Below are 57,671 nucleotides of genomic sequence, written 5' to 3' on the forward strand. Positions count from 1 at the left end.
CGTGCTGGTCGTGCCCGTGCGCATGGTGTGGGACGCGCTGGTGGCGGGCGGGCGGCTGGTGACGGACACCGTGCTGCGGCCTGCGGGCCGTGCGGCGCTCCGGCTCGGCCGGGTCGTCCTCGTGTGGCCCTGTGTGGCGCTGTGGCGGTACGTCGTCGTGCCGCTCGCCCAGGGGCTCGGATGGCTGGGGTACCGGCTGCTGGTCGTCCCGGCGGTGTGGACGTACCGGTACGTCCTGACGCCCGTGGGGCACGCGATCTCCTGGCTGGTGGCCGGTGTCGGGGCCGGATGCGGCTGGGTCGCCCGCGGTGTCCTGGCCGGGCTCCGGTGGCTGTACCGGTGGACCGTGGTGCCGGTCGGGCGGAGCATGGCCTGGCTGGGCGTCCACCTCCTCGTCGTGCCGGCCGGGTGGCTGTACCGGTACGTGCTGACGCCCGTGGGGCACGCGATCGCACGGGTGGCCATGGGGGCCGTGTGGCTCGTACGGATGATCTTCAACGGACTCTGGCTCGGCGTGTACTGGACGCTGCGTGTGCTGCTGGTGCTGCCCGCGCTCGCCGTGTGGCGCTGGGTGCTCGCGCCCGTCGGACGGTTCCTCGCCGTCGTCGGCCGGGAGATCGGGGAGGCTCTCGGGCACGCGTGGCGGGTGGCCGGGCGGATCTCGCTCGCCGTCGGGCGGTTCCTGGCGAACCTGTTCCGGTGGCTCCTGGTCGAGCCGACCCGGTGGGTGTACCGGACCGTCCTCACACCGGCCGGGCACTTCGTGCGGGACGCGGTGTGGAAGCCGGTCGCGGCGGCCGGCCGGGCCGTGGGCCGCACCACCCGGCAGGCCCTGAGCACCGCCCGCGAGACCGTCCGCCAGGCCCGCGCGAGCGTGCGCTCGGCCCTCTTCGGACAACAGGCGGCACCGAAGCCCGTCCACAGGCGGGAACCGAGGGCCGCCGAGACACGTACTCTTGGTAGCAGTACGACCGCTCTCACGAAGGACTGAACGACACTGGGCAAGCGACAGCCCGAAGGCCCGCCGCCCGCACCCGCGGTGCAGCGCATCCGACTGCGCTACACCAAGCGCGGCCGCCTCCGGTTCACCAGCCACCGTGACTTCCAGCGCGCCTTCGAGCGTGCGCTGCGCCGTGCCGAGGTGCCGATGGCGTACTCGGCGGGGTTCACGCCGCATCCGAAGGTGTCGTACGCCAATGCCGCACCCACCGGCACGGGCAGTGAAGCGGAGTATCTGGAGATCGCGCTCACCGCGGCGCGTGATCCGGAGAAGCTCAGGATCCTGCTCGACGAGTCGCTGCCCCCGGGCCTCGACATCGTCGACGCGGTCGAGGCCCGCACCTCCGGGCTCGCCGACCGGCTCACGGCCTCCGAATGGGAGCTGCGCCTGGACGGCGTGGACCCCGAGGACGCCGCGCGCGCGGTCGAGGCCTTCAAGGCGTCGGACCTCGTCGAGGTCCAGCGCAGGACCAAGAACGGCGTACGGACCTTCGACGCCCGTGCCGCCGTCGTCGACCTCGACAGCCGCGACGGCCATGACGCACGTGATGGACGTGACGCAAGCGCCGGAGCGAACGGTTCTGAGACGGCCGGTCCACAGCCCGCCGCAAGCGTCGGCTCCACCGGAGCGGCCGGCGCCGCGCCCCTTGCTGGGCCGACGGACCAGCCCTGTGCGATACTGCGGCTGGTTGTTCGGCACGTGACGCCTGCCGTACGACCCGACGACGTCCTGTCCGGTCTCCGCGCCGTGGCCGACCTGGCGCCGCCGGTCCCCGCAGCGGTGACCAGGCTGGCGCAGGGGCTTTTCGATGATGAGACCGGCACGGTGACCGACCCGCTCGCGCCCGACCGCGAGGCAGCGCCGGCCCCCTCAACGGCCGAACCCGCTGCCGCCGCGAAGGCGTCGGCGCCGGTAGGCCCCGCGTAGGACGGACGTCGTAGCGCCGCCCTCTGATCCGGGAGCCACCTGGGTCGGGCAGCGCACCGACCACAAGACTTTCGCCAGGCCGTACGCAACATGGCGTACGGAACCGGCGAGACAGGACACAGAGAGCTCCCGTGCGGCGCCCGCGCCCCGGACGGCGGCAGTCGCGTACGACGCGAGCCGCGGACGTCACCGGCCATACCGGACCGGGTGCGGCGCCCGGGAGCCTGACGGGAGAAACGCCCGCATGCCCGAAACGATCGAACCCGCCGAGCCCGCGCAGGGCTCCGACCACAACACGCCGAGCGACACCCTGCCGCCGCGCCGTCGCCGCCGTGCCGCGTCCCGCCCCGCAGGACCGCCGTCCGCCGCCGAAGCGGCCGCGGAGACCACCGCGCCGGCCATACCGGCCGCCGAGTCCGAGGACCTCGCGGCCGTCGAGCCGACCGAGGCGGACGAGACCACCGAGGCCGTCGAGGACGGCGTGACCGGCGAGGACACGCAGGTCACCGAGGCCGAGGAGACGGAAGAGGCCGAGTCCGCCGTCGTCGCCGAGGCGCCCGCCGCCGTCGAGGAGGCCGCGCCCGCCGGGCGTACGCGCCGTCGTGCGACCCGCCGCGCCTCCGCGCCCGCCGGTGCGCCCAAGGACGCCGAGGTCGTCGAAGTCGTCGAGACCGTGGCGCCGGCCGCCTCCGCCGAGGCGACAGCCGAGCCCGCCGTCGTCGCCGAGGCGCCCGCCGTCGTCGAGGAGGCCGCGCCCGCCGGGCGTACGCGCCGTCGCGCCACCCGGCGCGCCTCCGCGCCCACGAGCGCCCCCCAGGCCGCCGAGGAGACCCCCGCCGAGCCCGAGGCCGCCTCCGAGCCCGCCGTCGTCGCCGAGGCGCCCGTCGTCGAGGAGGCCGCGCCGCGCCCGCGCCGTCGTGCCACGCGCCGGGCGTCCGCGCCCGCCGGTGAGCCGAAGGCCGCCGAGATCGTCGAGACTCCGGCGGAGACCGCGGAGACCGCGCCCGCCGCTGTTCAGGAGAGTGCGCCGGTGGAGGCGGCGGCCGAGGAGGCCGCGCCCCGGCGTACCCGTCGGCGTGCCACGCGCCGGGCCGCCGCGCCCGTCGGTGCGCCCGAGGGCGAGTCCGCCGACGACCGCGTGAGCGAGGCCGTGGCCGCCGAGACCGTGCAGGCCCCGGCCGAGCAGGTGCCCGCCGCCGAGGCTGCCCCCGCGACCGCGGTGGCCGAGCCCGAGCCGGTCAAGGCGCCGCGTGCGGCCGCCGAGGCGGAGGCCGAGGACGCGGGTCCGCGTCGGGCCCGTCGTCGGGCCACCCGTAAGGCGGCCGTCGGCTTCTCCGCGCCGGCGGCGCCGGTCGCGGAGGACGCGCCCTCGCGTCCGTCCCGGCCCGCCGTGGCCGTGTTCCAGGCGCCGGTGTTCACCGAGCCGATGTTCCAGACGCCGGAGCGGGCCGCCGCGCAGGCCGCCGCCGAGGCGGAGGCCGAGACCGTGACGGCCGTCACGGCCGAGCCGGCCGAGGTTGCCGAGAGCGCCGGGACCACCGGCCTGGGCGGGTTCGCCGAGGAGGAGTCCACCGGTGGGTCGAGGCGTCGCCGTCGTCGCCGGGGCGAGTCGGCCGAGGCCGAGCAGCCCGCGGCCGCCACCGTGGTGGCCGACGAGCCGGAGGAGTCCGAGGAGAGCGCCGAGGACGCCGCCGAGGGGGACGAGTACGGCGAGGAGGAGTCCACCGGGTCGCGGCGCCGCCGTCGCCGGGGTGGCCGTCGTCGTCGCCGGGGCGAGTCGGCCGAGGCCGAGGACGCCGCCGAGGGCGACGAGCTCGCCGCCGAGCAGGCCGAGCAGGACGCCGAGGACACCGCCGAGCAGCTGGACGAGGACGCCGAGGACGAGGGCGACGAGCGCGAGGAGTCCGGTTCGGGCTCCAGCAGCAGCCGTCGTCGCCGTCGCCGTCGTCGCCGTGCCGGGGACTCCGGCACCGAGGCCGAGGCGGCCTCCGACGACCCCGAGCGGACGGTCGTCAAGGTCCGCGAGCCGCGCGAGCGGCGCGCCAAGGAGACCGAGCCGTCCGACGAGGTGCAGTCCATCAAGGGCTCCACCCGGCTGGAGGCCAAGAAGCAGCGTCGCCGGGAAGGCCGTGAGCAGGGGCGCCGTCGCGTCCCGATCATCACCGAGGCCGAGTTCCTCGCCCGCCGCGAGGCCGTCGAGCGCGTCATGGTCGTCCGCCAGAGCGGCGAGCGCACCCAGATCGGCGTCCTGGAAGACAACGTGCTCGTCGAGCACTACGTCAACAAGGAGCAGTCGACCTCGTACGTCGGCAACGTCTACCTCGGCAAGGTGCAGAACGTGCTGCCGTCGATGGAGGCCGCCTTCATCGACATCGGTAAGGGCCGCAACGCGGTCCTGTACGCCGGTGAGGTCAACTTCGAGGCGCTCGGCATGGCCAACGGGCCGCGCCGGATCGAGTCCGCCCTGAAGTCCGGCCAGTCCGTGCTCGTCCAGGTCACCAAGGATCCGATCGGGCACAAGGGCGCGCGTCTGACCAGCCAGGTCTCCCTGCCGGGTCGCTACCTGGTCTACGTCCCCGAGGGGTCGATGACCGGTATCAGCCGCAAGCTGCCCGACACCGAGCGGGCCCGGCTGAAGACCATCCTCAAGAAGATCGTCCCCGAGGACGCGGGCGTCATCGTGCGCACCGCCGCCGAGGGCGCGAGCGAGGACGAGCTGCGCCGCGACGTCGAGCGACTGCAGGCGCAGTGGGAGGACATCCAGAAGAAGGCCAAGAACGGCAACGCGCCGACGCTGCTGTACGGCGAGCCGGACATGACCGTCCGGGTCGTCCGCGACATCTTCAACGAGGACTTCTCCAAGGTCATCGTGAGCGGCGAGGACGCCTGGGAGACCATCCACGGGTACGTCTCGCACGTCGCGCCCGACCTGGCGGACCGGCTGCAGAAGTGGACCTCCGAGGTCGACGTCTTCGCGACGTACCGCATCGACGAGCAGCTGATGAAGGCGCTGGACCGCAAGGTCTGGCTGCCCAGCGGTGGTTCGCTGGTGATCGACAAGACCGAGGCCATGATCGTGGTCGACGTCAACACCGGTAAGTTCACCGGCCAGGGCGGCAACCTGGAGGAGACGGTCACCAGGAACAACCTGGAGGCGGCCGAGGAGATCGTGCGTCAGCTGCGGCTGCGCGACCTCGGCGGCATCGTCGTCATCGACTTCATCGACATGGTCCTGGAGTCCAACCGGGACCTGGTGCTGCGGCGCCTGTTGGAGTGCCTGGGGCGTGACCGTACGAAGCACCAGGTCGCCGAGGTCACCTCGCTGGGCCTGGTGCAGATGACCCGGAAGCGGGTCGGCCAGGGCCTGCTGGAGTCCTTCTCCGAGACCTGTGTCCACTGCAACGGGCGCGGCGTGATCGTGCACATGGACCAGCCGACCGCTCCCGGCGGTGGCGGCAAGCGGCGTAAGCGCGGGCGTGGCGGTGCCGAGCACGACCACGAGCACGCGTCCGCTCCCGAGGCCGTCGAGCCCGCGGAGTCGGCCGAGCCGGTCGAGACCGAGGCGGCCGCCGAGGTCGCCGCCGAGGTGGCCGAGCCCGTGGCGCTGCCGTCCCCCGAGTTCGAGCCGGACGAGGAGCTGTACAGCAGCGTCGCCGAGGCCGAGGCGGCGGTCGGGCGCGGCCGTTCGCGTCGTCGGGCCACCCGTCGGGCGTCCGCGCCCTCCGGTGCCCCGAAGTCCCGCGAGACCCGTGATTCGCGTGAGTCCCGTGAGGCCGTGGCCGTCACCACCGTCTCCGAGGACCGTGCCCCGAAGTCGCGGGAGGCCGCCGAGGCGGAGCCGGTCGCGGTGGAGGACCCGGTCGTCGAGGCGCCGGCGGCCGAGCCGAGCGCAGAGGAGGCCGCTCCCAAGGGCCGTACGCGTCGTCGGGCGACCCGGAAGGTGTCCGCTCCGGCGGGCGCTCCGGCAGGCGCGGCGGCGGAGGAGACCGTGGTCACGGTGGCGGCCGCCGAGCCGGGGCCGGAGCCCGTGGCCGAGCCGGTCGCCGAGCCCGTGGCCGAGGAGGCCGCGCGGCCCGAGGCGGAGGCCGTCGCCGAGAGCGTGGCTCCGGCCCGTCCGCGTCGTCGTGCCGTGCGCAAGGCGACCGCGCCCACCGCGTCCGAGGAGGCGGCCGTGGTCGTGGTCCCGTCGGCTCCGGCCGAGGACGCGGCCGCGGCCCCGGTCGAGGAGACCGAGACCGAGGCCGAGGCGCCCGCCAAGAAGACGGCGGCGCGCAAGACGGCCAAGAAGGCCACGGCGAAGAAGGCCGCCACGAAGAAGACGGCGGCCGCCAAGAAGACGGTCGCGAAGAAGGCCACGGCCAAGAAGGCGGCCACGAAGAAGTCGGCCGCGAAGAAGACCACGGTGGCCGCCGAGCAGTCCTCGGCCACGGTGACGGCCTCGACCGACGAGAGCTGAGCCCCACGGGGCGGACGTCGATCCGCTCCAACTGGTGCCCCCGCCGGGTGGTTTGACCATCCGGTGGGGGCACCGGTCCGTTCCGGGAGAGCAACTTCACAGCGGGTGGGGAGATTTGCGGAGTTTTGCTCCTCTCCGCGGTCTCACCGGTACCCCCTCCCCCCCTTGAGCACCCTCGGGCGCCTGTAACACTCACGTAGTCGAATTCGCAGTCGTATACGCAGTCGTGAGCGATGGCGTGAGCGCTGTCGTGGTCATACGGGCAGGGCGGGAACGGGGAGGGATCGCATGGCGCGCGTGCGTGTGCGGGGGGCGGTGGCGCTGGCCACCGTGCTGGCGGCGGCCGGTGTGCAGGTGACGGCCGCGGACGTCGCGCGTGCCGCGCCGACCTGGACCGAAGGCCCGCTCTTCAACGACCCGTTGGGCGGTGAGGCCGAGCAACTCGCGATACGCACCCGGCTCATCGAGCTGACGGAGGCCGCGCTCCCCGGCTCCACCATCAAGGTCGCCGTCTACCACGTGTGGGAGGCGACCGTCGTCAACGCGCTCGTGGCCGCCAAGGACCGGGGCGTGCGCGTCCAGGTCCTGCTGGACGAGTCGAGCGTCAGCGACCGCCCCACGAACACCGCGTACGGCAGCCTGGTCGCGGCGCTCGGCACCGACCGGACGAAGGGGTCGTACATAGCGACCTGCGCCGTCGACAGGTCCTGCCTCGGCGATCCGAAGTACGGGCAGTCGATCATGCACAACAAGTTCTGGCTGTTCTCGGCGGTCGAGGGCGCCACCAACGTGGTCGTGCAGACCACGTCGAACTCGACCCCCTCCGCGCACACCAAGTTCTTCAACGACGCGCTGCTGCTGCCGGACAACCCGACGATGTACGACGCGTACGCGGACTACTTCGACACGATGGTGGGCCGGGACTGGGCGGCCTGGGAGTACCGGACCGTCAGCAACGGCCTCTACAAGGCGTACTTCTTCCCCCGGGCCGGCAACACCCGGGCCACCGACACCGTGTACTCGGTGCTGAACAACGTGCAGTGCTCGTACAAGGACAGCGCCGGGGTGGCGCGGAAGACCTGGGTGCGGGTCGCGATCTTCAAGATCACCCGGCTGGCGATCGCCGAGAAACTGGTCGCCCTGAAGAAGGCCGGCTGCAACGTGAGCATCGTGTACGCCGAGTCCGACAGCGCCAAGAGCAGCGGCGGGACCAAGGGGACGTGGGAGAAGATGCACACGTCCGGCGGGCCGACGGTGCGGTGCTACAACGACGACCGGGACCCGCTGAACCCCGGGAAGAAGCTGACCACGCCGTACATCATCCACACCAAGTACATCCTCGTGGACGGCCAGTACGACGGCGTGCGCAACAAGATCAGCTTCACCGGGTCGGGTAACTACACCGGGCCCGCGCTGCGCGAGAACGACGAGGCGATCGTCAAGGTCGACGACGACGCCGTGCACGACATGTACCGGAAGCACTTCGACAAGGTGATCGGCGTCGCCTATCCGGGCAAGGCCGACACCACCGACCTGTGCAAGGGCGTGAAGCCGCTGCCGGCGGACGGCGAGAAGCCCGCCGGGTAGCGGGGGAGGGGCTCGGTTTGACCCCTTCGGGCGCGGCCCCGTAACCTTGACTGTCGGCGTGTCCGTAGGTAGCGACGCGTCACATCCCCGTAAACCTCATTCCTTCCGCGCGCCCGGCGCCGTGGGAGAGGCCGTCCGCGTGTCGGGCGGCTGGACTGCGGGGGTGCCGTTCCGGAGCGAGAGAGTGAGATCCGCGTGTACGCCATCGTGCGCAGCGGTGGTCGCCAGCACAAGGTTGCTGTCGGCGACATCGTTGAGGTTGACAAGATTTCCACCGCCAATGTCGGCGACACGGTCGAGCTCTCGACCCTGCTCGTCGTCGACGGCGACGCCGTGACCAGTGACCCGTGGGTCCTTGCCGGCATCAAGGTCCAGGCCGAGGTCGTGGACCACCACAAGGGGCAGAAGATCGACATTCTGCGCTACAAGAACAAGACCGGCTACCGCCGTCGTCAGGGCCACCGCCAGCAGTACACGGCGATCAAGGTCACTGAGATCCCCGCGGCTGCGAAGTAAGGGACTGAGGAGAGATGGCACACAAGAAGGGCGCATCGTCCACCCGGAACGGTCGCGACTCCAACGCTCAGCGGCTCGGCGTGAAGCGCTTCGGCGGTCAGGTCGTCAACGCCGGTGAGATCCTGGTCCGCCAGCGTGGCACGCACTTCCACCCGGGCTCGGGTGTCGGCCGCGGCAAGGACGACACGCTGTTCGCGCTGAACGCCGGTGCGGTCGAGTTCGGCACCGCCCGTGGCCGCAAGGTCGTGAACATCGTTCCGGTCGGCTGATCGGAAAAGTCTTCGGACAGTCTTTCGCGAGGCGGACCTCACTTCCCGTGCGGGAAGGCGGGTCCGCCTTTCGCGTGTTACCCAATAACTGAACCCGTACCACCCCCGGCCGTCGGCCGGGGGGACCCCCAGGAGGCACCCCACCATGACCACCTTCGTGGACCGCGTCGAACTGCACGTCGCCGCGGGTAACGGAGGCCACGGCTGTGCCTCCGTCCACCGGGAGAAGTTCAAGCCGCTCGGCGGCCCCGACGGCGGCAACGGCGGCCGGGGCGGCGACGTCATCCTGACCGTCGACCAGTCGGTGACGACCCTCCTGGAGTACCACCACTCCCCGCACCGCAAGGCCACCAACGGCAAGCCCGGCGAGGGCGGCAACCGCTCCGGCAAGGACGGACAGGACCTGGTCCTGCCGGTCCCGGACGGCACCGTCGTGCTCGACCGGCAGGGGAACGTCCTGGCCGACCTCGTCGGCCACGGCACCTCCTTCGTCGCCGCGCAGGGCGGCCGGGGCGGCCTCGGCAACGCGGCCCTCGCCTCCGCCCGCCGCAAGGCGCCCGGCTTCGCGCTGCTCGGCGTGCCCGGCGACGCGGGCGACATCGTCCTGGAGCTCAAGACCGTCGCCGACGTGGCGCTGGTCGGCTATCCCAGTGCCGGCAAGTCCTCGCTGATCTCGGTCCTGTCCGCCGCCAAGCCGAAGATCGCTGACTACCCCTTCACGACCCTCGTCCCGAACCTGGGCGTGGTCACCGCCGGCGAGACGGTCTACACGATCGCCGACGTGCCGGGCCTGATCCCCGGCGCCAGTCAGGGCAAGGGCCTCGGGCTCGAATTCCTCCGCCACGTCGAGCGGTGCAGCGTCCTCGTGCACGTGCTCGACACCGCGACGCTCGAGTCGGACCGTGACCCCGTCTCCGACCTCGACATCATCGAGGAGGAGCTGACGCAGTACGGCGGGCTCGGCGACCGGCCCCGGATCGTGGTCCTCAACAAGATCGACGTGCCCGACGGCAAGGATCTCGCCGAGATGGTGCGGCCTGACCTGGAGGCCCGCGGTTACCGGGTCTTCGAGGTGTCCGCCGTCGCCCATACCGGGCTGCGGGAGCTGTCCTTCGCGCTCGCCGACCTCGTCGGCCGGGCGCGTGCCGCGAGGCCCAAGGAAGAGGCGACGCGGATCGTCATCCGGCCCAAGGCCGTCGACGACGCGGGCTTCACGGTCGTGCGCGAGGAGGACGGTCTCTACCGCGTACGGGGCGAGAAGCCGGAGCGCTGGGTGCGGCAGACCGACTTCAACAACGACGAGGCGGTCGGCTATCTCGCCGACCGGCTCAACCGCCTCGGTGTCGAGGAGGAGCTGATGAAGGCGGGCGCCCGCTCCGGCGACGGCGTCGCCATCGGACCCGAGGACAACGCGGTCGTCTTCGACTGGGAGCCGACCGTCATGGCCGGTGCGGAGATGCTGGGGCGGCGTGGTGAGGACCACCGCTTCGAGGCGCCCCGGCCGGCGGTCCAGCGCCGCCGTGACCGGCAGGCGGAGCGGGACGAGCTCCAGAAGGAGTACGACGACTTCGAGCCGTTCTAGGGCTGTCGTCGGGCGCTGCGGCGCCCGGGGTGCCCTCGGCGCCCACCCTCCCCCACTCTCGGCTTCGCTCGAGCGGGAGGTGCCCCCATCGCCCCAGCGGCACGACTGCCCGCGGCCAGGACGAGGACAACGGCGAGCAGCCCCGTAAGGGGCGCGGGGAACTGCGCGAGCAACCACATACCTGCCGCAGTCGCCGCACAAGCTCAGCGCCCGGCCCATGGGGCGGCCCTGGCCGACGTGCACATGACGAAGGGCCCCTGTCCGGTGATGAACCGGACAGGGGCCCTTCGTCGCTGCTGGCCGTCAGGCAAGCGCCTCCGTCGGTTCGCCCTCCGACAGTTCGTCGCTCGACTCCTGCGCCTTCCGGGGCGCCGGAACCTCGTCGGCGAGACGGGAGTCCATGCGGGCGCGACGGTCGTCGGCCTTGGCGCAGAGCGCCTTCACCGCGAGGTCGAAGCGGACCAGCGAGGGCGGGTCCGACGGGCCGAGCAACTGCTCCTTGAGCTCGGCGCGGGCCTGCGCGAAACGGTCCTTCTCAGGGTTGCGCACCGACTCCAGCAGCGCCGGCACCCCGCCCGCCTTGGGCGTCAGCACGACACCCGCCGAGACCGTCGGGAACGCCGCCCGGAACGCCACCTCAGGCAGCCCGGACGTGTTGGCGACCGAGTACGGCTTCTCGCTCGACAGCCAGTCGGAGACCACCGACGAGACATCGCTGATCAGCAGGTCCGACGCGTTGAAGCAGGCGAAGATCGCGGGCCGCGCCTCGGTGATGATCCGGTGCTCCCACTCCGGGAAGGACGCCCAGTACGCCTTCTCCCAGGCCAGCGTCGCCTCGGCGATGGCCGCCTCACGGTCCCCGCTCGGCGTGCCCTGCAGCAGCATCCGCTCCATCTCGTCCGCGCTGGACCGGAACGACGTCGAGGTCAGCTTGTCCAACTCGGCCGTACGGCGAGCGAGTTCGGTGGCGGCCTCGGTGCCGGGGCGAGCCCCGGACCGCTTGCTGTTGGCCTCCCGGATCATCGCCATGATCCGCTCGTTCGCGGCACCCGCGCGCGGGTCGACCGAGCCGGTCATCGGGTGCGGCTTGTACAGCAGCCGGACCTTGTCGTCGGCGAGGAGCTGCCGGACGATGTTCTCGCCGGCCAGGACCACGGACGTGTTGCCGGGGTTGCCGTCCCAGCCTTCCCAGGTGGGGGCGTAGAGGACGGTGGTGTACGTGCCGGTCGGCGGGCCCGCGTACGGGCGGATCGGCGCCAGCTGCGGGCGGCCGACCTCGACGATGTCCTTGTCCTCCACGCCGACCTCGGCGAGCGCGTACCGCTCGCGCGCCGCGGGACCGGCGACCCACACCTCGTCGTACGCCTTGGCGTACGGGTTGCAGGAGGAGAGCTTGTCGCTCTCGCCGTGGTTGATGAAGGCGTGCTTGATCGTGGGGATGCGCAGCACCTGGGAGGTCTTCGCGGCGTTGGCCGGGTGCAGCATCATCTTCAGCGTCGAGTTCTCCAGGGAGAACATCGTCGAGACCTTCGGGAAGCAGACGACCGGGACGTTCGTCGCGTCGATCTTCTGCACCATGAAGCGTTCACGCAGCACGATCAGCGGCTTCTCCAGCTGGGAGAGCGTGGAGAGCCACATGTTCGCCTGGTAGGCCGACGTCGTACCGCCGGAGAAGTACATCGCGGTGGTCGGCCGGTAGTCGGCGAGCCACCGGTCCAGCCACTCCATGACCTGCTGCTCGCTCTTCGCGCGCTTCTTCGGCAGCAGCCAGGTCGCGAGGTGGGCGGTGCCCAGGACGAGCAGGGCGAGCCCGGTGCCGACGCCGGCGAAGCCCCAGAGGGCGTCCTGCGTGGCCGCGGTGAGCATCAGGCCGGCCGTGACGGGCAGCGAGAAGGTCAGCAGCCGGTGGGCCTGGCGGCGGGCCAGGATGCGCGGCGGGGCGGCCGTCAGACGCAGCTCGGATGCGTCGATGTTGCGGGTGACGATCGGCAGGGTCCGGGTGCGGCGGACCAGCACCGAGACGGCCTGGCAGGCGAAGTGCAGCGCGTAGAAGGCGATCAGGGCGACCAGGAGGGGCGCCTGCTCGCGCAGCGGATCGATGCCGTCGATGCGCAGCAGACCCACCAGGATCAGCATGTCGCGCAGCAGCTGGCGCACCAGCGCGTCGAAGCGGACCTTGCTCAGCAGTGCGAGCAGTCCGGGATCCCGGTACTGGAGGAACGTGTCCAGGAGGAGGCCCGCCGCGCCGGCGGCGACGAACACCGGGATGTTCGGCAGTAGCGCGGAGACGATCTGGGCCGTGAAGAGCGCGAACATCGCGAACAGCGCTGACAGCTGCGCGATGCGGCGGGGTGCGAGGCCTGCGGAGGGCACGGGCTGGGCTCCTGCGGAGGGTGCGACGGACGAAGGGGGGAAGGTGAGTCTTGGGGGTGGCCTGAGGAGGCCGATCCCTGACCGTATGACCTAGGGAGGCCGAGGAGCAATCTCCCGCGAGGGCAATAGCCGCTAGTCGGGCAAAACGCTTGGAACCTTGAGTGACGTCACACCATCTCCTCATAAAGGGCTCCGAGCCCGACCGCCCCTTCCGCCCGGGGCCCGCCCGTCCGCCCCTCGAAATGAGAACGCGTCCGGACCGCCCGCTCCCGTAGATTGCGCAGTGCACACACCGGGCTGGTTCGGAACATTGGGGATACAGGTGTCAGCGGCAAGGCAGGGCGTGCGGGACGCGCACCGGATCGTGGTCAAGGTGGGCTCCTCGTCGCTGACGACGGCCTCCGGGGGCCTCGACGCGGACCGGGTGGACGCCCTCGTGGACGTCCTCGCCAAGGCCCGCAGCGGCGGCGAGCGGGAGATCGTGCTCGTCTCGTCCGGTGCCATCGCCGCCGCGCTCGCGCCCCTGGGCCTGCGCCGCCGCCCCAAGGACCTCGCCCGGCAGCAGGCCGCCGCCAGCGTCGGCCAGGGCCTGCTGGTGGCCCGCTACACGGCCTCCTGCGCCCGCTACGGCATCCGGGTCGGCCAGGTGCTCCTGACCTCCGACGACATGAGCCGCCGGGCCCACCACCGCAACGCCTCCCGCACCCTCGACAAGCTCCTCGCGATGGGCGCGCTGCCCGTCGTCAACGAGAACGACACCGTCGCCACGGACGAGATCCGCTTCGGCGACAACGACCGCCTCGCCGCCCTCGTCGCCCACCTCGTCCGGGCGGACCTGCTGGTCCTGCTGTCGGACGTGGACGGCGTGTACGACGGCGACCCCGGCAAGCCCGGCACGTCGCGGATAGCGGAGGTACGGGGCCCCGAGGACCTCGCGCACGTGGAGATCGGCAGCGCCGGCAAGGCGGGCGTCGGCACCGGCGGCATGGTCACCAAGGTAGAGGCGGCCGGGATCGCCACCGGCGCGGGCGTCCCCGTGGTCCTGACCAGCGCCGTCCACGCGGCGGACGCCCTCTCCGGCGGCGACACCGGCACGTACTTCCACCCCACCGGCAAGCGGTCCGCCGACCGGCTGCTGTGGCTCCAGCACGCCTCCACCCCGCAGGGCGCGCTCGTCCTCGACGAGGGCGCCGTCCGCGCGGTCGTCGAGCGGCGTACGTCACTGCTGCCGGCCGGCATCGCGGCCGTCGAGGGCGACTTCACCGCCGGCGACCCCGTCGAACTGCGCGACGGCACGGGCCGGGCGGTCGCGCGCGGACTGGTGAACTTCGACGCCAAGGAGATCCCCCAGCTGATCGGCCGCTCGACCCGGGAACTGGCGCGCGAGCTGGGTCCCGCGTACGAACGAGAGGTCGTACACAGGGACGACCTCGTCCTCCTGCGTCCCTGACCAGCGGCCCCCCGGGAGGGCCGGAGCACGCGCCCCGGCGGTGCGCGTTCCGTAAAACCGCCACGCGAAGCCCCTGAGCCTGCTCAACTTTGTCTCAGGGAGATTCCGCAGGACCCCTTGCACGACCTATTGACGAGGCACGACATCGTTGCAAAGGAGGCCGTCGTGAGACGAGTGCGCCCCGGGGCCGCGGCGTCCCGTGGTGGTGGTTCCTCCCGTGCGGTCGGCGAGGAGCGGACGCTGACCAGCGTCGCCGCCTCGGACGCGTACGAGGGCGACAGCGTCGAGACGCCGCAGGACCTGCCCCGGCTGTGGCACATCACGCTGAGCCTCTCCGGACCCGAGGCCCCCCTCAAGGAGGTGCGGCGCGGACTCGAACAGCTCGCCCACGACCACCCCTTCCTGCTGACCAGCCGCTACGCCCACGACCACGCCGAGATCCGCTACTGGGAGGAGGCCCGCGACCTCCACGACGCGGCCGCCGTCGCCCTGCGCCTGTGGGGTGAACACCGCCGGACGGCCGGGCTGCCGCCCTGGGAGATCGTCGGCCTGGAGGTCATCGACCGCCAGACGTACCACCAGCGCATCGCCGAGGGTTACGGACCCGCCCCCGCCACACCCGTAGGGGTCCACCCGTACTGACCTCCCGCGCGTCCGGCTCGCCGGAAACGCGCCCTTCGCGCGGGTGTCTCGCGCTGTGGAACACGCGAGGGGCGCCTGAGCCGGGCGGACTACCCTTCCTGTATGACCTCGCTCTCGCCGTACGACTCCATGACGCCGGTCACCCGGGCCGCCTACCGTGCCAAGGCCGCCGCCGCCGACCTCGCGCCGCTCCCGCGCGCCGACAAGGACGACGCGCTGCTCGCCATCGCCGACGCCCTGGAAGTCCGTACGAGTGAAATCGTCGAGGCCAACGCCAAGGACATCGACAAGGCCCGGGAGGCCGGCACCAGCGAGGCGATCATCGACCGGCTGACGCTCACCCCGGAGCGGATCCGCGCCATCGCCGCCGACGTACGTGACGTCGCAGCGCTGCCCGACCCGGTCGGCGAGGTCGTGCGCGGCTCCACCCTTCCCAACGGCATCGACCTGCGCCAGGTCCGCGTCCCGCTCGGCGTCGTCGGCATCATCTACGAGGCCCGCCCGAACGTGACCGTGGACGCGGCGGCCCTGTGCCTGAAGTCCGGCAACGCGGTCCTGCTGCGCGGCTCCTCCTCCGCCTACGAGTCCAACACCGCCCTCGTACGGGTCCTGCGGGACGCCGTCGGCGGCGCGGGTCTGCCCGCCGACGCCGTCCAGCTCGTCCCCGGCGAGAGCCGCGATTCGGTACGGGAGCTGATGCGCGCCCGCGGCCTGGTCGACGTGCTCATCCCGCGCGGCGGCGCCTCCCTGATCCGCACGATCGTCGAGGAGTCCACCGTCCCGGTGATCGAGACCGGCACCGGCAACTGCCACGTCTACGTCGACGCGAACGCCGACCTCGACACGGCCGTCGAGATCCTGATCAACTCCAAGGCCCACCGCGTCAGCGTCTGCAACGCCGCCGAGACCCTCCTCGTCCACCAGGACATCGCCCCCGAGTTCCTGCCCCGCGCCCTCGACGCGCTCGCCGACGCCGGGGTCATCGTCCACGCCGACGACCGGGTCATGGCCTACGCCAAGGACTCCCGGGCCACGGTCGTCGAGGCCACCACGGAGGACTGGGAGACCGAGTACCTGTCGTACGACATCGCCGCCGCCGTGGTCGACTCGCTCGACCGGGCCGTGGAGCACATCCGGCTGTGGAGCTCCGGCCACACCGAGGCCATCGTGACGACCTCCCAGCAGGCCGCCCGCCGCTTCACCCAGCTGGTCGACTCCACGACGGTCGCCGTCAACGCCTCGACCCGCTTCACCGACGGCGGTCAGTTCGGATTCGGCGCCGAGATCGGCATCTCCACGCAGAAGCTGCACGCCCGCGGCCCGATGGGCCTGCCCGAGCTGACCAGCACGAAGTACATCGTCACCGGTGACGGACACGTCCGACGCTAGGCGCGGGCGGGCCCGTAGGCGCCGGTCCGTTCCTGTGAACAGCCTGGCGCCCGACCCTCCCAACGGATGAATTTCCTTACCGTCTGCCCAAATTGACCACCCCGGTCTACTCTGGATCCCGTGCCGGAGGACGTGGGGGGCACGCCGTTCCCTGACGGCTGGGAGCCCGACGACGACCGCGACCGCGGGGGTATGGACGAAGAGTTCGCCTCCGTGGTCTTCGACGAGGACTTCGTCCGGGCGGCCGTGGTCCACGAGCCGACCGCGGTCGAACGTCTGCTCGCAGCGGCGGAGGCCCGGGCCGCCGCCCAGGAGGCCGAGGCCCGCCGGGCCCACCGCAGAGGCGTACGCGGCGACGACGACCGTCACGACGACGGCTTCGGCCCGGACGGCCCCAGGATCGGCCACGGCCGCGACGACGACCGGGGCGACTACGACGACACCGAGATCCTGGAGGGCCGCTACGGCCCCGACGGGCCCTACGGCAGGCCGTACGACAAGCAGACCCGCTGGCACCGGCCCGTCGCCTGGATCCTCGCCCTCGTGATGGGGATCGGCATGGTCGCGCTGGCCTTCACCGCGGTCTACCGGGGCGCCTCCGCCGGCCGGGGCGAGACCCCGCCGCCCGCCACCAGCGGCGTCGAACAGAATCCCCCGACCGGGCCCTCCGCCTCCGCCGACTATTCCCAGCCGGCGGTCTCCGCCGACCCCCGCATGCCCTGACCGGGCCCCGTGCAACCCCGGCCCGGCCGTCGGGCGGCGCTGCGCGAACCTGATGAGGACCTGTCAGAACTTGTCGTGTACCACGGCGTTTACCGAGGCTCCGGAAGACCTACTCTCCAAGTATGGGCGGGCCAGGAAACCCACCTGAGGGGACTCCCGAGGGCGCCCCCGGCGGTGGAGAGGACGAATACCGATCCGTCGTCTTCGACGAATCGTTCGTCCGCGCTGCCCGCCTCCAGGAGTTCTCCGCCCAGGAGCGCCTCTCCGACCACGCCCCGGCCGTACGCCGCCGCCCGCCCGTGCGCCGCGGCCTCTCCCGGCAGGCGCTGGTCCTCGTCCTGCTGATCGCCCTCGCCTTCGGCACCGCGATCTACATGGGTGTGCGCCACCCGTCCCGCACCCCGGCCGCCAAGCCCACCGAACCGCTCAGAATGACCGTGATTCCGCTGTCCCCGCAGTCCGCGGTGCCCGGCGCGGAGAACGCGGAGGCGCTGTACGCGCAGAGTCCCGCCGCCCAGTTCCGGATCGGCGCCGAGGGCATCACGATGCCGGCCACGCGGCGCACCGCGCACTTCACCGACAGTCAGGTCGTGTCCGCGCTGGCCATCGCCAAGGAATACCTGGTCGCCTCCGCGCTCGACCCGGAGGTCCTCGGCGGCGGCACCGTCCAGCCCGTGCGGCGGCTGCTCGACTCCGAGCAGCTCGACCAGTTCGAGCAGAGTTTCGATCAGCCGGCGGCGGACGGGCGGCACGCCCCCACGGGCTGGCTGGTCCGCTTCGACCCCTCCCGGGCGGAACTCGCCGACCGCCGGATCCGCGTCCAGGGCACTCTCCAGGCCGCCGAATTCGACTCCGGCACGCTGGAGGTCGTCGCCGCCCACACCCTCGTGTACGCGCTGAGGCCCGCCGGCGGCGAGGCCGACGCCGAGGCCTCGCTGTTCACCGTCCGGCGGGAGCTGCACTTCCGCTTCGACCAGGACGACCTGCGCACCCACCAGGTCGAGGTCGTCGTCTCCTACGTCCAGGCCGGACCGCTGGCCTGCGCCGACGACGTCACGAATCATCTACGGCCGCTGCTGGCCGGGCAGACCGCCAAGGCGGGCGGTCCGTCCGCCGGCACCGACCCGTACAACACGGGCGCCGCCACCGCGCTGTGCGGGACCCTGGCGGAGAGTGCGCAACCGAAGGTGTGAGGCCGGGGTGCGCGGGGTGTGTTGGCGGGTGCGGTGCGGGTGGGTTCTCGCGCAGTTCCCGCGCCCCTCAAAGCAGGGGCTGCGCCCCAAGCTCTTCGGCTTGCACCCACCCACCCGCACCCGACCACCTACTCGTCGTCGCGCGGCCGGTCCTCCTGCGCGGTGGCCGCACCGCCGCCGCCGAAGCCGCGGCGGACCCGGCTGCCGAGGTCGCCCGCGCCGCCCGCGATGTCGGTGACCAGCTTCATCAGCGGGTCCTTGGAGTTCTTCACGTTGCTCGTGTAGTGCGAGGCGGACTCGCGGAAGGAATCGGTCACCGAGGCGTCCTTGTCCTCGCTGCGCCGCGGGTAGTGCCCGTCCATGATCCGCTGGAAGTCACGGGACTCGGCCCACTTCTTCAGCTCGGCCGCACGGACCGTGGTGAAGGGGTGCGAGCGCGGCAGCACGTTGAGGATCTTGAGGACGGAGTCGCGCAGGTCGCCCCCGGCCTCGTACTCCTCGGCCTGCGCGAGGAACGCGTCCACGTTCATCTCGTGCAGGTGGTTGCCGCCCGCGATCTTCATCAGGCCGCGCATCGAGGCCTGGACGTCCTGGCCGACCAGGAGGCCCGCGCGGTCGGCGGACAGCTCCGACTTGCGGAACCACTCGCGCAGCGCGGTCACGATCGCCATGATCGCGAGGTTCCCCAGCGGGATCCACGCGACCTTCAGGGCGAGGCTCGTCAGGAACAGCAGTATCGTCCGGTACACCGAGTGGCCGGAGAGCGCGTGGCCCACCTCGTGACCGACGACGGCCCGCATCTCCTCCTCGTCGAGCAGCTCGACGAGCCCGGTGGTCACGACGATGATCGGCTCGTCCAGACCGATGCACATCGCGTTCGGCTGCGGGTCCTGGTTCACGTACATCGGCGGGACCTTCTCCAGGTCCAGGATGTAACACGCGTCCCGCAGCATGTCGTTGAGGTGGGCGAACTGCTGGTCCGAGACCCGTACGGAGTCGGACAGGAACAGCAGCCTGAGGCTGCGCTCCGGCAGCAGACCGCTGAGCGCCTTGAACACCGTGTCGAAGCCGCTGAGCTTGCGCAGCGCCACCAGCGCCGAGCGGTCCGCGGGGTGTTCGTACGCCCGGGAGGAGATCCCCTCGAAGCGCCTGCGCTGCCTGCTCGGCACGTTCTCGTGCCCGTTCTGCTCGTGGCTGTCGTCCGGCATGTTTCCCCCATGCTCTGTTTGCCCATGTTGCCCCCGAAGCGGGGTCCAGCCTAGGCGGAGTTACCGTGGCAGGGCATCAACCGTAAGGAGCGATCTCCATGGGACATCTCCCGCACCCGGCCGCGTCCGCTTGGCTCACCGAGGCCGCGGACGTCGCCGCGAAGGAACAGGGAGCGGGCAATCTGCTGCGTGTGGTGCTGATCGTGATGGTCCTGGGCTCCGTCCTCATGGCGTGGTTCCTGCTGCGTGGCTACAAGCGGGACGACTGACGCCCGCCGACGGGAAGGACGTGCGGCGCGCGTGAACGGTTGCTCGCTCGTGAAGTACGCGCCGGGCGGCGCCCCCGTTCACTCCTGGGCGGAGTCGGCGTGATCGCCGACGGACCCCCCGCTTACGATGGGCGGGTCTTCATCCCGATCCCACACCCGGATAGGTCACGCCGACGATGAGCTTCCACAGCACCGCTGCCGACTTGGTCACTCTCGCCGCCGAGGGCGGCGGGGAGCACGGCGGCAACCACGAGAGCCTGAGCCCCTACCTGACCGGCGGCGGAGCCTTCGTCGCCCTGATGCTGCTGCTGTGGATCACCACCCGCTTCAACCGCGATCGCTAATCCGCGCAAAAGGACGTTCGAACGGTGTGCGCCTGCCGGGCCGGTAGGCTCTCCACGCATGGGAGAGCAGGAAATGCCTACCGGTCCGGAGCCCGACAAGGCGGCGGACCAGGCGAACGACACCACGGACGGCCGGGCCGACAGCGCCTCCGGCGCACCGGGAAACCGCCCGTCGGAGCCCGGTAGGCGCCGCCTCGGCGTGATGGGCGGCACGTTCGACCCGATCCACCACGGGCACCTCGTGGCGGCCCAGGAGGTCGCCGCCCAGTTCGGTCTCGACGAGGTCGTCTTCGTGCCGACCGGCCAGCCCTGGCAGAAGTCCCACCGCTCGGTCTCGGCGGCCGAGGACCGCTATCTGATGACGGTCATCGCCACGGCCGAGAACCCCCACTTCTCGGTGAGCCGCATCGACATCGATCGCAAGGGCCTCACCTACACGATCGACACCCTGCGCGAACTGCACGAGCTCAACCCCGAGTCGGACCTGTTCTTCATCACCGGCGCCGACGCGCTCGGCCAGATCCTCACCTGGCGCGACGCGGAGGAGCTGTTCTCCCTCGCGCACTTCATCGGGGTCACCCGTCCGGGGCACACCCTGGCCGACCCGGGCCTGCCCGCGGGCGGGGTCTCCCTGGTCGAGGTCCCGGCGCTCGCCATCTCCTCCACGGACTGTCGTGCGAGAGTCGCCAAGGGCGATCCCGTCTGGTACCTGGTGCCGGACGGCGTCGTGCGCTACATCGACAAGCGGCAGCTGTACCGCGGCGAGTGAGCCGAGAGGGGCACCGGTGAACGACCGATACGACGTCGGCTACGGGGGCGGCGACCAGAGTTACGTACTCGTCGGCTACGACGAGTACGGGCAGCCGGTGTACCGACAGGCGCCCGCCCAGCAGGTGCCTCAGCAACAGGCGTACGACCCCTACGGGACACAGCAGCCCCAGGGGCAGGGGTACGGCCAGGGCTACGGCTACGACCCGTACGCGACCGGCCAGACCCAGCAGCAGTACCCGCAGGGGTACGGCACGGGCGGCGCGGGCTACGACCCGGGCCACCAGGCGCCGGGGCCCGGCTACGACCCGTACGACCCCTACGGGCAGACGGCCGCCACCGGCCTGCAGACCCCCGTCCCGGAGCAGACCGCCTACATCCCTCAGCAGTCGGCACCGCCGACGACCGCCGGGGAGAGCGGGCACCTCGCCGACGACGGCCCCCCGGAGAGCGGCTCCGGGGAACGGGAGTACCGCACCGAGCAGTTCGCCTTCGTCGAGGAACCCGACGGTGACTCCGAGGACGTCATCGACTGGCTGAACTTCACCGAGAACCGCACCGAACGCCGCGAGGAGGCCAAGCGGCGGGCCAAGAGCCGGATGGTCGCCCTGGTGGTGGTGCTCGCCCTGGTCGCGGTCGGCGGCGTCGGCTACCTGTGGTGGGCGGGCATGCTGCCCGGGGCGTCCTCGGACGAGCGGACCGGCACCACCACCTCGGCGGCCGCCCAGAAACGCGACGTGATCGTCGTCCACCTGCACGACACCAAGGGCGGCGGGACCTCCACGGCGCTGCTCGTGAACAACACCACCACCGAGCGGGGCGCCACCGTCCTGATCCCCAACGCCCTCGCGCTCACCGGCGACGACGGCACCACGACCACCCTCGCCAAGTCCGTCGACGACGACGGCTCCTCCGGCACCCGCGACGCCCTCGACACCGTCCTCGGCACCGACATCGAGGGCACCTGGCGACTCGACACCCCCTATCTGAACAACCTCGTCGGCCTCGTCGGCAACATCGACGTCGACACGAACACCGACGTGCCCGACCCCGAGGCGAAGAAGAAGGGCACCGTTCCCCTCGTCACCAAGGGCAAGGCACAGACCCTCAGCGGCAAGATGGCCGTCGCCTACGCCACCTACCGCGCCTCCGGCGAGTCGCAGGACGCGCAGCTGAAGCGGTTCGGCCAGGTGATGCAGGGCGTGCTGCGTAAGCTGTCCTCCGACGCCCAGGCCGCCACCGTCACCGTGCAGACGCTGGCCCAGATCCTCGACCCCTCGCTCAGCGACAAGGACCTCGGCACCTTCCTGGCCAAGCTCGCCGATCACGCCAAGGGCGGCGACTACGAGACCGAGCTGCTGCCCGTCCAGCAGGACGGCACGCTCAGCGCCGAGGACTCCGACAGCGTGGTCAAGAACCTGCTCGGCGGCGCCGCGAAGAGCCCCGACGCCGGGGACGCCGTCCGGGTCGGCATCCGCAACGCCACCGGCGAGAAGGACGCCACCGAGCAGGCCCGCGTGGTCGTCCTCAACGGTGGCTTCACGTTCCTCGACGCCGGCGCCACCGCCACCGCCCAGACGACCTCCCGGGTCACCTACTCCGACGCGGCCCGCAAGCAGGACGCCATCGAGGTCGCCAAGACCCTCGGCCTGCCGACCGGCGCCGTCAAGAAGGGCGAGACCACGTCCAACGCCGACGTCTCCGTCGTCCTCGGCCAGGACTACGAGACCACAGGCACGACGGGGACGACCGGCACGACGGGCGCGACCGGCACCACCGGCTGACCGGACCGCCCGGCCGTCAGCAGGTCCCGGGGCCGCCGTATCGGCGCTGCTCCGGGGTCTGATCCGTTAACCCGTGGGGCGGTGTCGGTGGGGCGTGAGATCCTTGCAGTAGCCCGCGAGGGTTCCTGACCGACGACCGAAAGCCGTGCAGTGACCGCCACCGACCGTTCCCTGGAGCTCCTCCACACCGCCGCGCAGGCGGCCGCCGACAAGCTCGCGCACGATGTCATCGCGTACGACGTCAGCGACGTGCTGTCCATCACGGACGCCTTCCTGCTCGCCTCCGCGCCCAACGACCGCCAGGTCAAGTCCATCGTCGACGAGATCGAGGAGCGGCTGAACAAGGAGCTCGGCGCCAAGCCGGTCCGCCGTGAGGGCGACCGCGAGGCCCGCTGGGTGCTGCTCGACTACGTCGACATCGTCGTGCACGTCCAGCACAGCGAGGAGCGGGTCTTCTACGCCCTGGAGCGGCTCTGGAAGGACTGTCCCGAGCTGGAGCTGCCCGCCGACGCCAAGGCCACCCGCGGCAAGGGCGAGGAGCACGCCAAGCTGCGGGCCGCCGAGGAGGAGGCCGAGCTGGGCGGGGAGCTGCGGTGACGGCCGGCATCGACTCCGCGGAGCGCAAGGGCCGGGGCCGCCGCATCATCCTGTGGCGGCACGGCCAGACCTCGTGGAACGTGGAGCGCCGCTTCCAGGGCACCACGGACGTCGAGCTGACCGAGACCGGCCTCGGCCAGGCCCGTCGCGCCGCCCGGTTGCTGGCCTCCCTCAAGCCCGACGCGATCGTCGCCTCCGATCTCATGCGCGCCGCGAACACGGCCGCCGAGCTGGCCGCGCTCACCGGGCTGGAGGTCAGCCACGACGAGGGCCTGCGCGAGACCTACGCCGGTGTCTGGCAGGGCCTCACGCACGACGAGATCATCGCCCGGCACGGCGAGGAGTACGCCGCGTGGAAGCGGGGCGAGCCGGTCCGCAGGGGCGGCGGCGAGCTGGAGACCGAGGTCGCCGACCGCGCGGCCCCCGTGGTGCTCCGGCACGCCGACAAGCTCCCGGAGAGCGGCACCCTGGTGGTGGTCAGCCACGGCGGCACCATCCGCACCACCATCGGACGCCTGCTCGGTCTGGAGCCCCGCCACTGGGAGAGCCTCGGCGGCCTCTCGAACTGCTGCTGGTCCGTCCTCGGCGAGGGCGCCCGCGGCTGGCGACTGCTGGAGCACAACGCCGGCACGCTCCCCGAGCCGGTGCTCGGCGACGACGACTGAGCCCCGTAAGAGGCCTGGTCACACGGCTCGGGACCCGGATTTCACTTTCCGGCTGGTCGCAGGCTAGAGTTCTTCTTGTTCGCCCCGCCGAGCGGGGCGAAGCACCGAGCGACCACCGTCCGTGTGGTGCGAGGGGCTATAGCTCAGTTGGTAGAGCGCCTGCATGGCATGCAGGAGGTCAGGAGTTCAATTCTCCTTAGCTCCACAGATCGGCACAGAAGATCCCGTTCCCGCGAGGGAGCGGGATTTTTCGTGTGTGACCTGCGTCCCTTCTTGAGCAGGTGCGGCCCCGGAGGCGTATACCTCTGCGGACGGCCTTCTTTCCTGCTCCGTGCTGGGACTGGTACGAAGGCGTCGCTGACCGTATTGGTCCGGCCGTGGCAGAATCAAACGGCCGGAAGGGGGCGCGGCCCGACGGGAGGGAGAAGCGATGCCTGCGAGCATCCGCGGGAGGGTCCACGACCTTCCCGCAGCGGTGGTGATGCGGAGCAAGACCACCCTCCTCTGCCCTTCCTGCGGCTCGCTCCACGTTGCCCAAGTCCTCGGTGACAACGGAGGGATCTCCTACGTGTGCACGGCCTGCGGCCACAGCTGGAGCTGATCGATGGGTGCACACAGGAGGAAGTGCGACTGGTGCGGCAGCGGCACCCCCATCGTCCGCGACATGGAGCCCGTCAACGCCGACTACCAGTACTGGTGCGAGGAATGCGCCCGGGCGCTGATCATAAAAGGCGATCCGATCGAGACGTACCGCGAGCTGGAGGGCGAGCCGATCTACGGCCGGCTCCTCGAAGAGCACTGCACACTCAAACGCTTCTACTCGTTCGTGACGGCCTGAGCGTCAACTCGGCGCCCCTCTCTGGCCATCGCCCGTCCCCGGGCCGCCACGGGCGCCCCAGCGGCCTCGTGCCGGCCGTCGGGGAGGGAGCGTGAACGGCGGCTGAGCGGCTACCTCTTGAAAATCCGGCAAAAGGGTACCGATCCATCCATAGTTCGCGGCCGACGGAAACGATTTGGTGGTGTGCGTGGGAGACCGGTAATGTTGGCGTCGTCGCCAGGGGAACCCGGCGGAGCGCACCGCAAGGGGCTATAGCTCAGTTGGTAGAGCGCCTGCATGGCATGCAGGAGGTCAGGAGTTCAATTCTCCTTAGCTCCACAGAAAAGACCCCGTCCAAGTGGACGGGGTCTTCGCGTTGTTGGCGACGACGTACATGAGGAAGACGTACATGAGGAAGGGCGGGCCACCCCACTCGGGGTGGCCCGCCCTTCCTCATGTACGTCCGTGCGTCAGCGACCGCTGCCCAGGGCCCGGCGGCCGCGGCCCTGCGAGAGGACCGGGAGGTTGCGGGAGGGGCGGAGGGACGGTTGTCCTCCTCGATGCGCAGGGCGAGCGCGGGGCAGCGGCGTACCGCGCGCATCGCCTTCGCCTCGGCGTACTGCGGGACCTTGGCCTGGGCGACGGTGGGGAAGCCGTCGGCACCGAGCTGGAAGACCTCCGGGAGGATGTCGGCGCACAGGCCGTGGCCCCGGCAGAGCGTCCAGTCGACGAAGATCTTCTGGCGGCTTGCCCCGCTCTCCTCCGCGCCCGCGCCGCCCGGGATGCCGGTCGGCATACGGCCGCCCTCGAACAGCGGCAGCACGCCCTGCACGGGCCTGCCGCAGCCGTTGCCCAGGACGTGTGCGGCGAGGTCGTCCGTGAACGCCTTGATGGTCGATTCCAGGAACATCGCGGAGCCGTCCGGGTGCGAGCACGCGCCACGCCGCTTGACGTTCTTCGCGACCTGCTTGAGGGCCTCCAGGGCGGCCGGACCGCCGCCGTTGAGGATGTCCTCCAGGCCGCGCGCCGCGGCCGGCAGCCCGAGGTAGCAGGGGCCGCACTGGCCCGCGCTCTCCTCGGCGAGCCACTTGGCGACCTGCAGCGACTCGCCGAGCGGGCAGGTCTCCTGGCTGATGGGCAGGATCGCGCCGGCGCCGAGCGCGCCGCCCACCGCGTCCAGCGAGTTGCGCGAGACGACCGTCTCGTTGACCGTCGCCGCGTCGATCCACTTGCCGTGGTAGCCCCCGGTCAGCACGCCCTGCGGGACGGGCGGCGCGCCGGCGAGCTGGAGGATGTAGCGCAGCGGCACACCGGTGGGCGCCTCGATCACCATGGGGCGGGCGACCGCGCCGGACACGGTGAGCATGACGGTGCCCGGCTCGTCGTACAGGCCGGTGTTGCCGTACCGCTCGGAGCCGATGCGGGCGCCGATGGCGAGCTGGGCGAACGTCTCGGCGTTGGAGAGCAGCGTCGGCGCGCCGCCGACACCGCTCTTGGACGCGCTGGTCTTGCGGCCGGGCGGGATGGGCGGCCCGCCGTCGATGGAGCGGATCAGCGAGCCGGCGGCACCGGTGACCATGCGGACCGGGTTGCGCTGCACGCTCGCGCGGATGGCGGCGCCGCGGCGGTTGCTCAGCCCGCGCTCGGAGAGGGCTGCCTCCATCGAACGCTGGGTGGATTCACGTGTCACCCCGATGACGAGCTGGCGGGCGCCGAGGGCCTCCGCGACCAGCAGGGCGCCGTCGAGGATGAGGTGCGGGGCACGGTTGATCAGCACCGTGTCCTTGCGGCAGGCGGGTTCGTCCTCGCTGCCGTTGACGACCACGACGGGCCGGATGCCACGCTTGATCGCCGACTCGGCGACCGAGCGCAGTTTCTTGTGGAACGGGAAGCCCGCGCCGCCCCTGCCCTTGAGGTTGATCCGCTCGGACAGTTGGGCGAGATCTTCGCCGCCCATCGGTTCGAGCGGACCGTGCACCTTCAGGTGCATGGGCAGGTCGAGTCTCTCGACGAGGTCGAAGCCCGAGGTGAGCTGGGGAAGACCCACCACGCGGACTTCGGGGACGTCGGGAAGGGCCTCGTTCACTTAAATCCTCCGGAAGGCGCGTTCCAGGGTTCGCCTGAGCCCGGCTGGTTGTAGTCGTCGTAGCCGGACAGCGCATCAGTGGCGGGACCGCTGTTGTACGTGTCGTTCGGGTTGTACGTGCCGTAGGGGGCGTTCGACTCAGCCGTTCCGTAGGAAGTTTCGGAGACCACGGGGTTGGCCCCGGTGTCGTACGTCTCGCCTTGGTAGGTCTGGCCCGAATACGCCTGGCCCTGGAACGACTGCCCGCCCAGCGGCTGTCCGGCGAAGGTGTCCTGCATCGGGTCGTACGAGGACGGGGGTGCCTCGCCGACCGGCGGCGGGGACGGGGCCGGCCAGCGGGTGCTGCCCGTGGTCGAACCGTCGTCCATGCGGGGCATGGCTTGCGTGGGCTGCATGTCCAGCGGCGGCTGCTGCTGGGTGAGATAGGGGGCCGTGGGCTCCTGGGCGCGCGGGGTCATCGACACCGCGCGGTACGCGGCCGCGAAACCGGGGCCGCTGTCGGCGGAAGCGGCCGCACCGCGCTGCGGGGGCACCAGCGGGTCGCCGAGCGGGGGGTTGCCCTGACCGCCGCCGAAGCCGGGGAGCGGGAACTGGCCGGTGTCCCGCATCTGGTCGCGCTGTCCGCCCTCGCGCCGGCCGCCCTCACGGCGTCCGCCCTCGCGCCGGCTGCCCTCGCGCTGTCCGCCGGTCTCGTCCGTGCCCTGCAGGGCGGAGCGGGACTTCACCAGTTCGTCGACCTCGGGGGGGCGCTGGCCGGAGGGACCCAGAATCGCGGTGACGCGCTCGACCACCTGGCGCTTGAACGGGCGGGGGGCGGCGCGCAGCAGCAGCGCGCCGGCCACGGCGAGCAGGCCCAGTGAGTAAAGGATCACGAAGAAGGGCTTGGCCTCTCGACCCGCGTAGAGTCCGTGGACAAGGGCGAAACACCAGGCCGGGTAGGCCAGCATGTGCATCGCCCGCCAGCGGGCCGCGACGGGGGCCGGGGACGCGAACCGGTTGCGCAGCATGCCGGTGATGCCCACGAAGATCATGAGTAGGGCTGCCAACGAACCGCAGCCGATGAGGAAGGCGGTGCCCTGGCCCTCGTCGCCGGCGAAGTCGTCGCCGGCGAGTACGAGCCAGAAGGGGATCAGCGCGGCGAGGAAGTCGACGTGGTCCAGCGCGAGCTTGATCCCGATGTGTACGAGGAGGAACGCGAGAGAGGCCACCGCGGACACCCGGTGAATGCCCTGCGCCATGATCCGCTCGCGGGTATTGAGGAGCATCCGGTCCTGGGCGATGAGTCCCCAGATCACCGAGCAGGTCAGGGAGACGAGCGAGAGGACGCCCGCACCGAAGTCGAGGAACTCCGCGAGGGAGTCGACAAAGGTGTTGTCGTCCGCCGTCATGACAGACCCCCCGCCGTCAGAAAGAAGGATGCGGTCGGGGGCACGGCAGCCGTCGCCACCCCGTGGGCCGAACGGCCCGGCCGAGGTATCGAGCTGGTGCTGCGACGAGGGTTCATGGGGCAACTCCGAACAGTTCGGGAAAGCGGTCCCGTCGTCGAACTGTAAGTGGTGCCAATACCGGGCGGTACGAGGTTTGAGTTATTGCGCTGTTATCAAGGGCCAATCTCACATCAGGGATGTCCCTTAGCAGCTGTTACGCGAAGTAAGATTTGAATAAGGTTCAACTTTTCTGGCCGGATCTTGTGGCCGACACGCAGCGGGTCCCTGTCCATCGGGGCTGCGGTACCCTGATCGCATGCGTGCCGTACGCCTTCTGCTTAGCGAGCCGCGCTGATCAGTCCCGACCGCCGTTGACGGCGTGGTCGGCATCAGCGCGGCGTCCCCTCCTGTGTGAGGGGATTTTTCGTTTCCTGGACGAACAGCCCGCTGGCAGAGACGATCGATGGAGCTTTGAGGATCATGAGCGAGACGAACCCCGCTGCCGCCGAAGTGGCCGCGCACCGCTACACGGCAGCCGTCGCGGCCGAGATCGAGGCACGCTGGCAGGACTTCTGGGACGCCGACGGCACGTACGCGGCGCCCAACCCCACGGGCGACCTGGCGGGCGACGCGGAACTGGCCGCCCGGCCCAAGAAGTTCATCATGGACATGTTCCCGTACCCGTCCGGTGCGGGCCTGCACGTCGGTCACCCCCTGGGCTACATCGCCACCGACGTCTTCGCCCGCTACCAGCGGATGACCGGCCACAACGTCCTGCACACCCTGGGCTTCGACGCCTTCGGCCTGCCCGCCGAGCAGCATGCCGTCGCCACCGGCGAGCACCCCCGGGTCACCACCGAGGCCGCCATCAACAACATGAAGTCCCAGCTGCGCAGGCTGGGCCTGGGGCACGACAAGCGCCGGTCGTTCGCCACGATCGACCCGGACTACTACAAGTGGACCCAGTGGATCTTCCTGCAGATCTTCAACTCCTGGTACGACGACGAGGCGAGGAAGGCCCGCCCGATCGCCGAGCTGGTCGCCCAGTTCGAGTCCGGTGAGCGCGCGCTGCCCGGCGGCGGCTCCTGGAGCGCGCTGAGCGCCGGCGAACGCGCCGACGTCCTGGGCGAGTACCGCCTGGCGTACGCCTCCGACGCGCCGGTCAACTGGTGCCCCGGCCTGGGCACCGTGCTGGCCAACGAGGAGGTCACCGCCGACGGCCGTTCCGAGCGGGGCAACTTCCCCGTCTTCAAGGCCAAGCTGCGCCAGTGGAACATGCGGATCACGGCGTACGCCGACCGTCTGCTGGACGACTTGAACGAGCTGGACTGGCCCGAGGCCATCAAGCTGCAGCAGCGCAACTGGATCGGCCGCTCCGAGGGCGCCCGCGTCGACTTCCCGATCGACGGGGAGCGCATCACCGTCTTCACCACCCGCCCCGACACCCTGTTCGGCGCGACCTACATGGTGCTGGCCCCCGAGCACCCGCTGGTCGACAAGTTCACCCCGGACGCCTGGCCCGAGGGCACCCACGAGGTGTGGACCGGCGGGCACGCGACCCCCGCAGAGGCCGTCGCCGCCTACCGCGCGCAGGCCGCCTCCAAGTCCGACGTCGAGCGGCAGGCCGAGGCGAAGGACAAGACCGGCGTCTTCACCGGCTCGTTCGCCACCAACCCGGTCAACGGGGAGCGGATCCCGGTCTTCATCGCCGACTACGTCCTGATGGGCTACGGCACCGGCGCGATCATGGCCGTTCCGGCGGGCGACCAGCGGGACTTCGAGTTCGCGCGCGCCTTCGAACTGCCGATCGTCTGCATCGTCGAGCCCACCGACGGCCGCGGCACCGACACCTCCACCTGGGAGGACGCCTTCGCCTCGTACGACGCGAAGATCATCAACTCCAGCGGCGAGGGCGTGTCCCTGGACGGCCTGGGTGTCGTCGAGGCGAAGGCGCGCATCACCGAGTGGCTGGAGCGGACCGGCATCGGGCAGGGCACCGTCAACTTCCGGCTGCGCGACTGGCTGTTCAGCCGCCAGCGGTACTGGGGCGAGCCCTTCCCGATCGTCTACGACGAGGACGGCGTCGCCCACTCGCTGCCCGAGTCGATGCTGCCGCTGGAACTGCCCGAGGTCGAGGACTACAGCCCCCGCACCTTCGATCCGGACGACGCCGACACCCAGCCCGAGACACCGCTGTCGCGCAACGCCGACTGGGTGAACGTCACGCTGGACCTGGGTGACGGCCGCGGCCCGCGCCCGTACCGCCGTGAGACCAACACCATGCCCAACTGGGCCGGTTCCTGCTGGTACGAGCTGCGCTACCTGGACCCGCACAACTCCGAGAAGCTGGTCGACCCCGAGATCGAGCGGTACTGGATGGGCCCGTGCGAGGGCCAGCCGCACGGCGGCGTCGACCTGTACGTCGGCGGCGCCGAGCACGCCGTGCTGCACCTGCTGTACGCGCGCTTCTGGTCCAAGGTCCTGTTCGACCTGGGGCACGTCTCGTCGGCCGAGCCGTTTCACAAGCTGTTCAACCAGGGCATGATCCAGGCCTTCGTCTACCGCGACAGCCGTGGCTTCGCGGTGCCGGCCGCCGAGGTGGAGGAGCGCGACGGCGCCTACTACTACCAGGGCGAGAAGGTCAGCCGTTTGCTGGGCAAGATGGGCAAGTCCCTGAAGAACGCGGTCACTCCCGAGTCCATCTGCGCGGAGTACGGCGCCGACACCCTGCGCCTGTACGAGATGGCGATGGGCCCGCTGGACGTCTCCCGGCCGTGGGACACGCGCGCGGTGGTGGGCCAGTTCCGGCTGCTGCAGCGGCTGTGGCGCAACGTCGTCGACGAGGCCACCGGCGAGGTGACGGTCGTCGACACGGAGCCCGGCGAGGACACCCTGCGGGTGCTGCACAAGGCCATCGACGGTGTCCGCCAGGACCTGGAGGGCCTGCGGTTCAACACCGCGATCGCCAAGGTCACCGAGCTGAACAACCACCTGACCAAGGTGGGCGGCCCGGTGTCCCGCTCCGTCGCCGAGGCCCTGGTCCTGCTGGTCGCGCCGCTGGCCCCGCACATCGCCGAGGAACTGTGGCGCAAGCTGGGGCACGGCGACTCGGTCGTGCACCAGGACTTCCCCGTCGCCGACCCCGCGTACGTCGTCGACGAGGCCGTGACCTGCGTCGTCCAGATCAAGGGCAAGGTCAAGGCCCGGCTGGAGGTGCCGCCGACCATCTCCGAGGAGGAGCTGGAGAAGGTGGCCCTGGGCGACGAGAAGGTGGTCGCGGCGCTGGCCGGGGCACCGATCCGGAAGGTGATCGTGCGGGCGCCGAAGCTGGTGAACATCGTCACGTGAGTGCGGCGGCGCGCCGCGCCGTGGGTGTGGCGGCGTGCCGGTGGGGTCTGTGGTGACCCGGGGTAGCCGCCGGTAGGCGCACCGCTGTCGCCGGTGGCGGTTCGGGGGCGTCCCCTACGGGCAGGTTCCGGGTTCCCATGGAACCTGGGACCTGCCTGTTGCGTTTACCGTGGAAGAGCGCCGCTGCACATGCCCGTGCCGGTCGGAGAAGGAGCGCGTCGTGGAAGCCGTCATCGCAGTCGTCGCCTTGTTCTTCGTGCTGTTCGTGGTGCTGGGCGCGTACGCCACGGTGAAGGCGGTCGGCGCGGCCAAGCGCGGCGTGGACCGTACGATCACGCAGGCCAAACGGACCGTCGAGGACACCACCCTGCGCGCCAGAAGCCTGGCCCAGCCGGGCCCGGCCGGGCAACTGGCCGACCTGCGGCTGAAGTTGCGCACCTCCATGCGGTCCACCCAGGAGGCGTTGCGCGCCGGCGTGGGCGAGGACGAGTCGCTCAAGGAGTCCCTGGCCCTCTTCGAGCAGCTCAGCAAGCACGGCCGGGAGCTGGACGACGAGCTGCGGCGCCTGGAGCCCGAGCCCGACCGCGCCAAGCTGGCCCAGCGGCTGCCCGCGCTGCGCGAGCGCGCGGAGCGGATCATCGAGTCCTCCGACTCGCTGCGCTGGGCGGCGCACGACCGGGCCCGCAAGTTCGCCGAGGACGACCTGGACACGCTCAGCGCGCAGATCGACGTCGAGGCGGGCGCGCTGCGGCACTGGACGACGGAACCCGCCGCGGTGTGGCCCGAGGCGCCCAAACCCGAGCCGACCGCCTCCACGGGGCAGACCTGGCAGGATACTCCCGAGGCGGGTGGGGGCGCGTCGCGCGGTGTCGAATCCGGTGCGGGTACGTCCCGGAACGGGGAGTCCCGTGGTGGTCAGGAGCCGCCCAGGCCCGCGATCACGCCGCCGAGCGCGCGGCCGACCTACCCGTGGCAGAAGAAGCACCGTCCGGAGAGCACCACTTGAGCCACTCGGCCCGGTCGGACCGCTCCACACGGTCGCGGGTGACAGGGGCCGGGCTGCCGTCCACGCGGCTCGGCGGGTAACCTCCAGCTCATGTCCCGCCATGTCGCGATCGTCACCGATTCCACGGCCTACCTGCCGCCGACGGCGATGGAGCGTCACCACATCACCGCGGTGCCGTTGACCGTGGTCCTCGGCGACCAGGCGCTCGAGGAAGGGACCGAGATCTCGGCCCGCTCCCTGGCCCAGGCGTTGCAGAAACGACGGTCCGTCACCACTTCCCGCCCCAGTCCCGAGCTGTTCGCCGAGACCTACCGCAGGGTCGCGGAGTCGGGCGCCACCGGCATCGTCTCGCTCCACCTCTCCGCCGAGTTCTCGGGCACGTACGACGCGGCCGTACTCGCGGCCCGCGAGGCACCCGTGCCGGTGCGCGTCGTGGACACCGGGATGGTCGCGATGGCGCTCGGGTTCTGCGCGCTGGCCGCCGCCGAGTCCGCGGAGGCGGGCGGCACGGTGGACGAGGCAGTCACAGCCGCCGAGAAGCGGGCCGCCGGGACGTCCGCGTTCTTCTACGTCGACACTCTGGACTACCTCCGCCGGGGCGGACGGATCGGTGCGGCACAGGCGCTGTTCGGATCCGCGCTGGCGGTCAAGCCGCTGCTGCGGCTGGACGGCGGCCGTATCGAGATGCTGGAGAAGGTCCGCACGGCGTCCAGGGCGATCGCCCGCCTGGAGGAGATCGTCGCCGAGCGAGCGGGCGGGGCGCCGGTCGACATCGCCGTCCACCACCTCGCGGCGCCCGAGCGGGCTTCCGCGCTCGCGGAGCGGCTGCGGGGCAGGGTGTCCGGGCTGGCCGATCTGCATGTGAGCGAGGTCGGGGCGGTGATCGGGGCGCACACGGGGCCCGGGTTGCTGGGCGTGATCGTGTCGCCTCGATGAGGCGTGCGTCGCCCCGGTGAGGTGGCGAGGCGGGTTTGTCCTGGCTCGGCCCGGCCGGGCTCGGCGGCTTGGCTCGGCTCGGCTCGGCTGTGCTCGGCTCGGTCTGTCCGCTCGTGCGGGTGACGGAGTTGTCCACAACCGGGTAGTAATCCACGGGAATTGAGCAAGATCATCGCGGGCGGGTGCCTCTGCCCGATCCTCGTCGCATGGCACTTCGATCACGTTCACGCACGGCGACGGTCACCAGCGGCCCCGGCAGGGGCCCTTCCTCCGACGGGCGCGCCCGTCACCCCCACCCTCGGCGGCCGAGGGGCAGGGCCGGCCGCCGCCACCAGGCGTCGGCGGAGACGCTCCGCCTGCGCGCGGAGACGCTGTTTCCCGAAAGGACCAAGGAGCCCCGTGAGTTGGGGCATGGGCCGCCGCCGGAGTCTTCCGAGGACGAGAACGAGGACGGGTCCCGCGGTCGTGACGCGAGTCCTGCGTGGCGCGAGCGGGTGGGGCCCGCCGTCCGGGAGCGGCTGCCGCTGTGGTTGCAGGCACGGTGCGGCATCGAGCGGAAGAGTGTGGTCGCGCTGAGCGTGGTGCTGGTCGTCGCGGCGGTGTTCGCGGCACAGCACTTCTGGGCGGGCCGGCCCCAGCCGGTGAGCGCGCCCGAGGTGGTGCGGGCGGGAGCTCCGGGTGCCTCACCGATGCCAGGGGGCGGGCAGGCACCGTTCGGTGAGCCCGGGCACGGCGGTGCGGCGGTGCCGGGCGCCTCGCCAGGGCTGGGGGCTCCCTCGGCCGTACCCACGATCGTGGTCGACGTCAGTGGCAAGGTGCGCAGACCGGGCGTCCAACAGTTGCCGGCCGGTTCGCGGGTCGCCGACGCGCTGCGGGCGGCGGGCGGGTGCGGCCGGGGCCAACACCGACGGGCTCAACCGCGCCCGGCTCCTCGTGGACGGCGAACAGGTCCTGGTGGGCACTCCGGCGCCGATGGCCGGACCGGGTGCGCCGCCAGGGACAGGAGTGGGCGCGGGGCGGGTGGCGGTGGTGCGGGCGGGGCAGGCGGAGCCGTCGCCGGATCGGCGCCCACGACCCCGTGTCGCTCAACACGGCCACCGCCGACCAACTGGACACCCTGCCCGGCGTGGGCCCGGTCCTCGCCCAGCACATCATCGACTACCGCGCTCAGCACGGCGGCTTCCGCTCGGTGGACGAGCTCCGCGAGGTGAACGGCATCGGCGACCGCCGCTTCGCCGACCTACGGAATCTCGTACGGCCATGAGGGCGATGGGAGAGGAGGAGAGGGTGGCGGGGGCCGGGGCGCGGGTGGTCCGCCGCGCCCCGCCGTGCACGTGGCCTCCGGCAGTCGGCTCGGTGACCCACATCCCAGGCAGGAAGGGCCCACGGACCTGCGCCTCGTGCCACCGGCGCTGGCCGCGTGGGCGACGGCGGCGGTGACGGTGCACGCCTCGCCGGGGTGGGTCACGGGAGTGGCCGTGCTCTGTGCGGTGGTGGGCGTGGCTCTGCTCGCCTGGCATGGGCATGGGCATGGGCATGGGCATGGGCAAGGGTGGGCGCAGGCGCAGGGCGGGGGGGGGGGGTGCCGTCAGGGGCGTGGGGGCGTCGCGTGGACGAAGGCGTCCGTCGCCGCCGTGCTGCTCTGTGCGGGCGCGGCTGCCGCCTCCGCCGGGCTGCACGGGCGGATCTGCGGCGAGGGCCGGTGCCTGGCCTGGCCGAGGAATACGCCCGTGTGACGGCGGAGGTGGAGCTCACCTCCGACCCGCGCCTCACCCGCCCCCGGATCCAGGGCAACCGCGCGGCCCCGGCCGCGGTGCTCCTCCAGGCCGAGGCGCGGCGTGTACGGAGCCCGGACGGGTCGGTCGCCGACACGCGGACCCCGGTGCTGGTCGTCGTCGACGTGGAGGCGGGGGCCGGTCGGGCGGCCTGGCTCTCGCTGTTGCCGTCCACGCGGGTGCGGGCGGTGGCGCAGGCCGTGCCATGGCCGGGGAGACCGGGTGGCGGGCGTGCTGCGAGTGCGGGGCGGTGGGGCGCCGGTCGTGGTGGAGGAGGCGAGCGCCGTGCAGCGGGTCGCGGGGCGGTTGCGCGCGGGGCTGCGGGAGGCGACCGACGGGCTGGACCCGGACGCGCGGGCTTTGCTGCCCGGGTTCGTCGTCGGGGACACCTCACGGGTTCCGGCGGAGCTGGACGAGGCGTTCAAGGCGACCGATCTCACCCATCTCCTGGCTGTCAGCGGTGCGAACTTCACGATCCTGTTGGCCCTGTTCATCGGCCCGCCGGGGCTGGCGCTACGGGCCGAGCGGAAGGGGCTGGCACCCCGGCTCGGGATCCCGTTGCGGGTGACCGCGCTGGCCGGTGGGGCGCTGACTCTGGGCTTCGTGATCGTGTGCCGACCGGACCCGAGCGTGGTACGGGCGGCGGCCTGCGGCTCGATCGCGCTGCTGGCCATCGCGACCGGGCGCCGCAGGTCCCTGATCCCGGCCCTGGCGACGGCGGTGCTGCTGCTGGTGCTGTACGACCCGTGGCTGGCCCGCAGTTACGGCTTCCTGCTCTCCGTCCTCGCGACCGGTGCCCTGCTCACCCTCGCCCCGCGCTGGAGTGCGGCGCTCCAGCGGCGCCGGGTGCCACCGCGTCCGGCTGAGGCGCTGGCGGCGGCGGGGGCCGCGCAGGCGGTGTGCGCGCCGGTCGTGGCCGTGCTGTCGGCGAAGGTGAGCCTGGTGGCGGTGCCGTGCAATCTGCTGGCGGAGTTCGCGGTGGCCCCGGCGACGGTGCTCGGGTTCGCCACCCTGGCGACCGCTCCGGTGGCGATGCCCGTGGCCGAGGGCCTTGCCTGGTGCGCGAGTTGGCCGGCCGGTTGGATCGCGGACATCGCCCGCACCGGGGCCTCGATGCCGGGCGCGGGCGTGGACTGGCCGGGCAGCTGGACCGGCGCGCTGCTGCTCGCCCTGGCCACCGTGGTCGTCGTCCTTGTCGCCCGGCGGCTGGCGAGCCATCCGTGGCTGGTGGGCGCCTGCCTGATGGCGTTCCTGCTGGTCGTGGTGCAGCCACCGCCGCTGACCAGGGTGATCACGGGGTGGCCGCCACCGGGCTGGCGCTTCGTGATGTGCGACGTGGGCCAGGGGGACGCGACCGTCCTCGCGGCGGGAGACGGGGCCGGGGTGGTCGTGGACGCGGGTCCCGATCCGGTGCTGGTCGACCGCTGTCTGACCTCGCTGGGCATCACCGAGGTCCCGCTCGTGGTCCTCACCCACTTCCACGCCGACCATGTGGTGGGGCTGCCGGGTGTGCTGCGGGGGCGCTCGGTGGGGGCGATCGCGACGACGGGGTTCGAGGAGCCCGCGGAGCAGGCCGCGTTCGTGCGCGGGAAGGCGGCGGCCCGGGGGATCCCGCTGACACGGGCCGTGGCCGGGGAGGAGCGGCGCACGGGCGGTCTCGCCTGGCGGGTGCTGTGGCCGCCGGGTGACGCGGTCACGCCGGACGGCCCGAACGACGCCAGTGTGACCATGCTCGTCCGCTCGGGAGCGCTGACCCTGCTGCTCCTCGGCGACCTGGAACCGCCCGGCCAACGTGAGCTGGCGAGGTCCCCGGAGGCAGCCGCGCTGGGAGCCGTGGATGTGGTGAAGGTCGCCCACCATGGGTCGGCCTACCAGGATCCGGGACTGATACGGGCCATGGCCCCCAGGCTGGCGCTCATCTCCGTGGGCGCGGACAACCCGTACGGCCATCCCGCGTCCAGTACGGTCGCGGCGCTGAGGGCCGGGGGTGCCACGGTGCTGCGTACGGACGAGGACGGCGCGGTCGCCGTCGCGGGTACGGCGAAGGAGTTGCTCGTGGCGAGAGACTGAGGGCATGGACACCGCAGAGCTTGACGCCTACCTTCGCCGCCTCGGGGCCGAGCAGCAGGCCTGGCCCACCGTCGACGTACTGCGCGAACTGCACCTGCGCCATCTGCGGGCGGTGCCGTTCGAGAATCTGTCGATCCACCTCGGGGAGGAGATCGTCCTGGAGGAGAAGCGGCTGCTGGACAAGGTCGTCGGGCGGCGCAGGGGCGGGTTCTGCTACGAACTGAACGGCTCGTTCGGGGCGTTGCTCTCGAAGCTCGGGTTCGATGTGACGCTGCTCGCGGCGCGGGTGTACGGGGAGGAGGGGCAGGTCGGCATCCCGTACGACCATCTCGCGCTGAGGGTGCGGACGGTGGACGGGGGCGACTGGCTGGCCGATGTCGGGTTCGGGGCGAACAGCCACCATCCGCTGGAGTTCGGGAACCGGACGGAGCAGGAGGATCCGGGCGGCATGTTCCGGGTGGCCGAGGTGGACCGGGAGAGCGGGGGCCGGGAGTTCGGGGACCTGGACGTGTTCCGCAACGGCAAGCCGCAGTACCGGCTGGAGACGCGGCCGAGGGCGCTCGGGGACTTCGTGGCGGGGGCGTGGTGGCACAGCACCTCGCCGGCCTCCCACTTCACCCGCTCGCTCGTCTGCTCCCTGCTCACGGAGGACGGCGGCCGCATCACCCTCAGCGGCCGTACGTTCACCGTCACCTCGGCGGAGGGCGCCCGTGAGGTGACCGAGCTGGGCTCGGACGCGGAGGTGCTGGCGACGTACCGGGACCGCTTCGGGCTGGAGTTGGACCGGGTGCCGGAGGTGGGGAAGGGGCGTGAGGCGCGTGCGGGCGCGCTCGTCGAGGGGGGTTCCGAGGGCCTGTAGCCTGACGGCGCCGTACGACGGGGGAGCTGACCGTGGAGAACGTCCTGCCCGTGGCCATAGGGGCCGCCATCGGTCTCATGGGGGTAGGTGTTCGGTTCGTGGTTCACCGCGCGCCGGCAGGACCGCATGTGACTCCGCGAGCAGAAGCTCAAAGCCGGGATCGGCTTCAACACGGCCGTCGTTCAGCTCCTGGACCACCTGAAGGAGACACGGCTGCGTGACGACGGCCCCGGGGCCGACGAGTTGGTGAACCGGATGCAGGAGGCACGCTCCGCCCTCTACCTGCTCTGCTCCAGCGACACCGTCGACCTCGCCGATGCCCTCGCCGTCAGGGGCTGGAGCACGCGGCCCACCGACGGCAGGGACGACCGCCGGGCCGAGTTCCGGGAGACCTTGGACCTCCTGCGCCGCTTCATCCACCGGCTCCGGCAGGAGATCGCCAGGTCGTAGACCCTCTGGGAGGAGGGAGGGGAGGGGCAGGGGGCAGGGGTGGGGGTGGCGGAAGATGGGGGTGTGAGTGATGTGAGGCATGTGTTGGTGTTGCCGGATCGGGATGCCGCGGAGGAAGTGGTCGAGGCGCTGCGGGAGCGGTTCGGGCTGGATGAGGAGCCGCAGTTGGTGCGGGACGCGTTGGCCGGGGAGGACGACGCCGAGGACGCGCAGTGGCTGGTGGTGCTGCGGGACGAGCGGGAGCGGCTCGACCCGGTGGCGCTGGACGAGTTCGCGGGGGAGTGGGAGGGATGGCGGGAGGAGCCGTAGTGGTCCCGCGCCGCGGTTCCGTGCGCTGAGGGGGAGGGCCCGGTCGTCTGGGGCGGTCGGGTTGTCAGTGGGCCGTGGGATGCTGTCCGGGATGGCCAAGAAGACTGTGAACGATGATCCTCTCGCCCCCGTGACGTTGGCCGTGGGGCAGGAGGAGCTGCTGCTCGACCGGGCTGTGCAGGTGGTGGTGGCCGCCGCGAAGGCCTCGGACGCCGACACGGACGTGCGGGATCTGACCTCGGACCAACTGCAGCCCGGCACCCTCGCCGAGCTGACCAGTCCGTCGCTCTTCGCGGAGCGCAAGGTCGTGGTCGTGCGCAACGCGCAGGACCTGTCGGCCGACACGGTCAAGGACGTGAAGGCGTACCTGGGGGCTCCCGCCGAGGAGATCACCCTGGTGCTGCTGCACGCGGGCGGCGCCAAGGGCAAGGGGCTGCTGGACGCGGCGCGCAAGGCGGGGGCGCGGGAGGTGGCGTGCCCCAAGATGACGAAGCCGGGCGATCGGCTGGCGTTCGTGCGGGGGGAGTTCCGGACGCTCGGGCGGTCCGCGACGCCCGAGGCGTGCCAGGCGCTCGTCGACGCGATCGGGAGCGATCTGCGGGAGTTGGCGTCCGCGGCGTCGCAGTTGGTGGCGGACGTCGAGGGGACCATCGACGAGGCGGTGGTCGGGCGGTACTACACGGGGCGGGCCGAGGCGTCGAGCTTCGAGGTGGCCGATCGGGCCGTCGAGGGGCGGGCGGCGGAGGCGTTGGAGGCGCTGCGGTGGTCGCTGGCGACGGGGGTGGCGCCGGTGTTGATCACCAGTGCGCTGGCCCAGGGGGTGCGGGCGATCGGGAAGCTGTCGTCGGCGCGGGGCGGGCGGCCGGCGGATCTCGCGCGGGAGTTGGGGATGCCGCCGTGGAAGATCGATCGGGTGCGGCAGCAGATGCGGGGGTGGACACCCGACGGGGTGGCCGTCGCCTTGCGGGCGGTGGCGGAGGCGGATGCGGGCGTCAAGGGTGGCGGAGATGATCCCGAGTACGCGTTGGAGAAGGCGGTTGTGGTGATCGCGCGGGCGGCGCGGTCGCGTCGGGGGTGACTTTTAGCCCCCGCCGCCCCTACCCGTCCCAGGGGCGCTGCCCCTTCGACCCAGGGCCGAGGGGGGAGCGGCGGTGAGTAGGTACGTGCGGGTGCGTGGGGGCTTGTCGCGCAGTTCCCCGCGCCCCTGAAAGACTTGCAGTCACCTCCGACCCGGCTGCCCTACGGCAAGCCGAAGGCCCCGTCGGCTGCCCCGGGGAAGGGGCGGGCGGCGGGGCCTTCGGTTCAAGACGGTGGATCCGCACCCGCGTGGCGAACGCAGGCCGCGTGCGGATCCGGGGTGTCGAGTGGGAGCGGATGAGAGAGGGCCCGCCCTGGGTCCAGCCGACGATCAGATCAGAGGTGAAGCTCAGCCCTGGAGGGAAGCGACCTTGGAAGCAAGCGCCGACTTCTTGTTGGCGGCCTGGTTCTTGTGGATGACGCCCTTCGAGACGGCCTTGTCGAGCTGACGCGCGGCAGCGCGCTGGTACTCGGTGGCCTTCTCGACGTCACCCGCGGCAGCGGCCTCACGGGCCTTGCGGACCGCGGTCTTGAGCGACGACTTGACGGCCTTGTTGCGAAGGCGCGCCTTCTCGTTGGTCTTGTTCCGCTTGATCTGGGACTTGATGTTCGCCACGAATGAGCCTTTTCAGCTTGGTTTTCCTTGGGATGTGCCTCCTGCAGAGAGGGCATGAGACACAGCCGCCCACGTTACCAGCAGCTCTCGCGTCGGCCCAAACCGGTCCCAGCCCTCCGCCCGTGGGACCATGGTGCCTACGTACAGCCCCGCCAGACCCGATCCGACCCGAGACCGCAGACGGCTGCGGACGCCTCAAGAATCAGGACCCTGCGTGCCCGCGATCCCTAGCCATGTGCCCGAGCCGAGCCGTACCGACCCGGCTCTGATCCGCAATTTCTGCATCATCGCGCACATCGACCACGGCAAGTCCACGCTCGCCGACCGGATGCTCCAGCTGACCGGTGTGGTCGAGCAGCGACAGATGCGTGCTCAGTACCTCGACCGCATGGACATCGAGCGTGAGCGCGGCATCACGATCAAGTCCCAGGCGGTGCGTCTGCCCTGGGCGCCGACCACTGATCCGGGCAACACGCACATTCTCAACATGATCGACACCCCCGGGCACGTCGACTTCACGTACGAGGTGTCGCGGTCGCTGGCGGCCTGTGAGGGGACCGTCCTCCTCGTCGACGCGGCCCAGGGGATCGAGGCCCAGACCCTCGCCAACCTGTACCTGGCGATGGAGAACGACCTCAAGATCATCCCCGTACTGAACAAGATCGACCTGCCGGCCGCCCAGCCGGAGAAGTTCTCCGAGGAACTGGCGAACCTCATCGGCTGCGATCCTGAGGACGTGCTGAAGGTCTCCGCCAAGACGGGCGTGGGGGTCGACGCGCTGCTCGACCGGGTCGTGGCCGAGGTTCCGGCGCCGGTCGGCGTCAAGGACGCGCCCGCGCGCGCGATGATCTTCGACTCGGTGTACGACTCGTACCGGGGCGTGGTCACGTACGTCCGTGTGATCGACGGGCAGCTCAACAAGCGCGAGCGGATCCGGATGATGTCCACCGGCGCCACGCACGAGCTGCTGGAGATCGGGACCAACTCGCCCGAGATGCTGCCCGCCGACGGGCTGGCCGTCGGTGAGGTGGGCTACCTCATCACCGGCGTGAAGGACGTCCGGCAGTCCAAGGTCGGTGACACGATCACCAGCCAGGCGAAGGGGGCGACCGAGGCGCTCGGGGGGTACAAGGACCCCAAGCCGATGGTCTTCTCCGGTCTGTATCCGCTGGACGGGTCCGACTACCCCGAGCTGCGTGACGCGCTCGACAAGCTCCAGCTCAACGACGCCGCGCTCGTGTACGAGCCGGAGACGTCCGCCGCGCTGGGCTTCGGTTTCCGCGTCGGTTTCCTCGGGCTGCTGCACCTCGACGTGATCCGGGAGCGGCTGGAGCGCGAGTTCGGGCTCGACCTCATCGCCACGGCGCCGAACGTCGTGTACCGCGTCGTCATGGAGGACGGCACCGAGCACACGGTCACCAACCCGAGCGAGTTCCCCGAAGGCAAGATCAACGAGGTGTACGAGCCCGTCGTGCGGGCCACGATCCTCGCGCCGACCGAGTTCATCGGCTCGATCATGGAGCTGTGCCAGACCCGGCGCGGCACCCTGCTCGGCATGGACTACCTGTCGGAGGACCGGGTCGAGATCCGGTACACGCTGCCGCTCGCGGAGATCGTCTTCGACTTCTTCGACCAGCTGAAGTCGAAGACGCGCGGGTACGCGTCGCTGGACTACGAGCCCACGGGCGAGCAGACCTCCAGCCTCGTCAAGGTCGACATCCTGCTGCACGGCGACAAGGTCGACGCCTTCTCCGCGATCACGCACAAGGACGCGGCGTACGCCTACGGGGTGCGGCTCGTGGCCAAGCTGCGCGAGCTCATCCCGCGGCAGGCCTTCGAGGTGCCCATCCAGGCGGCCATCGGCTCGCGTGTCATCGCGCGCGAGACCATCCGTGCCATCCGCAAGGACGTCCTCGCCAAGTGCTACGGCGGTGACATCTCCCGGAAGCGGAAGCTGCTGGAGAAGCAGAAGGAAGGCAAGAAGCGGATGAAGATGGTGGGCTCCGTGGAGGTTCCGCAGGAGGCCTTCATCGCCGTTCTGTCCAGCGACGACAGCGCCGGCGGCGGCAAGGGCAAGAAGTAGCCAACGGCGACCGGTGGTCGCCGACTGCGGGGCAGCCACTGTTACCCCCGGTAACTCAGGCACAATGCGGGCCCGTCGCGTTTCGGCGCGGCGGGCCCGCAGGTCTTCCCAGAGGCGTCGGGGCGTGTCCGTACGGTAGTTCTCGGTGGAAAGTGACTGCCCGCCGCCCCTTACCAACCGGCCGACCGCGCTCTACCCTGATCACCACTCGATGGTTACTCGCGAGTTAAACAACAGCCGCTTTGAGCCAGCCGCACAGTCCGTGAGCCAGCTGTACTGTCGCGTGCCCCGGAGGATGTCGTGAGCGACACACAGACCCTGATCGAGAACCGTCCGCCCTCGGTGGCGGCCCTCTTCCTCGAGCGCGTGGCGGCCACGCCCGACGGCGAGGCCTACCGCTACCCGGTGCCACCGGCCTCCGGGGAGGGGCCCTCCGACTGGAAGTCGCTGAGCTGGGCGCAGTCGGCCGAACGGGTGTACGCCGTCGCGGCCGGGCTGATCGAGCTCGGCGTGCAGCCGGAGCAGCGCGTCGCCCTCGCCTCGTCGACGCGCATCGAGTGGATCCTTGCCGACCTCGGCATCATGTGCGCGGGCGCCGCGACCACGACCGTCTATCCGCAGACCAACGCCGAGGAGTCGGCGTACATCCTCGCGGACTCCGCCAGTCGGGTCCTCATCGCCGAGGACGCGGCCCAGCTCGCCAAGGCCCGGGAGAAGAAGGCCGAGCTCCCCGACCTGACGCATGTCGTCGTCATCGACACCGAGGGCGCGGACCTCTCCGAGGACTGGGTTCTCTCCCTGGCCGAACTGGAGAAGCGCGGCGCCGCGTACCTGGAGAAGACGCCCGACCTGATCAAGGAGAAGGTCGGCGCGATCACCAAGGACCAACTCGCCACACTCATCTACACCTCCGGCACCACCGGGCGCCCCAAGGGTGTCCGGCTGCCGCACGACAACTGGTCGTACATGGCGAAGGCGATCGCCGCGACCGGGCTGGTCAGCGCCGAGGACGTGCAGTACCTGTGGCTGCCGCTCGCGCACGTGTTCGGCAAGGTGCTCACCAGCGGTCAGATCGAGGTCGGGCACGTCACCGCCGTCGACGGCCGGATCGACAAGATCATCGAGAACCTTCCGGTGGTGCGGCCGACGTACATGGCGGCCGTGCCCCGCATCTTCGAGAAGGTCTACAACGGCGTCGTCGCCAAGGCCCGCGCGGGCGGCCCGGCCAAGTACAAGATCTTCCAGTGGGCGGCCGGGGTCTCCCGTGAGTACGCCAAGGTCAGCCAGGACAACTTCCGCCGTACCGGCACCGCCTCGGTGCCGTTCGCGCTCGGTGCGAAGCACAAGATCGCCGACACGCTGGTGTACGCCAAGCTCCGCGAGGCGTTCGGCGGCCGGCTGCGGGCCTGTGTCTCCGGTTCGGTCGCGCTCGCGCCCGACATCGGCTTCTTCTTCGCCGGTGCCGGCATCCACATCCTGGAGGGCTACGGCCTGACCGAGACCTCGGCGGCGTCCTTCGTGAACCCCGGCGAGGCGTACCGCACCGGCACGGTCGGCAAGCCGCTGCCCGGCTGCGAGGTGCGGATCGCGGACGACGGCGAGATCCTGCTGCGCGGGCCCGGTGTGATGGAGGGCTACCACGGGCTGCCGGAGAAGACGGCGGAGGTGCTGGAGGCCGACGGGTGGTTCCACACCGGTGACATCGGGGAGCTCTCGCCCGACGGCTACCTGCGGATCACCGACCGGAAGAAGGACCTGTTCAAGACGTCCGGCGGCAAGTACATCGCGCCGACCGAGATCGAGGGGCAGTTCAAGTCACTGTGCCCCTTCACCTCCAACGTCATGGTGATCGGCGCGGACCGGAACTTCTGCACGGCCCTCATCGCCCTCGACGAGCTGTCCCTCCAGGGCTGGGCCGCGGAGAACGGGCTGGCCGGGAAGTCGTACGAGGAGATCATCGCGGCGCCGGCGACGGTCGAGATGGTCGACGGGTACGTCAAGCAGCTCAACGAGGGCTTGCAGCGGTGGCAGACGATCAAGAAGTTCCGGTTGCTGCCGCGGGACCTCGATGTGGAGCACGGTGAGCTCACGCCGAGCCTGAAGCTGAAGCGGCCGGTGGTGGAGAAGGAGTACCTGCACCTGATCGAGGACATGTACGCCGGTGCGCGCGAGGCGTAGCGCTCCGCGTGAAAGCCGGGGAACTGCGGGCCGTCTTCAGCTGCGGGTTCGTGGTGGCTGGTCGCGCAGTTCCCCGCGCCCCTTACGGGGCGCGGTTGGTCTCCATCAGGGTTCGGAAGTCGCGTATCTGTATGCGCAGCTCGGTCAAGTCCGGTGTGGGTGTGGCCAGTTGTTTTTCCAGCGCCGCCAAGCGGGTGTCGACCTGTTCCGCGTGCTCCCGTTGGACCGCCCGCAGGGTTTCCAGCTCCCGGGTCTTGCGGTGCAGGTCCAGGAAGACGCTGACCTTCGCCCGTAACACCCAGGGGTCGAAGGGCTTGGTGAGGTAGTCGGCGGCGCCGGTGGCGTAGCCGCGGAAGGCGTAGCCGGTGTCGGCGTCCGTGCCGGTGAGGAAGATGATCGGGACGTCCTTCGTCTGGTCGAGGCGCTTGATGTGGGCGGCGGTCTCGAAGCCGTCCATGCCGGGCATCCGGATGTCGAGGAGGACGACGGCGAACCGGTGCCGCAGGAGGGCCTTCATCGCCTCCTCGCCCGAACGGGCGCGGACGAGCGGCTCGTTGAGGGATGCCAGGACGGCCTCCAGGGCGAGCAGGTTGTCCTCCATGTCGTCGACGAGGAGGATGCCCGCGCTTTGGTCGGTCCGGTCCTGAGGGGTCATGGTGAGGGTGCCTCGTTCTCTTCTGTGCGTTGTCCGGGGGACGGCTCGGCGCTCTGCGGACCCTGGGGGGTTTCCGGATCGAGGACCGCGCAGACGACCGTGAGCAACTGGTCGACGTCCACCGGCTTCGGTACGTAGTCGTTGGCGCCGCGGGCGATGGACTTCTCGCGGTCGCCGGGCATCGCCTTGGCGGTGAGGGCGACGATGGGCAGACCCGCCCAGCGCGGGGTGCGGCGGATGGCGGAGATCGTCTCGTAGCCGTCCATCTCCGGCATCATGATGTCCATCAAAACGAGTTCGACGTCCGGGTTGCGCTCCAGGGTCTCGATGCCCTCGCGCCCATTCTCCGCGTACAGGACGGGCATGCCGACCCGGCCCAGGACATGGGTGAGCGCGAAGACGTTGCGGATGTCGTCGTCGACGATCAGCACCCGGCGGCCGGGCAGCACCTCGCCCGCGCGCCCCACCTTCCACGCCTCCAGCTTGGTGGGCGCCGGCCAGGAGTCGTCGCCGTCGTGCACCTCGTCGTCGTGCGCGGCCGGGTACGGCTCCGTGGTCAGCTGCTCGGGGACGAGGCTGCCGTGCTCCTCGATCACCGGGCCCGTCACCCCGTGGCCCGGGCTGAAGACCGGGACGTACAGGGTGAAGGTCGAGCCCCTGCCGGGGACGCTCTCCGCGATGATGCGGCCGCCGAGCAGGCCGGCGATCTCGCGGCTGATGGACAGCCCGAGGCCGGTGCCGCCGTACTTGCGGTTGGTGGTGCCGTCGGCCTGCTGGAACGCCTCGAAGATCACCGGGAGTTTCTCGGCCGCGATGCCGATGCCGGTGTCCGAGACGGCGAAGGCGATCACCTCGTCGTGGTCCTCGCGGGTGTAGCGGTGCTCCGGGTCCTTGACGCGGCTGACGGTCAGCTCGACCCGGCCGGACGCGGTGAACTTGATCGCGTTGGAGAGGAGGTTGCGCAGGATCTGCTGGAGGCGCTGCTCGTCCGAGTACATCTCGCGGGGGACGTCCTCGCCGACCGTCACCTCGAAGGCCAGGCCCCGGTCGAGGGTGAGCGGCCGGAACGTCGCGTGGACGTAGTCCAGGAGCTTGATCAGCGGCAGGCGCTTCGGGCGTACGTCCATCCGGCCCGCCTCGATCTTCGACAGGTCGAGGATGTCGTTGATCAGCTGGAGGAGGTCGGAGCCGGAGCGGTGGATCGTGGTGGCGAACTGGACCTCCTGGTCGGTGAGATGGCCGTCCGGGTTGTCGGAGAGCAGCCGCGCCAGGATCAGCAGGGAGTTCAGCGGGGTGCGCAGCTCGTGGGACATGTTCGCCAGGAACTCCGACTTGTACTGCGAGGACGTAGCCAACAGCGCTGCCTTCTCCTCCAGTTCGGCGTTGGAGCGCTGCAACTCCGCCTGCTGCATCTGCAGTTCGTCCGAGCGCTCCTGGAGCTGCATGGCCAGACGCTGGGACTCGCCGAGGAGGGACTCCGTACGGGAGTTGGCGATGATGGTGTTGATGGCGACACCGATGGTGTTCACGAACTGGTCGAAGAACGCCAGGTGGACATCGGAGAAGCGGGAGAAGGACGCCAGCTCGATCACCCCGAGGAGTTTGTCCTCGAACAGGATCGGGATGATGACGACGCTGGACGGCGAGGCCTCGCCGAGGCCGCTGTTGATCTTGATGTAGCCGGGCGGGGCCTCGTCCACCAGGATCCGCTTCTTCTCGCGGGCCGCCTGCGCGACCAGACCGTGCACCGGCAGACCACCGGTCTCGACGGTCGCGCCCTGCGCCGCACCGTAGCCCGCGATGAAGGCCAGGCCCTTGGTGGGCACCACCGGGGGCGGGGCCGCGCCGTCCTCGTCGGGGTCGGCCAGGTAGAACGCGCCGTACTGGGCGTTCACCAGCGGGGTCAGCTCGCGCAGGATCAGGTCGGCGACCTCCATCAGGTCGCGGTGGCCCTGCATCAGGGCGGCGAGCCGGGCGAGGTTCGACTCCAGCCAGTCCTTCGCGCGGGTCGTCTCACGGAGGTTCGCCACCATCAGGTTGATGTTGTCCTTCAGCTCGGCGACCTCGCCGCGCGCCTCCACCGTGATGGAGCGGGACATGTCTCCCTGGGCCACGGCCGAGGCGACCTCGGCGATCGCGCGGACCTGCGTGGTCAGGTTCAGGGCGAGCTCGTTGACGTTCGTCGTCAGCCGCTTCCAGGTGCCGTAGACGCCCTCCACCCGTGCCTGGCCGCCGAGTTGACCCTCCGAGCCGACTTCGCGGGCGACCCGGGTGACCTCGGAGGAGAAGGAGGAGAGGGTGTCCACCATGGTGTTGATGGCGGTCTTCAGCTCAAGGATCTCGCCGCGCGCGTCCACGTCGATCTTCTTGGAGAGGTCGCCGTTCGCGACCGCCGTGGTGACCTGGGCGATGTTGCGGACCTGCGAAGTCAGGTTGTCCGCCATGTAGTTGACGTTGTCGGTGAGGTCCCGCCAGACACCGGACACACCCAGCACCTGGGCCCGGCCGCCGAGCGCGCCGTCGGTTCCGACCTCACGGGCCACCCTCGTCACCTCGTCGGCGAAGGCCCGCAGCTGTTCCACCATCGTGTTGACGGTGTCCTTCAGTTCCAGGATCTCGCCGCGCGCGTCGACGGTGATCTTCTTGGAGAGGTCGCCGTTGGCGACGGCCGTGGTGACCTGGGCGATGTTGCGGACCTGCGAAGTCAGGTTCAGCGCCATGAAGTTGACGTTGTCGGTGAGGTCCTTCCAGACGCCGGACACGCCCCGCACCTGCGCCTGGCCGCCGAGGTTGCCCTCGGTGCCGACCTCGCGGGCGACGCGGGTGACCTCGTCGGCGAAGGCGGAGAGCTGGTCGACCATGGTGTTGATCGTCGACTTCAGCTCCAGGATCTCGCCCTTGGCCTCGACGGTGATCTTCTTGCCGAGGTCGCCCTGCGCGACGGCCGTGGAGACGAGGGCGATGTTGCGGACCTGGGAGGTCAGGTTGTCCGCCATGAAGTTGACGTTGTCGGTGAGGTCCTTCCAGACGCCGGACACGCCCCGGACCTGGGCGCGGCCGCCGAGGTTGCCCTCGGTGCCGACCTCGCGGGCGACGCGGGTGACCTCGTCGGCGAAGGCGGAGAGCTGGTCGACCATGGTGTTGATCGTCGACTTCAGCTCCAGGATCTCGCCCTGCGCGTCGACCGTGATCTTCTGGCTGAGGTCGCCGTTGGCGACGGCGGTCGTGACCTGGGCGATGTTGCGGACCTGGGAGGTCAGGTTCGACGCCATGAAGTTGACGTTGTCGGTGAGGTCCTTCCAGACGCCCGAGACGCCCCGGACCTGCGCGCGGCCGCCGAGCTGCCCCTCGGTGCCGACCTCGCGGGCGACGCGGGTGACCTCGTCGGCGAAGGCGGACAGCTGATCGACCATCGTGTTCACGGTGAGCTTCAGTTCGAGCAACTCGCCGGTCGCCTCGACCGTCACCGTACGGGTGAGGTCCCCGCGCGCCACCGAGGTGGTCACCAGGGCGATGTCCCGCACCTGCGCGGTCAGCCGTGCGGCCATGGTGTTGACCGCCTCGGTCACGTCCCGCCAACTCCCGGACAGACCCCGGACCTTGGCCCGGCCGCCGAGCCGGCCCTCCGTGCCGACCTCGCGGGCCACCCGGGTCACCTCGCCGGTGAACAGGGACAGCTGGTCGACCATCTTGTTCACGGCGCGGCCCAACCGCCTCAGATCACCCCGGAGTTGACGGTTGCCGTCGTGCAGGTCGACCCGCTGGGTGAGGTCGCCGCCGGCCACCGCGTCCAGGACCCGGGTGGCGTTGGCGGCGGGGGCGACCAGGGCGTCGAGCGTCTGGTTCACGTCGTCGACGCGCGTCGCCCAGGCGCCCTGGCCCGGGCTGGCCGACAGTCGCTCGTCCAGACGCCCGTGCCGGACCAACTCCCGCCTTACACGCTGCACTTCGGAGCCGAAGTGGGTGCTACGGTCGATGATCTGGTTGAAGAGGGCACACAGCTCCGCCACCGGGGCGGGGCCCGCCTCCGGGACTTTCGTGAAGCTGCCGTCGCGGGCGGCGGTCATGGCCGCGGTCAGCGCGCGGAGATCGGATGCCCGGATCAGAACGTCCGTTTGGCTGTCTTTTTGACCGTCTCGGAGCACCCGCGTAGCACTGTTCTCACTCATGGTGGCCCACTTCGGTAACTCGGCGCTTATGGGCGTGGTCAGTCTGTCACTCTGTCCGTGCCGCCTGAGGCCTATTCGTCCGAACTTTCTCAGGGAGCCGCTCAGTGGGGGCCATTCCGACGCAACGGGAGACCGCGTCCTGCGCGCCCGATGCGCCCGCGCGCGTCGGGGCGGAGGCGCTGTCTGCCGGATCCGCGTACGCGGGCGCGGACCGGCGCACGGTGGTGCATGTGTCCCTGCCCGGCGGGCCGCTCGCGCCGGGAGCCGCCCGGCGCTTCGTCGGCAGCGCGCTCGCGGAGTGGGCCGAGCTCGACCTGCCGGGCACCGCGGCCCTCTCCGCCCGCCTCGTCGAGGACGCCCTCGTCGTGGTCAGCGAGCTGGTCACCAACGCGGTCGTCCACGCGGGCACGGATGTCGAGCTGCTCTGCCGTCTGGGGCGCGACGACCCGGCCTCCGCCGGGTGGCTGCTCGTCGAGGTCTCGGACCACCATCCCTCCCGGGCGGTACGGGACGAGGGCGCCGAACGCCCCTACCTCGTCGAACGGCCTTACGGGGCCGCCGAGTACGGACGCGGCCTGCGGCTCGTCGCGGCACTCTCCGAAGCCTGGGGGATCACCTACCGGACCGGCATGAAGACCGTCTGGGCCCGGCTGTCGGTCGACGGGGCGATGGCGGTGGAGGACGCGTTCGGGGCGTACGGCGGTGACGTGTCCGGGGTGGGGGCCGAGGCCGCGCGGGCGTACGCCGGCGACGAGGAAGTGCGGGGGCTCGACGATGCGCCGACGTACGCCGGTGTGGAGGACGCGGGGGAGTCCGGCGGTGCGCGGGCGTACGCCGGTCGCGTCGGAGACGGCGGCGAGGGCGTCCGTGAACAGGGCCCGGACCCGCTCGATCTGGTCGCGCCCGAGCCCCGGCAACATGGGGAGCGCGACCGGGAGTGGTTGAACCGGGGCGCGCTCTCCTTCCTGGCCGAGGCGTCCGACCTGCTCGCCGGGCAGCTCGACGAGGATCTGGTCGCCGCGCTCGCCGGGCAGCTGCTGGTGCCGAGGCTGGCCGACTGGTGCGCGGTGTGGCTGGAGGACGAGGGGCTGGGCTGGCGCGGCGGCGACGGTTCGCTGGGCCCCGCGCCCCGGCTCGCCCGCGTCTGGCACGGCAGCGAGGACCGCCTCGAGGAACTGCGCCGGGCCCTGGAGAGGAACCCACCGAGACTGCCCGATTCCGTCCGGTCGAGGGCGGTTCCCGTCCCGTGGCCGGAGCCGGGCGAGGAGGGCCGGCCGGTGGGGGCGAGTGCCGAAGAGGCGTTGGGAGCGAGTGCCGAAGGGCCGTCGGGGGCGAGTGCCGACGGGCCGGTGCAGGAGCCTGGGGGCAGGCTGGAGCGAGAGCCTGACGGCGGCGGCCCCTTGCGGGAACGTGGCGGCGACTTCGAGCGCGGGCGTGGTGGTGGTCCCGTGCGGGAGTGTGAAGGTGCGCCCGCGCAGGAGTGTGAAGGTGGGGCCGCGCTTGCCTATCGGCTGATCGCCGGGGGGCGGCCGCTCGGGACGCTCGTCATCGGGCGGGCCGGGCTGCTTCGGTTCCCGGACGAGGTGACCGGGCTGGTCGAGGACCTCAGCCGACGCATCGCGCTGTCCATCGGCGCGGCCCGCCGGTACGCCCGCCAGGTGACCATCAGCCGGGTGCTCCAGCGCGGCCTGCTGCCGGGCGCGGTCGCCGAGATCCCCGGGGTGTCGAGCGCCCTGGTGTACGAGCCGTGCGACAAGGGCGGACCCAGCGGCGACTTCTACGACCTGTTCCCCGCCGGCCGGGGCCGCTGGTGCTTCGCCATCGGCGACGTCCAGGGCAAGGGCCCCGAGGCCGCCGTGGTCATCGGTCTCGCCCGGCCCTGGCTGCGGCTGCTCGCCCGCGAGGGCTACGGCGTGGCCGACGTGCTCGACCGCCTCAACCATCTCCTCCTCGACGACGCGACCGAGGCCGCCGACGCCGCCGCCCGCGCCCTGGTCACCGCCGGCGACCCCGGCCTGGTCGACCCCGACGCCTCCCAGACCCGCTTCCTCTCCCTCCTCTACGGCGAGCTGGTCCCCGTCCCCGGCGGTGTCCGCTGCACCCTCGCCTCCGCCGGGCACCCGCTGCCCCTGCTCCTCGGCCCCGACGGCGACGTCCGGACCGTGGCCGAGCCCCAGACGCTGCTGGGCGTGATCGAGGACACCGAGTACGTCTCCGAGACGTTCGAACTGCGCTGCGGCGACACGCTGCTCTGCGTGACCGACGGGGTCACCGAGCGCCGCAGCGGCCCGCGCATGTTCGACGACGGGGACGGCCTCGCCGCCGCGCTCTCCGACTGCGCCGGCCTCGACGCCCAGCTGATCGCCGAACGCATCCGCCGCCTCGTGCACGAGTTCGGGGAACGGCCACCGGACGACGACCTGGCGCTGCTGGTGCTGCGGGCGGAGTGACGACCGCCGCAGCCGGCGACGGGAACCGTCGGCCGGGCCGTGCTGGACAATGGAGGACATGCCTTCCGCACTCCCCGACGGTGAGCCCGTCCCCGACGACGGGGCGCTGCCCGCGCACGCCCTGGCCGACGCGGCCGAGCGGCCCCTCGGGTTCTATCTCCACGTCCCGTACTGCGCGACCCGCTGCGGCTACTGCGACTTCAACACCTACACCGCCACCGAGCTGCGCGGCACCGGCGGCGTCCTTGCCTCCCGCGACAACTACGCGGACACGGTCGTCGACGAGATCCGCCTCGCCCGCAAGGTCCTCGGCGACGATCCGCGCCCCGTCCGGACGGTCTTCGTCGGCGGCGGCACGCCCACGCTGCTGGCCGCCGACGACCTCGTACGGATGCTGGGGGCGATCCGGGAGGAGTTCGGGCTCGCGGACGACGCGGAGGTGACGACGGAGGCGAACCCGGAGTCGGTCGACCCCCCGTATCTGGAGACGCTGCGCGCGGGCGGCTTCAACCGGCTCTCGTTCGGGATGCAGAGCGCGCGGCAGCATGTGCTGAAGATCCTCGACCGTACGCACACGCCGGGGCGCCCCGAGGCGTGCGTGGCGGAGGCGCGCGCCGCCGGCTTCGACCATGTCAACCTCGACCTGATCTACGGCACGCCCGGCGAGTCCGACGACGACTGGCGGGCCTCCCTGGACGCGGCGCTCGGTGCCGGGCCGGACCACATCTCGGCGTACGCGCTGATCGTGGAGGAGGGCACGCAGCTCGCACGGCGCATCCGCCGGGGCGAGGTCCCGATGACGGACGACGACGTGCACGCGGACCGATATCTGATCGCCGATGAGACGCTCTCGGCCGCCGGGTTCGACTGGTACGAGGTCTCCAACTGGGCCACGTCCGACGCCGGGCGGTGCCTCCACAACGAGCTGTACTGGCGCGGCGCCGACTGGTGGGGCGCGGGACCGGGCGCCCACAGCCACGTCGGCGGCGTGCGCTGGTGGAACGTCAAGCACCCCGGCGCGTACGCGGGCGCGCTGGCGGCCGGGCGCTCCCCTGGCGCGGGGCGTGAGCTGCTGTCGGCCGAGGACCGCCGGGTCGAGCGCATCCTGCTGGAACTGCGGCTGCGGGAGGGCTGCCCGCTGTCCCTGCTCCGGGAGGAAGGGCTTGCCGCGGCGGGTCGGGCACTCGCCGACGGCTTGCTGGAGGCGGGGCCGTACGAGGAGGGGCGCGCGGTGCTCACGCTGCGGGGGCGGTTGCTGGCGGACGCGGTGGTGCGGGACTTGGTGGACTGATCACTCGGGTGGGTGAATCGGTGCGGAACGGGGGTTCGGTACTTAGCCTGGTTCGTAGGCTGCTGCCGTGTCTGACGGTGGCGGAAACCGGAGGCTGCGGAGATGACCGCTGTGGACGAGCGCGGGATGACCAGGTTCTTCGAGGAGTTCGAGCCGCCCGAGGGTGTCAAGGCCGAACTTCTCCGGGGTGAAATCGTGATGATGGCCAGCCCTGACCTGGTGCACAACATCATTGTGATGTTGCTGGGCAGGCAGATTCCGGTTGATCACTGGTACGCCCTTCAGACACAGGACGTCGACATCGTCAGCGAGGCGAGCGAGCCTATTCCCGACTTGGTTGTCGTAGCCCCCGAGATTCTGCCCGCCTCGGGGCGACTGCTCCCGTCCACGCTGATCACCATGGTCGTCGAGGTCGTCTCCAAGACCAGCATCGACCGCGACTACGGTGTGAAGCGGTCGATTTACGCCGCAGGTGGAGTGCCTGTCTACCTGATCGTCGACCCGGTCATGGCGCAGTGCGTCGTGCTGACGGAGCCCGAAGGCGTTGGAGAGAAGGCCGACTACAAGGGGCAGAAGATCTGGAAGTTCGGGGAATCAGTGCCCCTGTCGACTCTGCGACTGGACATCGACACCAGTGGATTCAGTACGTTCCCCAACGTCAGGCCCCACCGCTATCCGTGACGAAGTCGATCAGCTCCTCCACCCGGCCCAGCAGTTCCGGCTCAAGGTCCTTGTAGGAACCGACCCGCCCCAGAATCGCCTGCCACACCGCCCCCGTGTTCTCCGCAGGCCACCCCAGCGCCCGGCACACCCCCGTCTTCCAGTCCTGCCCCCGCGGTACGCGCGGCCACGCCTCGATGCCCACCGAGGACGGCTTCACGGCCTCCCAGATGTCGATGTACGGGTGGCCGACGACGAGCGCGTGCTCGCTCGTGACCGACGCGGCGATGCGGGACTCCTTGCTGCCGGGGACGAGGTGGTCGACCAGGACGCCGAGCCGCGCGTCCGGGCCCGGCGCGAAGTCGGCGACGATCGCGGGCAGGTCGTCCACGCCCTCCAGGTACTCCACCACCACGCCCTCGATGCGCAGATCGTCGCCCCACACCTTCTCGACGAGCTCGGCGTCGTGGCGGCCCTCGACGTAGATGCGCCCGGCGCGGGCGACACGCGCGCGGGCGCCCGGGACGGCCACCGAGCCGGATGCCGTACGACTCGGCCGTGCCGGGGCCGAGGGGGTGGGGCGGACCAGGGTCACCACGCGGCCCTCCAGCAGGAACCCCCGCGGCTCCAACGGGAACACCCGGTGCTTGCCGAAGCGGTCCTCCAGCGTCACCGTGCCCGCCTCGCAGCGGATGACCGCGCCGCAGAAACCGGTGGTGGGCTCCTCGACGACCAGACCCGGATCGGCCGGGACCTCGGGGGCCGGCTTCGGCTTCTTCCAGGGAGGGGTCAGGTCGGGTGAGTACTGGCGCATTCGAGTGACGATAGGAGAAGCCGCGCCCGGATGCCCCCGCACTCAGTCCGACACGCCGAAGCGACGTGCCAGCGTGTCGCGTTGGGCCCGGACGAACGCCGCGTCCACCACCGCCCCGTGCCCGGGGACGTACAGCGCGTCCTCGCCGCCGAGGGCCAGGAGCCGGTCCAGGGCGGCCGGCCAGCGGGACGGGATCGCGTCCGGGCCCGCCTGCGGTTCGCCGGACTCCTCGACCAGGTCCCCGCAGAACACCACCTCCGAAGCGCCCTCCGACACCAGGACCGCGAGGTCGTGGCCGGTGTGGCCGGGACCCACGTTCGCCAGCAGCACCCGGACGCCGCCGCCCAGGTCGAGCGTCCACTCGCCGGAGACCAGGTGGCGGGGGAGGACGAGGAGGTCGGCGGCCTCGGTGGCGTCCGCCGGGGGCAGACCGTGGTGCACCGCGTCCGCGCGGAGGGCGTCGCGGTCACGGGTCAGGACGTTGTCGACGCCCACCGCACCGAGGACCTCCACCCCGGCGAACGCGGCCGCACCGAAGACATGGTCGAAGTGGGGGTGGGTGAGCGCGAGATGTGTCACACGGGCGCCACCGAGCAGCCGGCCCGCCTCGGTACGCAACCGCGCGCCCTCCCGCACGCTGGAACCCGCGTCGATCATGAGGGCCGCACCGTCCCCGGCCACCAGTCCGACCGTGCAGTCCCAGCCGGGAAGGCGGCACCGTCCGACCCGGGGCGTCAATCCCTGCCACCCGCACTCTTCCCAAGTCACCGTCATGCGCCGACGCTAGCTGTAGCACCGCACGGGCGGGTGAAGGAGGGTGTGGGGGAGGTGTCGGGGAGGTCGCCGAGCAGTGGTCGGGAAGCCCCGAGAACCCGGTCGACGGCCGCCGGGAGCCGCTGAGCACGCGGGGCGGCGGGTTGTGGTGAGGGCCACCGAGGTGATCGCCGTGGGCGGCTCGGGTACGCCCACGCGCGGGCGTACCCGTCGGTAGAAAGGGCGCCGACACGCGCCCCGGTGGTGGTCGGACCGGGGCCCGACATCGCCGGACAGGTCGGTACACGTCGGCATGACGTGGGTGGACCGGCCTTGCCGGGGGCGTACCCCACCGCCGTACACTGGGCGGGGAGTGTTGGCACTCGCCCGGGGTGAGTGCCAAGGGGGAGTCGCACGAGAGAGTCGAGCTGGAGGTGTGCGCGAATGCTCAGTGAACGCAGGCTGCAAGTGCTGCGCGCCATCGTCCAGGACTACGTGGGCACCGAGGAGCCGGTCGGTTCCAAGGCGCTCACGGAGCGGCACAACCTGGGGGTCTCCCCGGCGACCGTCCGTAACGACATGGCTGCGTTGGAGGACGAGGGCTTCATCGCCCAGCCCCACACGAGCGCGGGCCGCATCCCCACCGACAAGGGGTACCGGCTCTTCGTCGACAAGCTGGCGGGCGTCAAGCCGATGACCCCGCCGGAGCGGCGCGCCATCCAGAACTTCCTGGACGGCGCGGTCGATCTGGACGACGTCGTGGCACGGACCGTACGGCTGCTCGCGCAGCTGACGCGGCAGGTCGCCGTCGTGCAGTATCCGTCGCTGACACGGTCGACGGTCCGGCATGTGGAACTGCTGTCGCTGGCCCCCGCCAGGCTGATGCTCGTGCTGATCACGGACACCGGACGGGTGGAACAGCGGCTGGTGGACTGCCCGGCGCCGTTCGGAGAAACGTCACTCGCGGATCTTCGCGCCCGGCTGAACAGCAAGGTCGCGGGCCGCCGGTTCACGGACGTGCCCCGGCTGGTCGAGGACCTGCCGGAGGCGTTCGACGTCGAGGACCGGGGGACGGTCGCGACCGTGCTCTCCACCCTCCTCGAAGCACTCGTGGAGGAGAGCGAGGAGCGGCTGATGATCGGCGGAACCGCCAATCTCACCCGCTTCGGACATGACTTCCCCCTCACGATCCGGCCCGTTCTGGAAGCCTTGGAGGAGCAGGTCGTCCTCCTCAAGTTGCTTGGCGAGGCCGGGGATTCGGGCATGACCGTACGCATCGGTCATGAGAACGCGTATGAGGGACTCAACTCCACGTCCGTCGTCTCCGTCGGCTACGGTTCGGGCGGCGAGGCAGTAGCGAAGCTGGGCGTGGTCGGACCTACGCGCATGGACTATCCGGGAACGATGGGAGCGGTACGAGCGGTGGCACGGTACGTCGGACAGATCCTGGCGGAGTCTTAAGTGGCCACGGACTACTACGCCGTGCTCGGCGTGCGCCGCGACGCGTCCCAGGACGAGATCAAGAAGGCGTTCCGGAGGCTCGCTCGCGAGCTGCACCCGGACGTCAATCCCGATCCGAAGACCCAGGAGCGGTTCAAGGAGATCAACGCCGCCTACGAGGTGTTGTCGGACCCGCAGAAGAAGCAGGTCTACGACCTCGGCGGCGACCCGCTGTCCCAGGCGGGCGGCGGAGGCGCGGGCGGCTTCGGCGCCGGTGGCTTCGGGAACTTCTCGGACATCATGGACGCGTTCTTCGGAACGGCGTCCCAGCGGGGTCCGCGGTCGCGTACGCGCCGGGGCCAGGACGCGATGATCCGGCTGGAGATCGACCTCGACGAGGCGGCCTTCGGCACGACGAAGGACATCCAGGTCGACACCGCCATCATCTGCACGACGTGCAGCGGCGAGGGCGCGGCTCCGGGCACGACCGCCCAGACCTGTGACATGTGCCGTGGTCGTGGTGAGGTCTCGCAGGTCACGCGGTCCTTCCTCGGCCAGGTCATGACCTCCCGGCCCTGCCCGCAGTGCCAGGGCTTCGGCACGATCGTCCCGAACCCGTGTCCCGAGTGCGCGGGCGACGGGCGGGTGCGGTCGCGGCGG

Annotated in this window: 40 protein-coding genes, 2 tRNA genes and 4 pseudogenes (2 of these 46 only partly in view); 37 read left to right on the forward strand and 9 right to left on the reverse strand. The window is 71.2% G+C overall.

Going from position 1 to position 57,671, the window contains the following annotated elements:
• The 7 genes from E4N62_RS02510 to obgE form a co-directional block, all read left to right on the forward strand.
• On the forward strand, positions 1-991 hold the 3' portion of the coding sequence (locus E4N62_RS02510) for a hypothetical protein (protein ID WP_230211727.1). Its footprint begins 95 nt before the window's first position; only the last 991 of its 1,086 coding nucleotides appear in the window; the start codon falls outside the window, past its left edge; its stop codon occupies positions 989-991.
• Between the two features lie 48 nt (positions 992-1,039).
• Positions 1,040-1,927, forward strand: coding sequence for a TIGR03936 family radical SAM-associated protein (locus E4N62_RS02515; RefSeq protein ID WP_230211728.1), 888 nt, complete (start codon positions 1,040-1,042; stop codon positions 1,925-1,927).
• 244 nt (positions 1,928-2,171) lie between these two features.
• Positions 2,172-6,383, forward strand: coding sequence for an Rne/Rng family ribonuclease (locus E4N62_RS02520; RefSeq protein WP_230211729.1), 4,212 nt, complete (start codon positions 2,172-2,174; stop codon positions 6,381-6,383).
• A 288-nt stretch (positions 6,384-6,671) separates the two neighbouring features.
• Complete coding sequence (locus E4N62_RS02525; protein ID WP_230211730.1) at positions 6,672-7,970, forward strand: phospholipase D-like domain-containing protein; 1,299 nt, start codon at positions 6,672-6,674, stop codon at positions 7,968-7,970.
• A 195-nt stretch (positions 7,971-8,165) separates the two neighbouring features.
• Positions 8,166-8,486: a 50S ribosomal protein L21 gene (rplU, locus tag E4N62_RS02530; RefSeq protein WP_033525816.1), complete on the forward strand. Its 321-nt coding sequence runs from the start codon at positions 8,166-8,168 to the stop codon at positions 8,484-8,486.
• Positions 8,487-8,500: 14 nt separating this feature from the next.
• Entirely contained in the window at positions 8,501-8,755 is a 255-nt protein-coding gene (rpmA, locus tag E4N62_RS02535) for a 50S ribosomal protein L27 (protein ID WP_033525817.1), read from the forward strand.
• Positions 8,756-8,900: 145 nt separating this feature from the next.
• Positions 8,901-10,337, forward strand: a complete 1,437-nt coding sequence (gene obgE / locus E4N62_RS02540) for a GTPase ObgE (protein ID WP_184894136.1) — start codon at positions 8,901-8,903, stop codon at positions 10,335-10,337.
• Positions 10,338-10,640: 303 nt separating this feature from the next.
• Here the strand turns inward: obgE and E4N62_RS02545 are convergent, their stop codons facing one another.
• Entirely contained in the window at positions 10,641-12,710 is a 2,070-nt protein-coding gene (locus tag E4N62_RS02545) for a hypothetical protein (RefSeq protein ID WP_230211731.1), read from the reverse strand.
• Between the two features lie 343 nt (positions 12,711-13,053).
• Here E4N62_RS02545 and proB point away from each other — a divergent pair, with 343 nt between their 5' ends.
• The 5 genes from proB (at position 13,054) to E4N62_RS02570 (ending at position 18,107) form a co-directional block, all read left to right on the forward strand.
• Positions 13,054-14,160: a glutamate 5-kinase gene (proB, locus tag E4N62_RS02550; protein WP_230212403.1), complete on the forward strand. Its 1,107-nt coding sequence runs from the start codon at positions 13,054-13,056 to the stop codon at positions 14,158-14,160.
• A gap of 174 nt (positions 14,161-14,334) precedes the next feature.
• Positions 14,335-14,802, forward strand: coding sequence for a hypothetical protein (locus E4N62_RS02555; RefSeq protein WP_230212406.1), 468 nt, complete (start codon positions 14,335-14,337; stop codon positions 14,800-14,802).
• Between the two features lie 102 nt (positions 14,803-14,904).
• Positions 14,905-16,191 carry a glutamate-5-semialdehyde dehydrogenase gene (locus tag E4N62_RS02560; RefSeq protein ID WP_230211732.1) on the forward strand — a complete coding sequence of 429 codons (1,287 nt, stop codon included), beginning with the start codon at positions 14,905-14,907 and terminating at the stop codon, positions 16,189-16,191.
• Positions 16,192-16,311: 120 nt separating this feature from the next.
• On the forward strand, positions 16,312-16,914 hold the full coding sequence (locus tag E4N62_RS02565; protein ID WP_230211733.1) for a hypothetical protein: 603 nt from the start codon (positions 16,312-16,314) through the stop codon (positions 16,912-16,914).
• A gap of 122 nt (positions 16,915-17,036) precedes the next feature.
• The gene (locus E4N62_RS02570; protein WP_230211734.1) at positions 17,037-18,107 is read left to right on the forward strand and encodes a hypothetical protein; all 1,071 of its coding nucleotides are present in this window, start codon (positions 17,037-17,039) and stop codon (positions 18,105-18,107) included.
• 128 nt (positions 18,108-18,235) lie between these two features.
• Here E4N62_RS02570 and E4N62_RS02575 read toward each other — a convergent pair whose 3' ends face one another.
• Positions 18,236-19,315: a M48 family metallopeptidase gene (locus tag E4N62_RS02575; RefSeq protein ID WP_230211735.1), complete on the reverse strand. Its 1,080-nt coding sequence runs from the start codon at positions 19,313-19,315 to the stop codon at positions 18,236-18,238.
• Between the two features lie 98 nt (positions 19,316-19,413).
• Between E4N62_RS02575 and E4N62_RS02580 the strand changes: the two genes are divergently transcribed.
• The 9 genes from E4N62_RS02580 to E4N62_RS02620 all read left to right on the forward strand — a co-directional run bounded on the left by E4N62_RS02580 (position 19,414) and on the right by E4N62_RS02620 (position 24,898).
• Positions 19,414-19,584, forward strand: coding sequence for a hypothetical protein (locus tag E4N62_RS02580; RefSeq protein ID WP_230211736.1), 171 nt, complete (start codon positions 19,414-19,416; stop codon positions 19,582-19,584).
• Between the two features lie 176 nt (positions 19,585-19,760).
• Positions 19,761-19,928 (forward strand): hypothetical protein, encoded by a 168-nt coding sequence (locus E4N62_RS02585; protein ID WP_045557516.1) that lies wholly within the window; start codon positions 19,761-19,763, stop codon positions 19,926-19,928.
• Between the two features lie 58 nt (positions 19,929-19,986).
• A complete protein-coding gene (gene nadD, locus E4N62_RS02590; protein ID WP_230211737.1) occupies positions 19,987-20,697 on the forward strand; it encodes a nicotinate-nucleotide adenylyltransferase in 711 nt (236 codons plus the stop codon).
• Positions 20,698-20,713: 16 nt separating this feature from the next.
• Positions 20,714-22,480 carry an LCP family protein gene (locus tag E4N62_RS02595; protein ID WP_230211738.1) on the forward strand — a complete coding sequence of 589 codons (1,767 nt, stop codon included), beginning with the start codon at positions 20,714-20,716 and terminating at the stop codon, positions 22,478-22,480.
• Positions 22,481-22,630: 150 nt separating this feature from the next.
• The gene (rsfS, locus tag E4N62_RS02600) at positions 22,631-23,077 is read left to right on the forward strand and encodes a ribosome silencing factor (protein ID WP_184894153.1); all 447 of its coding nucleotides are present in this window, start codon (positions 22,631-22,633) and stop codon (positions 23,075-23,077) included.
• Entirely contained in the window at positions 23,074-23,742 is a 669-nt protein-coding gene (locus E4N62_RS02605; RefSeq protein ID WP_230211739.1) for a histidine phosphatase family protein, read from the forward strand. The genes rsfS and E4N62_RS02605 overlap by 4 nt, the downstream gene beginning before the upstream one ends.
• Before the next feature lie 132 nt (positions 23,743-23,874).
• A tRNA-Ala gene (locus E4N62_RS02610) sits at positions 23,875-23,947 on the forward strand.
• Between the two features lie 399 nt (positions 23,948-24,346).
• A complete protein-coding gene (locus tag E4N62_RS02615) occupies positions 24,347-24,580 on the forward strand; it encodes a hypothetical protein (RefSeq protein WP_005479297.1) in 234 nt (77 codons plus the stop codon).
• Positions 24,581-24,825: 245 nt separating this feature from the next.
• A tRNA-Ala gene (locus tag E4N62_RS02620) sits at positions 24,826-24,898 on the forward strand.
• A 131-nt stretch (positions 24,899-25,029) separates the two neighbouring features.
• On the opposite strand, the pseudogene E4N62_RS02625 reads toward E4N62_RS02620, so the two are convergent.
• Together E4N62_RS02625 and E4N62_RS02630 are read right to left on the reverse strand one after the other, a co-directional pair.
• Positions 25,030-26,645: pseudogene (locus tag E4N62_RS02625) on the reverse strand (NADH-ubiquinone oxidoreductase-F iron-sulfur binding region domain-containing protein).
• Positions 26,642-28,033 (reverse strand): ferric reductase-like transmembrane domain-containing protein, encoded by a 1,392-nt coding sequence (locus E4N62_RS02630; RefSeq protein ID WP_230211740.1) that lies wholly within the window; start codon positions 28,031-28,033, stop codon positions 26,642-26,644. Before E4N62_RS02630 ends, E4N62_RS02625 begins: the two are co-directional and overlap by 4 nt.
• 519 nt (positions 28,034-28,552) lie before the next feature.
• On the opposite strand from E4N62_RS02630, the gene leuS reads away from it, so the two are divergent.
• The 9 genes and pseudogenes from leuS to holA all read left to right on the forward strand — a co-directional run bounded on the left by leuS (position 28,553) and on the right by holA (position 39,903).
• On the forward strand, positions 28,553-31,420 hold the full coding sequence (gene leuS / locus E4N62_RS02635) for a leucine--tRNA ligase (protein ID WP_230211741.1): 2,868 nt from the start codon (positions 28,553-28,555) through the stop codon (positions 31,418-31,420).
• A 220-nt stretch (positions 31,421-31,640) separates the two neighbouring features.
• Positions 31,641-32,426, forward strand: a complete 786-nt coding sequence (locus E4N62_RS02640; RefSeq protein WP_230211742.1) for a hypothetical protein — start codon at positions 31,641-31,643, stop codon at positions 32,424-32,426.
• A 90-nt stretch (positions 32,427-32,516) separates the two neighbouring features.
• Positions 32,517-33,362 (forward strand): DegV family protein, encoded by an 846-nt coding sequence (locus tag E4N62_RS02645; RefSeq protein WP_230211743.1) that lies wholly within the window; start codon positions 32,517-32,519, stop codon positions 33,360-33,362.
• A gap of 494 nt (positions 33,363-33,856) precedes the next feature.
• A pseudogene (locus E4N62_RS02650) lies at positions 33,857-34,626 on the forward strand (helix-hairpin-helix domain-containing protein).
• Positions 34,627-34,690: 64 nt separating this feature from the next.
• Positions 34,691-37,207, forward strand: a pseudogene (locus E4N62_RS02655) (ComEC/Rec2 family competence protein).
• Between the two features lie 4 nt (positions 37,208-37,211).
• The gene (locus tag E4N62_RS02660; RefSeq protein ID WP_230211744.1) at positions 37,212-38,066 is read left to right on the forward strand and encodes an arylamine N-acetyltransferase; all 855 of its coding nucleotides are present in this window, start codon (positions 37,212-37,214) and stop codon (positions 38,064-38,066) included.
• Between the two features lie 32 nt (positions 38,067-38,098).
• A pseudogene (locus E4N62_RS48505) lies at positions 38,099-38,516 on the forward strand (hypothetical protein).
• 63 nt (positions 38,517-38,579) lie between these two features.
• Positions 38,580-38,825 carry a hypothetical protein gene (locus tag E4N62_RS02670; RefSeq protein WP_184894173.1) on the forward strand — a complete coding sequence of 82 codons (246 nt, stop codon included), beginning with the start codon at positions 38,580-38,582 and terminating at the stop codon, positions 38,823-38,825.
• Positions 38,826-38,916: 91 nt separating this feature from the next.
• Positions 38,917-39,903 (forward strand): DNA polymerase III subunit delta, encoded by a 987-nt coding sequence (holA, locus tag E4N62_RS02675; RefSeq protein WP_184894175.1) that lies wholly within the window; start codon positions 38,917-38,919, stop codon positions 39,901-39,903.
• A gap of 348 nt (positions 39,904-40,251) precedes the next feature.
• On the opposite strand, the gene rpsT is transcribed toward holA, so the two are convergent.
• Positions 40,252-40,518, reverse strand: a complete 267-nt coding sequence (gene rpsT, locus E4N62_RS02680; protein ID WP_184894177.1) for a 30S ribosomal protein S20 — start codon at positions 40,516-40,518, stop codon at positions 40,252-40,254.
• A 214-nt stretch (positions 40,519-40,732) separates the two neighbouring features.
• On the opposite strand from rpsT, the gene lepA reads away from it, so the two are divergent.
• Positions 40,733-42,601: a translation elongation factor 4 gene (gene lepA, locus E4N62_RS02685; protein ID WP_220648826.1), complete on the forward strand. Its 1,869-nt coding sequence runs from the start codon at positions 40,733-40,735 to the stop codon at positions 42,599-42,601.
• Between the two features lie 300 nt (positions 42,602-42,901).
• Positions 42,902-44,779, forward strand: coding sequence for a long-chain fatty acid--CoA ligase (locus tag E4N62_RS02690; protein WP_230211746.1), 1,878 nt, complete (start codon positions 42,902-42,904; stop codon positions 44,777-44,779).
• A gap of 82 nt (positions 44,780-44,861) precedes the next feature.
• Here the strand turns inward: E4N62_RS02690 and E4N62_RS02695 are convergent, their stop codons facing one another.
• Together E4N62_RS02695 and E4N62_RS02700 are read right to left on the reverse strand one after the other, a co-directional pair.
• The gene (locus tag E4N62_RS02695; protein WP_230211747.1) at positions 44,862-45,434 is read right to left on the reverse strand and encodes a two-component system response regulator; all 573 of its coding nucleotides are present in this window, start codon (positions 45,432-45,434) and stop codon (positions 44,862-44,864) included.
• Positions 45,431-49,603: a HAMP domain-containing protein gene (locus E4N62_RS02700; RefSeq protein WP_374116911.1), complete on the reverse strand. Its 4,173-nt coding sequence runs from the start codon at positions 49,601-49,603 to the stop codon at positions 45,431-45,433. Before E4N62_RS02700 ends, E4N62_RS02695 begins: the two co-directional genes overlap by 4 nt.
• 104 nt (positions 49,604-49,707) lie before the next feature.
• On the opposite strand from E4N62_RS02700, the gene E4N62_RS02705 reads away from it, so the two are divergent.
• The 3 genes from E4N62_RS02705 (at position 49,708) to E4N62_RS02715 (ending at position 54,025) form a co-directional block, all read left to right on the forward strand.
• The gene (locus E4N62_RS02705) at positions 49,708-52,053 is read left to right on the forward strand and encodes a SpoIIE family protein phosphatase (RefSeq protein WP_230211749.1); all 2,346 of its coding nucleotides are present in this window, start codon (positions 49,708-49,710) and stop codon (positions 52,051-52,053) included.
• A gap of 58 nt (positions 52,054-52,111) precedes the next feature.
• Positions 52,112-53,344 (forward strand): radical SAM family heme chaperone HemW, encoded by a 1,233-nt coding sequence (gene hemW / locus E4N62_RS02710; protein WP_230211750.1) that lies wholly within the window; start codon positions 52,112-52,114, stop codon positions 53,342-53,344.
• A 102-nt stretch (positions 53,345-53,446) separates the two neighbouring features.
• A complete protein-coding gene (locus E4N62_RS02715) occupies positions 53,447-54,025 on the forward strand; it encodes a Uma2 family endonuclease (protein ID WP_217179459.1) in 579 nt (192 codons plus the stop codon).
• On the opposite strand, the gene E4N62_RS02720 is transcribed toward E4N62_RS02715, so the two are convergent.
• Complete coding sequence (locus E4N62_RS02720) at positions 54,003-54,818, reverse strand: DUF3097 domain-containing protein (protein ID WP_230211751.1); 816 nt, start codon at positions 54,816-54,818, stop codon at positions 54,003-54,005. The two genes, E4N62_RS02715 and E4N62_RS02720, sit on opposite strands and share 23 nt — an antisense overlap.
• A 42-nt stretch (positions 54,819-54,860) precedes the next feature.
• The gene (locus tag E4N62_RS02725) at positions 54,861-55,592 is read right to left on the reverse strand and encodes an MBL fold metallo-hydrolase (protein WP_230211752.1); all 732 of its coding nucleotides are present in this window, start codon (positions 55,590-55,592) and stop codon (positions 54,861-54,863) included.
• Between the two features lie 423 nt (positions 55,593-56,015).
• Between E4N62_RS02725 and hrcA the strand changes: the two genes are divergently transcribed.
• The gene (gene hrcA / locus E4N62_RS02730; RefSeq protein WP_184894198.1) at positions 56,016-57,032 is read left to right on the forward strand and encodes a heat-inducible transcriptional repressor HrcA; all 1,017 of its coding nucleotides are present in this window, start codon (positions 56,016-56,018) and stop codon (positions 57,030-57,032) included.
• Positions 57,033-57,671, forward strand: partial view of a molecular chaperone DnaJ gene (dnaJ, locus tag E4N62_RS02735; protein ID WP_230211753.1) — the 5' portion only. 498 nt of this gene lie beyond the right edge of the window; the window shows 639 of its 1,137 coding nt (coding positions 1-639); its start codon is at positions 57,033-57,035; the stop codon falls past the right edge of the window.

This window comes from Streptomyces sp. MNU76, from assembly GCF_020982545.1.
Classification (GTDB): domain Bacteria; phylum Actinomycetota; class Actinomycetes; order Streptomycetales; family Streptomycetaceae; genus Streptomyces.

Coding starts and splice junctions, on each gene's coding strand:
- E4N62_RS02580 (WP_230211736.1), top strand. CDS start 19,414: ATGGGACATCTCCCGCACCCGGCCGCGTCCGCTTGGCTCACCGAGGCC.
- E4N62_RS02615 (WP_005479297.1), top strand. CDS start 24,347: ATGGGTGCACACAGGAGGAAGTGCGACTGGTGCGGCAGCGGCACCCCC.
- rpmA (WP_033525817.1), top strand. CDS start 8,501: ATGGCACACAAGAAGGGCGCATCGTCCACCCGGAACGGTCGCGACTCC.
- holA (WP_184894175.1), top strand. CDS start 38,917: ATGGCCAAGAAGACTGTGAACGATGATCCTCTCGCCCCCGTGACGTTG.
- obgE (WP_184894136.1), top strand. CDS start 8,901: ATGACCACCTTCGTGGACCGCGTCGAACTGCACGTCGCCGCGGGTAAC.
- E4N62_RS02630 (WP_230211740.1), bottom strand. CDS start 28,033: ATGACGGCGGACGACAACACCTTTGTCGACTCCCTCGCGGAGTTCCTC.
- nadD (WP_230211737.1), top strand. CDS start 19,987: ATGGGAGAGCAGGAAATGCCTACCGGTCCGGAGCCCGACAAGGCGGCG.
- E4N62_RS02525 (WP_230211730.1), top strand. CDS start 6,672: ATGGCGCGCGTGCGTGTGCGGGGGGCGGTGGCGCTGGCCACCGTGCTG.
- hemW (WP_230211750.1), top strand. CDS start 52,112: ATGCCTTCCGCACTCCCCGACGGTGAGCCCGTCCCCGACGACGGGGCG.
- E4N62_RS02575 (WP_230211735.1), bottom strand. CDS start 19,315: ATGCCGGACGACAGCCACGAGCAGAACGGGCACGAGAACGTGCCGAGC.
- E4N62_RS02585 (WP_045557516.1), top strand. CDS start 19,761: ATGAGCTTCCACAGCACCGCTGCCGACTTGGTCACTCTCGCCGCCGAG.
- E4N62_RS02720 (WP_230211751.1), bottom strand. CDS start 54,818: ATGCGCCAGTACTCACCCGACCTGACCCCTCCCTGGAAGAAGCCGAAG.
- E4N62_RS02700 (WP_374116911.1), bottom strand. CDS start 49,603: ATGAGTGAGAACAGTGCTACGCGGGTGCTCCGAGACGGTCAAAAAGAC.
- E4N62_RS02560 (WP_230211732.1), top strand. CDS start 14,905: ATGACCTCGCTCTCGCCGTACGACTCCATGACGCCGGTCACCCGGGCC.
- E4N62_RS02520 (WP_230211729.1), top strand. CDS start 2,172: ATGCCCGAAACGATCGAACCCGCCGAGCCCGCGCAGGGCTCCGACCAC.
- E4N62_RS02645 (WP_230211743.1), top strand. CDS start 32,517: ATGTCCCGCCATGTCGCGATCGTCACCGATTCCACGGCCTACCTGCCG.
- hrcA (WP_184894198.1), top strand. CDS start 56,016: ATGCTCAGTGAACGCAGGCTGCAAGTGCTGCGCGCCATCGTCCAGGAC.
- E4N62_RS02715 (WP_217179459.1), top strand. CDS start 53,447: ATGACCGCTGTGGACGAGCGCGGGATGACCAGGTTCTTCGAGGAGTTC.
- E4N62_RS02725 (WP_230211752.1), bottom strand. CDS start 55,592: ATGACGGTGACTTGGGAAGAGTGCGGGTGGCAGGGATTGACGCCCCGG.
- E4N62_RS02660 (WP_230211744.1), top strand. CDS start 37,212: ATGGACACCGCAGAGCTTGACGCCTACCTTCGCCGCCTCGGGGCCGAG.
- E4N62_RS02695 (WP_230211747.1), bottom strand. CDS start 45,434: ATGACCCCTCAGGACCGGACCGACCAAAGCGCGGGCATCCTCCTCGTC.
- leuS (WP_230211741.1), top strand. CDS start 28,553: ATGAGCGAGACGAACCCCGCTGCCGCCGAAGTGGCCGCGCACCGCTAC.
- E4N62_RS02570 (WP_230211734.1), top strand. CDS start 17,037: ATGGGCGGGCCAGGAAACCCACCTGAGGGGACTCCCGAGGGCGCCCCC.